Here is a 57,671-nt window from a genome sequence, read left to right on the forward strand (position 1 = left end):
CGTCCAGCGCGTCCACCTGGATGGTCGCGGGCTGGCCGGGGCGCATCAGGCCGATCTGCGTTTCCTTGAAGTTGGCGGTGACGTAAAGCTTCGAGAGCGGCACCACCGTCATCAGGCGCGTGCCGGCCTGCACGAACTGGCCGGCCCGCACGGTGCGATCGCCGACGCGGCCGTCCACGCTGGCCTTGAGAACGGTGGAGCCGACATTGACATGGGCAGAGGCCAGCTGCGCGCGCGCGGCTTCGCCCTGCGCCTCGGCCTGGCGGATCTGGGCCTTGAGAGAGCCGATGCGGCGCTCGGCCGAAAGCAGGGCGGCACGCTGCGCATCGGCGGCGGCGCGGGCTTTGGCGGCCTGATTGCGCAAGTTGGCGAGCTGCTGCTTCGTTTCCGCGCCGCTGGCTGCGAGGGGGGCATAACGCGCCGCTTCGCGCTCGGCATAGCGGGCGTCCGCCTCTGCCGAAGCCAGTTGGGCGCGGGCCTGGGCGATCCCGGCTTCCTGCTCGCTGATGCCGGCCCGCACGTTGTCGGCGTTGGCCTTGGCGACCTCGATCTGGGCCTGGTACTGTTGCGCCTGCGCGTCGTAGTCGCGCGCGTCGATCCGCACCAGCGGCTGGCCTGCCTTCACGTCCTGGTTGTCAGTGACCAGCACGTCCTCGACATAGCCCGAAATCCGGGGCGAGATGGTGACGGCATCGGCCTGGATGAAGGCGTCGTTGGTGTCCTCCAGATACTTGCCGCGGGTTTCGTAATGCAGAAGCCAGGCACCCCCGGCCACGACCGCCACCACGACGCCCGTCAACAGCACCAGGCGCATGCGGGAACGTTTCGCCGGCGACGTCGTTTGCTGATTCGCGGTGTCGGGGGCCTCTTGCGATTCGCTCACATCGTTTGCCATCGGTCTCTTGCTCATGACTTATTGCTGCATCGCAGCAGTGATATGTGGCGCACTTGCACCCAGACGAAGCATATGGCAATGCCATTTGATATGGTCCCACAATATTTCTCGTCATGAGCATCCAGCAAGAAGTCCTGGAACAGATGCGCGATCTGCACTTGCGCATGCATCGCCTGTTCAACGACCGCATGCGGGCGCAAGGCGCGTCTCTGGCGCAGCTTAAGCTATTGATGCTGATAGAGCGGTGCGGCGAAATGCGCTCGACGGACATCGCCGACGCCTTGGGGCAGGCACCCCGTACGGTGACGGAGGCCGTGGACGGGCTGGAGCGGGACGGGTTGGTGGTGCGCAATCCGGATCCCAGCGATCGCCGGGCCAAGCGCATCAACCTCACCGATGAAGGACGCGCCGTAATCCGCGAGGTAGAGCCCCATCGCGACGTGTTTGCCGCGCAGTTTCTGGAGTGTCTGTCCGATCAGGACGTGGAGAAGTTCCTGTCCATTCTCAGGACGCTGAACGCACGCGTCGTTGAAATGGGCGCACCCAGCACGCTGGATGCCGCAGGCCTGGAAAGAAGGTTAGATCAGATCAAGTAAGCAGCAGTATCGTGACCAGCGCCACACTGCCGGAGCAGCAGACCGCAGCGCACAATGCACGAAATTCGCAGACGCAAAACACGGATTCCAACCGCTCCATGGCGCTCTCCTGTATGATCCGCTCTTTGGCGGTTGCACGCAGGGTATCACCTTCCTTGCCGAGCTGGAAGAGAACATCGTTCTTGCGGCGACCATCGCTCCGGTGATCGATCCAGGGCGGCCCTCCGAAAAAGGCTGCCTCTATAATCCTTCATTCCAGCGTTTGCCGATGGCCGCGCGCTGCGGCTTGGGTTAAGGGGAGCCTTGGTCAAGGTGCGTGACCGGGGGACGACTGCCGTCGACCGCCCTCGCTGCGGACTCTCAGACCGAGATCGCCCTGTAATTTTCCCTATAATTGCCGAGGCCAGGTAAACGACCATGAAGCCGACTACGCTCACCCGCTTTCTGATAGAACAGCAACGGGAGCCCAACTCCGCCTGCCCCGCCGAACTGCGCCTTCTGATCGAGACGGTTGCCCGCGCCTGCAAGGTGATTGCCCAGGCAATCTCCAAGGGTGCGCTGGGTGACGTGCTCGGCAGCCTCGGCTCCGAGAACGTGCAGGGCGAAGTCCAGAAGAAGCTGGACGTTATCGCCAACGACCTGCTGGTGGACGCGAACGAATGGGGCGGCCATCTCGCCGCCATGGCGTCGGAAGAGATGGAGACGATCCACCGTATTCCCGGCCGCTATCCCAAGGGCGAATACCTGCTGCTTTACGATCCCATCGACGGGTCCAGCAATATCGACGTCGATCTCTCGGTCGGCACGATCTTCTCGGTGTTCAAGGCCCCCGAGGGCGCTTCGGGCCGTGAAGTGACCGAGGAGGACTTCCTCCAGAAGGGCCACGAGCAGGTCGCCGCCGGCTATGCGATCTATGGACCCCAGACGATGCTGGTCCTCACCATCGGCACCGGCGTCTACGAGTTCACTCTCGATCGCGAAGTCGGCGCCTGGCGCATGACCGACGGCCCGCTGAAGATCGCTTCCGGCAATACCGAAGTGGCGATCAACATGGCGCGCCGTAGCCAGTGGTCGCCCGGTATCGCGCGCTACATCGACGAGCGCGTGGGCTGCATCGACGGTCCGCTGGCCGGCCAGTACAACATGCGCTGGACCGGATCGATGGTGGCGGACGTGCACCGCATCCTGAAGCGCGGCGGCGTGTTCCTCTACCCCTCGGACTACGCCAAGCCGGGCAAGGCGCGCCTGCGCCTGCTCTACGAGGCCAACCCGATGGCCCTCTTGATCGAGCAGGCGGGCGGCGCTGCCACCGACGGCCGCGATCGCATCCTCGACGCCGAGGCCGTGGGCCTGCACCAGCGCATCGGCGTGGTACTGGGCGACCCCGAGGAAGTGGCGAAAGTCCGCGAACTCTCGCTGGCGATGGACCTCCAGGCGGCCACGGTTTCCTGATCGACAGAAAAGGCCCCGGTGGCTCAAGCGACCGGGGCCTTTTTTCGTTATCGTAGTGTTTTCGAGTGTAGTGTTTTCGTCGTCCCGGACTTGATCCGGGACCGCTGGCCATGACCAGTCCACCCCGCAGCAGGGCGCCGGTCTGACCGCTCGCGCCTAAAGAATGGCCAGCGGTCCCGGATCAAGTCCGGGACGACGCCTTTCTACGACGCCCCCTCTACCGCGCCTTTCCACGATGCCATTCCACAACGCCTGTCTACGGAACCATCCTACCCGCGCTGGCTCACTTGCCGCTCCATGCGGGGAGCTTCGGCGTAAGGCATGATCAGTTCGCCATTGGGAGCCGCCGTGAACGTCGTCTGCGTGGGATAGGGGATCGAAATACCCTCGGCGGCGAAGCGCTTCATGATCAGGACCAGCAGGCGGTCGCGCAGCGGGTGCGCCACCGACCAGTCGGCCCCCGGCACATCCACCAGCAGCGCGAAATCGAGCGAGCTGGCGCCGAACGTCTCGAACCCAGCCCGTGCGGCCTTGCCGCCGGCTTCCTCCACCAGTTCCTTGAGGATGTCGGGAACGCGCGCCAGCGTTTCGGGCGGCGTTTCGTAGGCGACGCCGATGGTGAAGGGCAGGCGGATATGGTCGCGCTTGGAGACGTTCAGGATCTCCATGTCCAGCAGCGACTTGTTCGAGATTATCCGCAGTTCGCCGGTATAGGCGCGGATGCGGGTGGACTTGAGGCCGATCGCCTCGATCACGCCGGTGCTGGCGCCGAAGCTGATCTGGTCGCCCTTGCTGAAGGGGCGGTCGAAGATGATGGCCAAGGCCGCGAAAAGGTCTGCGAAGATGCCCTGCGCGGCAAGGCCGATGGCGATGCCGCCGACACCAAGACCGGCGACGAGGCCCGTCACGTTGACGCCCAGGTTGTCCAGCAGGACCACGGCGGCCACGGCGAAGACCACCACGCTCACCAGCAGCCGGATCAGGCCCATGGCGTTGATGATCGTCTCGCCCTGGAAATGCTCGCTGGCGGTCTTGTGTTCGATGGCGCCCAGGATCAGCTCGCGGGCCCAGATCGCGCATTGCAGCACGGCGGCGATGGTGAAGAGGAACGTCACCAGGTTGTCGAGCAGAGGCGGTGTCTGCGCGTAGTTGTCTACCACCTTGATGGCGACCATGATGATGAAATAGTTGGTGGTCTTGGCGGCCACCCGGCCCACCACGGTGAGCCAGGCGCCCCGCGCCCGCACATGCTTGTGTCCCGGCCGGCAGAGGCGCGTGCCCAGCCTGCGCAGGGCATAGAGCGCGGTTACGATGGCGAAGGCGATGGCACCGGCGATCAGGATCTGCAGCCAGTAGGCCTGGAACCAGTTGACCGTAGAATTGGTGAGATCCTGGATCTGCGCCTGCACGTCTGGCGCTGGGGGCCTGGAAGCGGCGGCCTGGGTGGCGGCTGCGGGAGGGGGGGTGCTTGAAGCCATAGGGTACTCTTCGTTCCGGTAAGCGCGACCAGCACGATGCCGCACTTCTTGCCGCGCGGCTATCGATGCGAAGCCGAGACAATGGTTATGTCGATGAAATTGTTCCCGGCGGATTGACCGTCCGGCTACGGGAAGCCCTTGGGGTGCGTCAACCGGAGTATTTGTCCGGGCGCTCTTCAGGCACCCGATGGCGCCTCGCGCGTTGGGCGTTCGGAACAGTGCAGGCATTCCCAGGAGGCCGCCCCATGCCAGAAGCCGTTTCGCCGGAATCCTTTCCAGAAGATCGCCTGGTCTTTGTCCCAGACGATGTGGACTTGTCCCGCTCGCCCTTGGCCGGGCATCTGGATGCGGAAACGTACGTGCTGGGCGCCTTCAATCCGGGGCTCACGCGTCTGCCGGGGGGCAACCTGCTGATGATGGTCCGCGTGGCCGAGGCCCTGCGTGATCCGATCCGGGACGGCCACGTCCATGCGATCCGCTGGGAGGGCGAGGAAGGAAGCGCGGGCCGCTACGTCCTCGATGCTTGGCCGCTGGAACACGCCGACACCGCCGATCCGCGCAAGTTCATGCTGCGCGGGGGCGGCTGGAAGGTCATGGCGCTCACCTCGCTCTCCTGGCTGCTGCCGGTGGAGTTGAACGCCGACGGGCTGGAGGTGGTGGCTGTCCATTACGACCGTGCCGTGGCGCCGCGCAGCAGCCTGCAGTGCTACGGCGTGGAGGACGCCCGGATCAGCAAGGTGGGCGCGAGCTGGCTGATGACGACCTGCTCGGTAAGCCCTGAGCGCCATTCGACCACGCTCTACAGCTCGGAAAACGGGCTGGACTGGCACTTCGAGGATATCGTCCTCGACCATCAGAACAAGGACATGCTGATCTTCGAGGGCCTGATTGACGGGCATTACTGGGCGCTGACGCGGCCGCTGGGCGATCTCTACTTCGCCTATCCGCCCGGCAGCGAATGGCGCGCAGGCCCCTCGATCAACCTGGCCCACTCTCCCGACGGCCTGTTCTGGAAGCCCTGTCGCCGTCCCGGCATCCGGCCCCACGCCGCAACCGTCGCCACTGCGCGGATGGGCGGCGGGGCGCCCCCGATCCTGACGGACGAGGGCTGGCTGACGCTGTGGCACGGCGTGGAGCCCAAGGAAATCGTGGGCATCTATCGCACCTACTGGTCGATCCTCGACCGCGACGATCCCTCCCGCGTCCTGCGTACCGGCCATGTGCCCCTGATCGAGGCGAACCCTGCTCTCACCCAGCCGCTGGAAGAGCAGATGTACTTGCGCGACGTTGTTTTCACGACAGGAATTGCCGATGCGGGGGATCACTACGTGGTGGCATCCGGAGAGGCCGATCTCGCCTGTCGTATAACCCATGTTGCGAAGTCGCGTTTCGAAAGTACCTGAATGCGACGAACCGTGCGATCCCGCCCGGAACCGGCCCTCTTTTCGCGGTTTAGGCAGCGCAGCACGGTTCCGATGAAGAGGGGCGAATGGTAAGCGTGAGTAGCGAAGGTCATCCTGGCTCTGTCCTGTCGATCATCCTGGCGGGAGGGCGCGGCAGCCGTCTCCACGACCTGACCGACCATGAGGCGAAGCCTGCCCTGCCGATCGGCCCGCACGGCCGCCTGATCGACTTCACGCTGGCCAACGCCGTCAACTCGGGTCTGGGCGAGACGATGGTGCTGACGCAGTACCAGCCCGACACCCTGCAGCGCCATCTGCTGGATTGCTGGCAGGCGGACGATGCTCGCCCGGCGATCTCGATCCTCGACGGCGCCGAATACGGACCCTACGAAGGCACCGCCGCCGCCGTCGCCTGCATTGCCGACGAGATCGACCTGGTGGCGCCGCGCCATGTGGTGATCCTTGCCGGCGACCATCTCTACCAGATGGACTACCGCCCCTTCGTGGAACGCCATGTCGCCAGCGGCGCGGAAGTGACCGTGGGCGTGGTCCATGTGCCTCGGGAGCAGGCCTCCGGGTTCGGTGTGCTGGAGGCGGACGCCTCGCATCGTGTCACCGGTTTCGTGGAAAAGCCCTTCATTGCGCCGGAAGCGCCCGACTGCCCCGGTCATGCCCTGGCTTCGATGGGTATCTACGTCTTCGAATGGAAGCTGCTGCGCGAGTTGCTGAAGGAAGTCGAAGGCACAGTTGCCGACCTCGACTTCGGCAAGCACATCATTCCCGCGCTGGTTTCCTGCGGCACTGCCTATGCCTATGCACTGCCGGGGCGGCAGGGCCGCGAGCCGCTATGGCAGGATCTGGGGACGCTGGACGCCTACCACGCCGTACAGCGCCACCTCCTGGACGGATCGCTGCCGCTCGATCCTTCCTGGCCGGTGGATCATCCCGTCCACCACGGGTTGGGAGACCGCCGCGCGATCGGCTTCGGCTCCACCCTGCGCAATGTCGTGCTGCTGCCCGGCGCCCGGATCGGGCGGGCGGTGACGATATCGGACGCGATCGTGCTGGCGGACGCGGTGGTGCCCGACGGCTTCGATCTCGATGCGGAACTGGCCGAGTACGGCAAGTGGTGCACCGTATCGGAAGGCGGCATCCGCGTGATTTCGGCGCGGGCCCTGCAAAGGCTGGCCTCGCGCCGGCGGCGGCCCGTCGAACCGGCGCGTTACCCGGATCGCTATCAGGATACCGGCGCGCGCGCCCGCGTGGCGCAGGCGCCCGTCCCCGTCTCCTCCTTCTGAACGAGGCCGCCATGGAACTCGCCTTCGCCAAGCCGGAACGGCAGCAGCACGAGCTGGGCGCCGAATATACCGGCGAGGGAACGCACTTCGCGATCTTCTCCGAAAACGCCGAAGCCATGGAGCTTTGCCTGTTCTCCGAGGACGGCAAGCAGGAACTGGCGCGTCTGGAGATGCCAAGCCGCGAGGGATCGATCTTCTCCGGCTACATTCCGGGCGTGAAGCCGGGGCAGCTCTACGGCTACCGTGCCCACGGCCGCTATGAGCCGGAACAGGGCCATCGCTTCAACCCCAACAAGCTGCTGCTCGATCCCTATGCCCGCGAGATCGCCGGGAAGCTGCAATGGGACGACGCGCTCTGGGGCTACGACCTCTCGACGGGCGACGACCTGACGTTCGACGACCGCGATTCCGCCGCCTTCATGGTGAAGGGCGTGGTCCAGGATCCCGCGTTCGACTGGGAGGGGGACAAATCGATCCGCCGTCCCTGGGGCGAGACGCTGGTCTACGAAGCGCACGTGCGCGGGCTGACGATGAGCCATCCTGACGTTCCGGAGGAACTGCGCGGCACTTACGCGGGGATGGTCAGCGAGCCGATCCTCGACCATCTGCTCAAGCTGGGCGTCTCCGCCATCGAGTTGCTGCCCTGCCAGTTCTTCCTCGACGACCGGATGCTGGTGGACAAGGGGCTGTCCAACTACTGGGGCTATCAGACCCTCGGCTATTTCGCGCCTGAGCCGCGCTATCTAGAGCCGAAGGGAGGCGCGATCCGCCAGTTCAAGGACATGGTGAAGCGGTTCCACAAGGCCGGCATCGAAGTGATCATGGACGTGGTGTACAATCACACCGCCGAAGGCTCCGAACGTGGCCCCACGCTGAGCTTCCGGGGGCTGGACAACGCCAGCTATTACGCGCTCTCGCCCGAGAACCTGCGCTACAGCTTCGACCAGACCGGCACCGGCAATACGCTGAGCGTCGCGCATCCGATGGTCATCCGCATGGTGCTGGATTCGCTGCGCTACTGGGTGCAGGCCATGCATGTCGATGGCTTCCGCTTCGACCTCGCCTCAACGCTCGGCCGGGAGGCCATGGGGTTCGACCGCGAGGGCGGCTTCTTCGATGCGATCCGGCAGGATCCGATCCTGTCGGGCGTGAAGCTGATCGCGGAGCCCTGGGACGTGGGCAGCGGCGGCTATCAGGTCGGCGGCTTCCCCTATCCCTTCCGCGAATGGAACGACAAGTTCCGCGACACCGCGCGTGGTTTCTGGCGCGGCGATCCGGCGCTGGTGGGCGATCTTGCCAACCACCTGATCGGCTCGCCCGAACAGTTCAACCATTCCGATCGCGGGGCGACCTCCTCGGTCAATTTCCTGGCCGCGCATGACGGCTTCACCCTGATGGACACCGTGTCCTACAACGATCGCCACAACGAGGCGAACGGCGAGGGCGGGGCGGACGGGCACGACAACAACCTGTCCGACGACATGGGTGCCGAAGGGCCGACCGAGGACGAGGGCATCCAGTCCGCACGCGCCGCCCGCCGCCGCGCCATGTTGGCAACGCTGCTGCTGAGCCAGGGCGTGCCGATGATCCTGGCCGGGGACGAGATCGGCAACAGCCAGAACGGCAACAACAACGTCTATTGCCAGGACAACGAGACGGCCTGGATCGACTGGGCTGGCAAGGACGATGCGCCGCTGGAATTCTGCACGCGCATGATCGGCTTCCGCCGCGACCATCCGGTGCTCTCGCAGGACAACTTCCTGAGCGGCGAGCCCGCCGAGGACGGCCGGGTGGAGATCGCCTGGCACCAGCCTGACGGGCGGGAAATGGACGCCGAACTCTGGGGTCAGGCGGAACTGCGCGTCCTGGGCTTCTTCCTGAGCTATTCCGCGCAGGAAGCCTTCGTGGAAGGCGAAAGGCCGCTGTTCATCGTGCTCAACGCGGGCGACGAAGTGACGTTCACCCTGCCCGAGCACAACGGCGTCACGCAGTGGCACCGCGTGCTCGACACCGCGCGGGGCGACGATGCCTTCGCGGTGGAGGTGGTGGAAGACGGCACGGCCATCGTACCCGCCGCCAGCGTCTGCGTCTTCGCCCCGGAGTGACGGAGATGGCCACGGCCGACGACGCGCATTTCGCAAAATCCTGGGGCGCAGAGCCGCTGCCCGATGGCCGCTGGTGCTTCAGCCTCTGGGCACCCGAGGCGCGCGAGGTGGCCGTGGCGTTGCCTGCCGGGGAAATTCCGCTGGAAAGCGAGGCGGACGGCTGGTGGAGCATCGAGGCGGAAGCCGCGCCGGGCGATGCCTATCGCGTTCTGGTGGACGGCACGGCCTATCCCGATCCCGCCGCCCGCGCCCAGCAGGGCGACGTCCACGGCCCCTCGCTGCTGGTCGATCCCACTGCTTTCGACTGGCAGAGCGCATGGAGCGGCCTGCCGTGGCACGAGGCGGTCGTCTACGAACTGCACCTGGGCACCTTCACGGAAGCAGGCACTTTCGCCGCCGCCGCACGGGAACTGCCGCGCCTGCGCGATCTGGGGGTCACGCTGGTCGAACTACTGCCGGTGGCGCAGTTCGACGGGCAGAGGGGCTGGGGCTACGACGGGGTGCTCCCTTATGCGCCGCACAATTTCTATGGTTCGCCCGACGATTTCCGGCGCTTCGTGGACGCTGCCCATGCTCTGGGGATGGGCGTGCTGCTGGACGTGGTCTACAACCACCTCGGCCCCTCGGGGAACTACCTGCCCGCCTGGTGCCCCGCGTTCTTCCACCCCGAGCGCCGCTCGCCCTGGGGGCAGGGCATCGCTTACGAGGCGCGGCCGGTGCGCGACTACTTCATCGAGAACGCCCTCTACTGGCTGACGGAATACCGGCTCGACGGGCTGCGGCTCGACGCCGTCCATGCCATCGAGGACCATTCCCCGGTCCATTTCCTCGACGAATTGGGCCAGCGCGTGCGCGCGGAGGCATGGGGGCGGCCGATCCACCTGATCACCGAGGACGAACGCAACCTGGCGCGCTATTTCACCGCCGAGGCGCCGTTCGACGCGACCTGGAACGACGACTGGCATCACGCCGTCCATTGCCTGCTGACCGGCGAGGACGAGGCCTATTACGCGCCCTTCGCGGTCGATCCGCTGGCCGACATCGAGACGGCCCTGCGCGACGGCTATGTCGAACAGGGCCAGCATCGCAAGGGCGCCCGGCATGCACGCGGCGAACCCTCGGGCGAATTGCCATGCACCGCTTTCGTCAACTTCCTCGGCAACCACGACCAGGTGGGCAATCGCGCGCAGGGCGAGCGGCTGCACCAGCTTGTCGAAGACCGCACTGCCTTGCGGGTGGTGACGGCGCTGACAGTGCTCGCACCGTTCGTGCCGATGATCTTCATGGGCGACGAGTTCCTGACCGACGCGCCCTTCCTGTTCTTCGCGGACTTCACGGGCGACCTGGCGGCGGCGGTGCGCAAAGGCCGGGCCGAAGAGTTCGCGCAGTTCAAGGCTTTCGGGGGCGAAGTGCCCGATCCGATTTCGCCCCAGACCTTCAGGGTCTCGAAGATCGGCGCGCCGGGTCGCAAGGAGCAGCAGGATCATCAGGCATTCCTGCGCCACCTGCTGGCGCTGCGCCGCGATCATGTGGTGCCGTTGCTGGCCGACAATGCCCGGCCGTCCGTCGCGGTAAAGCGGGACGGCGCCGTGATCGAGGCTGCCTGGGACTTCGGCCCGGCGCGCTTGACCCTGCGCGCGCGGCTGGGCGCACATCGTGGTGAACAGGGCTTCGCGCCGCACGAGGATCCGCTGATCCTCGTCACCGGCGAGGACAGCCCCTTCGCCTTTTCCGCCGCACTTCATACGGATCGCCCGGAATGACCGCTCCTATCCCCTTCGTCGCCACTTATCGCCTGCAACTGCGGGGCGGCGTGGGGCTGGGCGAGGCCCGCGCCCTGCTGCCCCGCCTCGTCGACCTGGGGGTGAGCCACCTCTACCTCTCACCGCTGTTCCACGCCGCTGCGGGCTCTACCCATGGCTACGACGTCATCGATCCCAACCTGGTGGACCCCGTGCTCTGCGGCGAAGCGGCCTTCGTCGCGCTGAGCGAGGCGGCCCGCGCCGCCGGGATCGGCCTGATCCTCGATATCGTTCCCAACCACATGGCGTTCACGCCGGAAAATCCCTTCATCGCCGATATCATGCGGCATGGTCGCGGCAGCCAGTTCGCCCGCGTCTTCGACATCGACTGGGACAAGGGGCCCCTGCACTTCCCGGTGCTGGACGGCATGGTGGAAGACGTGCTGGAAGCGGGCTCGATCGACATGGCCGGCACGCCCGCGCGGCCGGCCCTTGCCATCTATGGCCAGCCCTATCCCCTGCGCGAGACGCCGCTTGCGCGCAGGCTGGCGGAGGAAGGCGGGCTGGACGCGCCCACGCTGGCGGCACTGCTTTCGGAGCAATGGTGGTCGGCGGGCGACTGGCGGGAGACGGCCGATGCGATCATTCACCGCCGCTTCTTCAACATCACCAGCCTGATCGGCGTGCGGCAGGAAGATCCCGGCGTCTTCAATCTCACCCACCGCTGGATCATAGAACAGGTCCGCGCCGGACGGATCGACGGGCTGCGGGTCGATCACATAGACGGCCTGGCCCAGCCCGGCGGCTATCTCCGGAGACTGCGGGAGGCAGTGGGCTCGGTGCCCGTCTGGGTGGAGAAGATCGTCAAGGCCGATGAGCGGATTCCCGATGAATGGCCGATCGAGGGGATGAGCGGCTACGAGTTCCTGGCGCCGGTGACTCGCCTGCTCACGCATGCACCCGGCCTTGCCGCGATGCGCGAGGCGGCGGAAGGCGCGGTGCCGGACGACATCCATGCCGAAGTGCGCGAGGTGCGCCGGGCCCTGCTGGCGGATTCGCTGGCCCCCGAACTGCGGCGCGTGACGGAAGCGGCCATGGCGGCGCTCGCGGTGCCGCGGACCCAGGGCCCGGCCGTGGCCGATGGCGTGGCATGGCTGGCGACGAGATGGCCGGTCTACCGCTCCTATACCGCCGATGGCGGGGCACTGACGGGCGCCCCCGAGGCTCGCGACGAGATGACGGCGGCCCTGCTGGCCTTGCTGCGCGGCGCTGCTACAAACGATGCCGCGCGCGCTTTCGCGGCGCGGTTCGAGCAGCTTACGGGCGCGCTTACCGCCAAGTCCGAGGAAGACACGGTGTTCTTCCGCAGCGTGTCCTACCTGCCCTTCTGCGAGGTGGGTGCCGAACCGGACCTCACCCCGCTCGACATGGACGGTTTCGCGCAGCTCATGCAGGCGCGTGCGGAGCGGACGCCGCTCGCCTTGAGCACGCTTTCGACGCACGATACCAAGCGCTCTGCCGATGCTCGTGCGGCGATCGTGGCGCTCGGTTATTTTCCCGAACTGGCGCGCCGCCTCTATGCCGAGGCGCGGAGCCGGGCCGCGCAATCCGGGCTGCCCGAGCGTTGGGGCATCTATGCCCTGCAAACGGCACTGGCCCTGCGAGGTGCCCCCGATGCGGAGGCCCGCGCGGCCGAGCACATGAGCAAGGCCATGCGGGAGGCCAAGGATCTCTCACGGCATGAAGCGCCCAACGAAGAGGCGGAGGCCCGCGCCGGAACGCTCGTCACGGCGCTGCTGGGCGATCTCGATGGCCCCGAATTCTGGCCCGAGGGCTCCGAAAAGCCTTTCGAAGCCGCGCGTGAGCGCGTGATCCTGGCGCAAGCGGCGCTTCAGCTCACCGCGCCGGGCGTGCCCGATATCTATCAGGGCACCGAATGGCTCGCGGCATCCCTGACCGATCCCGACAATCGCCGCCCGGTCGACTGGAATGGCGACAAGGACGACCTGTCGCTGCGCAAGGCAGCGCTCACCCGAGACTTGCTGGCGCAGCGCCGCGCCGATCCCGAGCTTTTCGCACTGGGCAGCTATCGGCTCTCGGAAACGGGCGATGGGCTGACGGTTACGCGCGCGTATGAAGGCCGGGAATTTTCCTGGAAAATCGAATTGCCGGGTGTCGACAACTGGCATCCCTCGTCGCTCCAGGCACAGGGGCAGGCATGAGGCGTTCGCAGGCGCCGTGTCCGGGCGGCGCCTGCGAAGCGGCTCTGCCTCAGCTTCCCACGATGATCCCGCCGTTCGGATGGAGAACCTGCCCGCTCATGTAGCTGGCGTCCTCGCAGGCGAGGAACAGGAACGAAGGCGCCACTTCGTTGGGCTGGCCGGGGCGGCCCATGGGTGTATCCTCGCCGAAGTTTTCGAGCTTTTCCGGGCTCGCGCCGCCGCAGGGGTTGAGCGGCGTCCAGATCGGCCCCGGCGCCACGGCATTGACGCGAATGCCCTCGCCCACGAGGTTCTCCGAAAGCGAGCGGGTGAAAGCCGTGATCGCGCCCTTGGTGGAGCTGTAGTCGAGGAGTTCCTTGCTGCCCTTGTACATGGTCACGCTGGTGCAGTTGATGATGCTGGCGCCTGCCTTGAGGTGAGGGCGCGCGGCTTGGGTCATAAAGAACATGCCGAAGATGTTGGTCTGGAACGTGCGGCGAAGCTGCTCTTCGCTGATGTCGGTGATGTCCTTGTCGGGATGCTGCTCCCCGGCATTGTTCACCAGCACGTCGATCCTGCCGAAGCTCTCCATGGTCTGGCGGATCGCCAGTTCGCAGGCATCCGGCGATCCGATGTCGGCGCGGATGGTGATCGCGCGGCGGCCCTCGGCCTCGACGATACGCTTCGTTTCGGCCGCATCGTCGTCTTCCAGCAGGTAGAGGATCGCCACGTCGGCGCCTTCGCGTGCAAACAGCGCCGCCACCGCGCGGCCGATGCCGCTGTCCGCGCCCGTGACGATCGCCACCTTGTCCTTCAGCCGGTCCGATCCCGGATAGCGCGGCGCCCATTCCGGCTTGGGGTCGAGCGTGCTCTCGTGCCCCGGCAGGGCATCTTCATGGATCATATCCTGGATCTCGGCCATCAGCGTCTTCCTCGTCTCTGTCAGCCCCATCCGCATATACCGACGAACGCGGCGCCGGCCGGGCGGTTTCCAAGGGACCGGAGCCGAAGGGACGAGGTTCGACAGGGTGTTCGGCGGATCGGCCCAGATGGTGCGATCGCAGCATGACGGCCTAGGTAGGCCGGCGTACGCCGCGCACCATTTCCTCGATCCAGGCGATCAGCAGGTCGTTGTATCCCTTGCGCTGGCTCTCGTCGCGCAAGGCATGGTCGGCGCCCTTGAGCACGCGGTAGCTCAGCGAACGGCTGTTGCGGAATGCCGCCATGTAGGAACTGATCGCGGGATGGGGCACGTAGTCGTCGAATTCCGATTCCACGATCAGCACGTCTCCGGCAAAGCGTTCGCAGGCGGCGAGCGCGCGATCCTGGTGGCCGGTGCGGAAATGGCTGCGGTAGCGGTCGATCTCGGCGCGATCGAGCAGGGCCTTGGGAACGTCCCAATGGGTATCGGGATAGAGCGCCGGCACCCGCAGCGCCAGCCACGAAACCGGCCGTTCCGCCGTGAGCAGGGCGGCCAGATAGCCCCCGTAGCTCGTGCCCACCACCGCCATGGCCGAGGCGTCGATCCCGTCCTGGCTCGCCAGGAAGTCGTAAGCGGCGATCACGTCGGCCAAGCCGTCCGACCGGGTGACGCTGTTGCGCTCTCCCTCGTGCCGGGCATGGCCGCGCAAGTCGAAAGTGAAGCAGATGCAGCCGAGCTGGGCGATCTCCTCGGCGCGCACCAGATCCTGTTCCTGGCAGCCTCCCCAACCATGGATGAAGAGCACGCCGGGCGTGAGCTTGGCAGGGGTGAGGATCGTGCCGTCGATCGTCTCGTCGGCCACGGGCAGGGTCACGGGGCGGGCTGATTTCATGCGTGTCACCATTTCATTCGAAGATAGCGGCGTACTTCGTCAGGGGACCGGCCACCGGGTCCACGCCGCTGAAATAGACGGCCGCGCCGGGCGGAGCGGCATAGGCATTGGCGTCGCCATCGGCATCGCCGTAGATTTCGACCGTGGCCGTGGTCACTTCGTGACGGTCGGGATGGGCTTCAAGGTATTCGAAGGCGGCTATCTCTGCGCCGGTGGCACCGCCGATGCGCCAGCTCTGCTCCAGCACGCCGATGCGCTTGCGGCCTTGCGCGTCGATCCCCTCGGCCACGTCGTAGTTGCGGCGCGAGGCGAACAGCGCGGGCCAGGCGGCGAAGACGGCGCTGTCGTAGAGCCTTGCCTTCATTACCGCTTCGGCCCGATCATGGGAGAGCAGCTGATTGCCGAGTTCCGCGAATCCTCCGCGCACGACGTGGAGCCGCGAGCCGCCATAGGCGACGTCGCCCTGGTTGTTGCGGGTGAGCTGCTGGGTGCCCCAGTAGGCAAGCGATCGAAAGCCACGGCCACCGGGTGCGGGCAGGGTGACCGTGCCGACGCTGTATGTCTCCACCTGCTCCAGGTTCTCCTCGATCACGACGCCGCCCGTTTCGATGCGGGCGGGATCGATCGCGGCCAGCACGTCCTCCAGCTCCCGCTCGCTGGTCACCACCGTCTGGCCCTGGCCGGAGGTCGCCTCCACTTCCTTGAGCCGGGCAGGCCCGTATTCCAGCATCAGCCGCCCGGCCTGCGCGGCGTCCGCCACCGTGAAGGCGGTGTAGCCGCGCAGCACGGCCTCCTCGATCAGGGCGGCGAGGGCCGGGTTCCAGCCTTCCGGCGCGCGGGCTTCGGGCGAGACGAGGGGATGGGAAATGGCCTTGGTCGCGATGAAATGGGACGGAACGGCGCCGCCGAAGAACTGCGAATCGGAAGTGATGCCCAGGCGATGGGCCTCTTCCACCAGCAAGGTGTCGCGCGGAATGAAATAGCGTTGCCCGCCTCGCCCGGAATCGCCTTCGCGCCAGGACATCCATCCCGGCTCCCCGGAGATATCGGCACCGGCCACGGCGGCGATGCGCCGCGTCGCCTCGATCCAGGTCGCCCGGTCATGTGCGTTTTCGAACGGCACTTCCGGCGGCGGTGCGGCCAGAGCGTCGTCTCCAGAGCGGATTTCGGTCATGTCGCAGCATCCTTGCATCAATCGACCTCGGATAAGCGGCCGAGAAGGGCTCAACGCCCGAACCGCCCGGCAAGATGCAATCGCCGATGCGGGCAAGTGCGCACACCGTCCGTCCGCGCTGTTTCCGGATCATGCGATGGTGCTTGACAACCCGCATCAATCTGCCAATTGGTAGCGCTATCAGTAAATGAAACATGGGAGGGGGAATCGTGACGAATCCCGAGACTGTATGTCGTTGATGCCTGCCGACTGGACTTCCGGCACGTTCCTGGGCCGCGCCGATTTCGGCGAAGGCCCCAGCCCCATTCTCGTTGTCCGCGGCGAACTGATCGACATGTCGGCTGTGGCGCCCACCGTCTCGGCCCTGGTAGAAGCGGGCGATTTCTCCGGCAACGGCGGCAAGCGCCTGGGCGCCTTCGATGCCGCTTCGGTGAACCTGCTCTCCCCGGTCGATCTCCAGTGCGTGAAGGCCTGCGGCGTCACTTTCGCCACTTCCGCCATCGAGCGCGTGATCGAAGAGCGCGCGCGTGGTGACTGGAGCGCTGCCGCCGCCATTCGCGAACGCCTGGAATCGCGCATCGGCGGCCAGATCCGCTCGGTCGTGCCCGGCTCCGAAAGCGCCGCGCAGCTCAAGGCCGCGCTGATCGAGGACGGCCTCTGGTCGCAATACCTCGAAGTCGCCATCGGCCCCGATGCCGAAGTCTTCACCAAGTCGCCGGTGCTCTCCACCGTCGGCGTCGGCGCCGAGATCGGCGTGCGTTCGGATTCCAGCTGGAACAACCCCGAACCCGAGATCGCCCTGCTGGTCGGCAGCGACGGCCAGGCCGTGGGCGCCACGCTGGGCAACGACGTGAACTTGCGCGATTTCGAGGGCCGCTCGGCCCTGCTGCTGGGCAAGGCCAAGGACAACAACGCCTCCTGCTCGCTCGGTCCGCTCGTCCGCGTGTTCGACGAGAGCTTCACCATCGACGACGTGCGCGTCGCCGAAGTGCGCCTGTCGATCACCGGCGAGGACCAGTTCGTCCTGCGCGGCACCAGCAACATGGCGGAAATCAGCCGTGATCCGCTGGATCTCGTGCGCCAGACGCTGAGCGAGCACCACTATCCCGATGGCTTCGTGCTGTTCCTCGGCACGCTTTTCGCGCCCGTGCAGGACCGCGACGAGGAAGGCCGCGGCTTCACCCACAAGGTGGGCGACGTCGTCACCATCGAGAGCGACAAGCTGGGCCAGCTCCAGAACCGCGTCGTCACCTCGCGCGATGCGGCGCCCTGGCGCACCGGCATCGCGGCACTCTACGCCAACCTGCTTTCGCGCGGGCTTCTCAAGGCTTGATGAAGGCCCATCCATGACCAGACATTCCGCAATCTACCCCAGCCTCAAGGGCAAACGCGTTCTCATCACGGGCGGCGGCACCGGCATCGGTGCGGGCCTTGTCGAGGCTTTCGTGGCCCAGGGCGCCCAGGTCGCCTTCGTGGACATCAATGCCGCCGCCGGCGAGGCGCTTTCCGCTTCGCTGCCGGGAACGCACTTCCGCAGTTGCGACCTTCGCGACCTGGATGCCACTGCCGCCACCGTGGCAGAGCTTTCGGGCCTGCTGGGCGGCGTCGACGTGCTGCTCAACAACGCCGCCAACGACGATCGCCACACGATCGACGATGTGACGCCCGCCTATTGGGACGAGCGCATGGCCACCAATCTGCGCCACCAGTTCTTCGCGGCGCAGGCAGTGGTTCCGGGCATGAAGGCGCAAGGCGGCGGCGTGATCCTGAACTTCGGTTCGATCAGCTGGCACCTCGGCCTGCCGGACCTCGTGCTCTACCAGACCGCCAAGGCGGCCGTGGAAGGCATGACCCGCGCGATGGCGCGCGACCTTGGCGCGGACAATATCCGCGTCAACACGATCGTGCCGGGCAATGTCGATACGCCGCGCCAGAAGCAGTGGTACACGCCCGAGGGTGAGGCCGAGATCATGGCCGCCCAGTGCCTGAAGGCGCGCATCCAGCCTGCCGACGTCGCTGCGCTCTGCCTGTTCCTGGCTTCGGACGACGGCGCCATGTGCACCGGGCACGACTACTTCGTCGATGCCGGGTGGCGCTGACGTGACGCCGGAATCCGTCCTTTCCATCGGCGCCACGCTGGGCGAGGGGCCGGTCTGGACCGGCGACCGCCTGTGGTTCGTCGATATCAAGGAACATCGGCTTTACCGGCACGATCCGGTCACCGGCATGCTCGACATGTGGCACGCGCCCGACCAGATCGGCTGGGCGCTGCCGACGGAGCGGGGTGACATGATCGCCGGGGTCAAGACCGGGCTGCATCGCTTCAGCCCGGAAACCGGCGCCTTCACGTTGCTCCACGATCCCGAGCCGAACCGCGCCGACAACCGGCTGAACGATGCCGCCACCGATCCTTCGGGGAGCATCTGGCTGGGTTCGATGCATGACGAGGAAACCGAGGCTTCCGGCGCGCTCTATCGGCTGGACCGGGGACATTGCGTCCACGCGGGCCTGCCGGAAGTGGTGATCACCAACGGACCCGCGATCAGCGCGGACGGACGGACGCTCTGGCACACCGATACGCTGGGCAAGACGATCTGGCGCGTTTCGGTCGATGAGGACGGCACGCTGGGCAAGCCCGAAGCCTTCGTCACCATCGAGGACGGCGCCGGCTACCCGGATGGCGCCGTGATCGATGCCGAGGGCTGCCTCTGGACCGGCCTGTTCGGGGGCTGGGGCGTGCGGCGTTACGATCCTGCGGGCAAGCTGATGGCAACCGTGAAGTTCCCGGTCGCCAATATCACCAAGATCGCCTTCGGCGGGCCGGATCTGGCTACCGCCTATGCCACGACGGCGCGCAAGGGTCTCTCGGCGGCGGAACTGGAACGGCAGCCGCTTGCTGGCAACGTTTTCGCTTTCGATCCGGGCGTTTCCGGCTTGCCGGTATGCCCGGCCAACAGCTAAGTCCGGCAGCGGATTCGCAGCGCCAATAATAACATCGCGCATCTCGATGAAGGGGAATGAGGAATGACTGCGGCGCAGAGCGGCCCGATTTCCGGGTCGGATACCCGGATCAACATGGCGTTCATCGTCGCCATCGTGGCCGTGGCCACGATCGGCGGCTTCATGTTCGGCTACGATTCCGGCGTGATCAACGGCACCCAGAAGGGGCTTGAGGCCGCCTTCGATCTCGGCAAGCTGGGCATCGGCTTCAACGTCGGCGCGATCCTCGTCGGATCGTCGATCGGCGCCTTCGCCGCAGGCCGCATGGCCGACGTGATCGGGCGCCGCGGCGTGATGATGCTCTCCGCCGTGCTGTTCTTCGTCAGCGCCCTGGTGGCCGGCGCGGCCGGATCGTCGGCGATCTTCATCATTGCGCGTATTGTCGGCGGCCTCGGCGTCGGCGCGGCCAGCGTGATCTCGCCGGTCTACATCTCCGAAGTGACCCCCGCCGCCATTCGCGGCCGCCTGTCGAGCGTACAGCAGGTGATGATCATCACCGGCCTTACCGGCGCCTTCATCGCCAACTTCGTGCTGGCGCGCTATGCGGGTGGCTCTACCGAAGCGCTCTGGCTGGACCTCCCGGCCTGGCGCTGGATGTTCTGGCTCCAGGCGATTCCGGCCGCGATCTACTTCTTCGCGCTGCTCGTCATCCCCGAAAGCCCCCGCTATCTGGTCGTCAAGGGCCAGGAGCCGCGCGCCCATGCCGTGCTCACCCGCCTGTTCGGCACGGCGGAAGCCGACCGCAAGGTGGCCGAGATCCGCGCCAGCCTGGCCGCAGACCACCACAAGCCCAAGCTCTCGGACCTGATCGAGAAGAGCACGGGCCGCGTGCGCCCGATCGTCTGGGCGGGCATCGGCCTTGCGGTGTTCCAGCAGCTCGTCGGCATCAACGTGGTGTTCTACTACGGCGCCACGCTTTGGGAGGCGGTCGGCTTCTCGGAAAACTATGCGCTCCAGACCAACATCCTTTCCGGCGTGCTCTCGATCGGGGCCTGCCTCGCGACGATCGCGCTGGTGGACCGGATCGGCCGCAAGCCGCTGCTGCTGATCGGCTCGGCAGGCATGGCGGTGACGCTGGCGACCGTGGCCTATGCTTTCTCCACCGCCGTCACCGGCGCGGACGGCGCCGTTTCGCTGCCCGGCAACAACGGCGTAATCGCGCTGGTCGCGGCCAACCTCTACGTGATCTTCTTCAACATGAGCTGGGGCCCGATCATGTGGGTCATGCTGGGCGAGATGTTCCCCAACCAGATCCGCGGCTCCGGTCTTGCGGTGGCAGGCTTCGCGCAGTGGATCGCGAATGCCGCCGTCTCGGTGAGCTTCCCGGCGCTGGCGGTCAGCCCCGGCCTGGCCGTGACCTACACCGGCTATGCGTTCTTCGCCGCCGTCTCGTTCTTCTTCGTCCGCGCCATGGTCAACGAGACCAAGGGCCGCGAGCTGGAAGAGATGGAAGGCTGAGTTCAAGCGGGCAGGAGACTTCGCTCTCCTGACCGCCCTGAAACGACAAGGCCCCCTTGCGACAGGTCGCAAGGGGGCCCCGTTTTTTCGTGGACGTCGTTCTTGCGGCGTTGGATCAGGCGGGCCCGGCGTCGGAATCCCGGCGGATCAGCTTGAACTCAGCGACGACGTGCGGCTGATCGCCTGCCGATCCGCCGCCGTTGCGGGCGCGGATCTCGCCGATCAGCAACCGTACCGCGCGGCGCGCCATGTCGGTTGTGGGCTGGCGGATCGTCGTCAGCTCGGGCCAGACGGAGACGGCGAGCGCGGTATCGTCGTAGCCGCAGACGGTAAGCTGGTTCGGCACGTCCAGCCCGCGCCGGTGGGCCACGGTGATGGCGGCGGCGGCCATGTCGTCGTTGGAGGCGAAGATCGCGGTGGGCGGGCTGTCGAGGTCAAGCAACTGCGCCGCTGCCTCCAGTCCGGAACGATAGGTGAAGTATCCCTGCGCCACCAGCGCGGGATCGAACGGCAGGTACAGCGCCGAAAGTGCCTCGCGGTAGCCGTCGAGACGCTCGGCGCTGGCGGTCTGGTTCGGGTGGCCGGTGATGAAGCCGATCCGCCGATGTCCCAGCGCGGCCAGATGATGCGTCATCGTGAAGGCCGCCTCGCGGTCGTCGATGCTCACGGACAGCGCCCATTCCGGCGCCCGGCCCGTGGCGACCGCCACCACCGGCACGTCCGCATTCTTGAGCGCTTCCAGCACGGCCGGCGAATCGCTGAGCGGCGGCGGCAGGATCGCGCCGTCTATGCGGGTGCGGAGCAACTGCGCCACCGCCCTTGCTTCTCCGCCTTCCTCGTTGCAGGGCTTCACCAGCAGCTGCGCATTGGCGGCGCTGGTTTCCTCCAGGGCACCGACCAGGAATTCGCTGAGATAGGCGAAGCTAGGGTTGGAGTGCAGCAGCCCGATCCGCAAGTCCTCGCCCCCGGCCAGTGCGCGCGCGGCGGTGCTGGGGGCGTAGTTCAGTTCGGCGATGGCCGCTTCCACCTTGCGGCGGGTTTCCTCGCGGACATTGGCACCCTTGTTGATGACGCGGCTCACCGTCATCGGCGATACGCCCGCGAGACGGGCCACGTCGTCGATCTTGGCGCTGGAGCGCTGCTTGCGCGGACCTCTGGTTTGGCTGCTCATCTGGTTCCCCGGCGGATCCCCGGCGTCCAAGAGGAGCGCCGGGGAATGTTCGCTAACACCACAAGTCGCCTTGGTAGCGCAACCAGCGAAGCATTGTCAGTTAGGGTTGTCAGTGAGGATGGCCGGGCGCGAGCGGAAAGTCCTGGGCCTTGTACCAGGCCAGATCGTGCTCCGGCGCGGCAACGCCATCGGGCAGCGGCAGGCCGTTGACCGACATCCAGTAAGCCAGGCTGGCATCGCGCCACCACTTGGCCTCGTTGTGCTGAATCTGGAGATAGCTGGCGGTCTTCTGCCAGCGCTCGGCATCGACGAGGCCCTTCACGCCCTGCCACTCGGACTGCATCTGCGCGACGGTGGCGACGCCGCGATCGTAATGAGTGACCATCTCCTGCCAGAGCGTGCGGCCGGACTTCATCTTCCAGTCCCACGGCAGGTGATGGAACCACAGCAGTTCGCCTTCGGGCGTCGTGCGGGGATCCGCCAGCAGCTTCGCCACCGCCGGCTCGTACTGCGCCACGGCGTTGCTGCCGGTCTTCGTGCGGTCGAAGCCGATGCCGTTCCTGTCGGCCTTATGGTAGTAGACCGGGTTCCATTCAGGCCGGGCGAGATCGCTGATCCACGGACCCGGACCGTAGTGGTGGCCGGTGCCCATGACATGCGCGAGCCCGAGCGGGCCGGTATAATCGACCACCGCCTCGCGCGAGGCCATCATCATCTTCACGGCGGTATCGACCACGCGCGGATCGTTGCCGAAAGTCTGCTGCGCCCATTCGCGGGCGATCCTGTCGGCCGAAAGCGTCGGATCCCAGGCGAGGCGGCCGAAGGCGTACCAGTTGGCCTGGTTGAAGGTGGAGCCCGACCAGTCCCGGTCACGCCCGACATTGGCGACACCGGCAATGCCGCTGAGCTTATGCCGATAGAGCGAACCGTCGACCACTTTGGCCACCGTCGACCCCTTACCCCTGGCGTGGGTATCGGCCTCCAGCACTTCCTCGAACATCGTGCCGAGGTAGGCCAGGTGGGTGGCGAAGCCCAGGTATTCCTTGGTGATCTGGAGTTCCAGCATCATCGGCGTCTTCGGCATGGCGCCGAACAGCGGGTGGAACGGCTCGCGCGGCTGGAAGTCGATGGCGCCGTTCTTCACCTGCACCAGCACGTTGTCCGCGAACTTGCCGTCGAGCGGCTTGAACTCGGTATAGGCCTGCTTGGCGCGGTCGTCCGGGTCGGTTTCGGCATAGACGAAGGCACGCCACATGACGATGCCGTTATGGGGGGAGACGGCGGCGGCCAGCATGTTGGCGCCTTCCGCATGGCTGCGATGATAGTCGCGCGGGCCGGGCTGGCCTTCGCTGTTAGCCTTTACCAGGAAGCCGCCGAAATCGGGGATTTCGCGGTAGATCTCGTCGCTCTTGGCCTTCCACCAGGCCTGGACTTCGGGGTCGAGCGGATCGGCGCTCTTGAGATGGCCGATTTCGATCGGCGCGGAGAAGCGGGCGGAGAGATAGACCTTGATGCCCCAGGGCCGGAACACTTCGGCCAGGGCCTTGGCCTTGGCGATATAGGGCGCGGTCAGGCTTTCGGGCTTGGCGTTGACGTTGTTGAGCACGATGCCGTTGATGCCCAGCGCCGCATTGGCGCGGGCATAGTCGGTATAGCGCGGATCCTTGAAGTCCGGCAGGGTCCACCAGTCCCACAGAGACTGGCCCGCATATCCGCGCTCCACTGAACCGTCGAGATTGTCCCAGTGGTTGAGCACGCGCAGGCCGATCTTCGGGGCGGACTGCAAGTCGATCGCGGCGAGATCGGCGCCGGTCTTCTGCGCGCGGATCAGCGCGAAGGCGCCGTAGAGCACGGCGCGGTCGGTCTTGCCGGTGACGATCAGGGTCTTGCGGCCATCGAGCGTGGCGGCGCGGATCAGATAGCCTTCCTCGCCCAGCGAGGTCACCGGCAGGCGCAGCGCGGCAAGCGCCGGATCGTCGATTTTCGCCAGGACCACCGGAAGCGCAGAGGCGGCAAGGTCTCGGCGCAGTTCTTCGGCGGCGCGGTCCAGCGTTTCGGACTGGCCGATTACGCGGATATCCGTGGCGGGCGAACTTGCGGGGGCCAGCCAGAGGTCGTAGCCATCGTTTGCAAAGGCCGGAGCAGTCGCAAGGCCAAGGGCCATCACGCATGCGCCCATCGTCAGAAGCCGCTTCTTCATCATCCTCCCCTGTGTCCCAGATCATGGCCCGAGGGCCGAATTAATTAGCGCCGCGATGCCATTGACAAGCTCGTTCATTGTCGCGCATGATAACGCTAACACACAAAGTTCAGGGCAGGCAACAGTGTTTGCCGCCCGATCGGGAAATGGGCCCAAGAGTGCCCGGGGATGCAGGGGAGAACGATGATTTTTCCGGTTTGTCTGACGGTTGCGGGATCGTGCGTCCCGGCTGCGGAGACGCGCGCATGATCGCCGCTCCCATGAAGCGCCGCGAACTGCTGCGTTGGGGCGCGGGTGCCTCGATGCTGGCCTTCCTGCCGCTTTCCGCGCGCGCCGCAACGCCGCTTTACAAGGATCCCAAGGTTCCCGTCGACCTGCGCGTCAAGGACCTGATGGCCATCATGACGCTGGACGAGAAGGTGGCCCAGCTCATCACGCTCTCCACCCGCAAGCGTGAGATCATGGACGAATCGCGCGCTTTCGATCCGGCGCGCGCCAGCCAGGCGCATCCGAACGGTATCGGCCAGATCGCCCGCCCGTCCGACCGGGGCGGTGCAGCCACGGCCAACAACACCGGCACCGACGTCACCGGCCGTTGGCGCAAGCCCGCCGATACCATCGCTTTCGTCAATGCCACCCAGAAGTGGGCGCGCGAGCGGACCCGGCTGGGCATCCCCGTGCTGTTCCATGAGGAATCGCTCCACGGCTACATGGCGCCCGAAGCCACCAGCTTCCCGCAGGCCATCGCCATGGCGGGCAGCTTCGACACCGACCTGGTGGAGCGCGTGCAGTCGGTGATTGGCCGCGAAGTGCGCGCGCACGGCTCCACCCTGGCGCTCTCGCCGGTGGTGGACATAGCCCGCGACCCGCGCTGGGGCCGTATCGAGGAGACCTTCGGCGAAGATCCCTATCTCTGCGGAGAAATGGGCGTCGCCGCCGTGCGCGGCCTTCAGGGCGAAGGCAAGGAACTGGCCGAGGGCAAAGTCTTCGCCACGCTCAAGCACATGACCGGCCACGGCCAGCCCGAGGCAGGCAACAACGTCGCCCCGGCCCCGCTCGGCAAGCGCGAGCTTTACGACAGCTTCTTCCCGCCGTTCCGCGAAGTGGTGCGCCGCACCGGTATTGCTGCGGTCATGCCCTCCTACAACGAGATCGACGGCATCCCCAGCCACGCCAACCGCTGGCTGCTGACCGACGTGCTGCGCGGCGAATGGGGCTTCGACGGCGCCATCCTCAGCGACTACGCCGCGATCGGGGAACTGGCGAGCTTCCACCACCTCGCCAGCGATATCGAGGGCGCGGCGCGGCTGGCGCTTCATGCGGGCGTTGATTCCGACCTTCCCGATGGTGAAGGCTTCCGCACCCTGGCCGACCAGGTACGCAAGGGGCTGGTGCCGCTTGCCGCCGTCGATGCCGCCTGCCGCCGCATGCTGACGCTGAAGTTCCGCGCCGGCATGTTCGAGGCCGGGCCGGTCGATCCCAAGGCGTCTGCCAGGCTCACTGCCAATGCCGAAGCCCGCGCGCTGGCGCTGGAAGCGGCGCGCAAGTCGATCTGCCTGCTCAAGAATAGCGGTGTGCTGCCGCTGACGGCGGGCGCGCAGAAGCGCATCGCCGTGATCGGGCCGAACGCCAATGTCACCCGCCTCGGCGGCTATTCGTCCGAGCCGCGTTCCAGCGTGAACCTGGTCGAAGGCATCAAGGCGCGCGTCGCGGGCAAGGCGGAAGTCGTCTTCGCGCAAGGCGTGTTCATCACCCAAAGCGAGGACCGCTCGGCCAACGAGGTGCTACTGGCCGACCCCGCGAAGAACCGCGCGCTGATCGCGGAGGCCGTGGAGACGGCCAAGGGCAGCGACGTGATCGTGCTGGCCATCGGCGATACCGAGCAGACCAGCCGCGAAGGCTATGCGAAGAACCACCTCGGCGACCGTACCGACCTCGACCTTGTGGGCGAGCAGAACGAGCTGTTCCGCGCCCTCAAGGCGACCGGCAAGCCGGTGATCGTCGTCGCGCTCAACGGCCGCCCGCCTTCGTGGCCGACCGTGGCCGAGCAGGCGGACGCGATCCTGGAGTGCTGGTATCTCGGCCAGGAAGGCGGCACCGCCATGGCCGAGGCGCTGTTCGGAGACGTCAATCCGGGCGCCAAGCTGCCGGTCACCGTGGTCAAGGACGTCGGGCAGGTGCCCTTCTTCTACAACCACAAGCCCTCGGCCAAGCGCGGCTACCTCTTCGCGGAGACGGCTCCGCTCTATCCGTTCGGTTTCGGCCTCAGCTACACCACCTTCACCGTGGGCGCGCCCAGCCTCTCGGCACCGCGCATCGGCCTCTCGGGCAATGTCACCGTCTCGGTGGACGTGACCAATACCGGCCAGCGCGCAGGCGATGAAGTGGTGCAGCTCTATGTCCACGATCAGGCCGCCAGCGTCACCCGCCCGGTCATGGAACTGCGCGGTTTCCGCCGTGTCACGCTGAAGCCCGGCGAGACGCGCAAAGTCGAGTTCACCCTCGGCCCGGACGATTTCAGCCTCTGGAACGAGGACATGCGCGAAGTCGTCGAACCCGGCCTGTTCGATATCCTGGTCGGCGCCAGCAGCGCCGATCTCAAGACCACCACTCTCGAAATCGCCTGAGGATCCATCCCATGCCCAAGATAGTCGATGCCAAGGTCATCATCACCTGCCCGGGTCGCAACTTCGTCACGCTCAAGATCACTTGCGACGACGGCACCACCGGCGTGGGAGACGCCACGCTCAACGGCCGTGAAATGTCGGTCGCCAGCTATCTGACCGACCACGTCATCCCCTGCCTGATCGGCCGCGACGCGCACCGCATCGAGGACGTCTGGCAGTACCTCTACAAGGGTGCCTACTGGCGCCGCGGCCCGGTGACGATGACTGCCATCGCCGCCGTCGACATGGCGCTGTGGGACATCAAGGGCAAGATCGCCGGCCTGCCGGTCTACCAGCTGCTAGGCGGCGCCAGCCGTGAAGGCGTGATGGTCTATGGCCACGCCAACGGCACGACGATCGAGGACACGATCAACGTCGCCCTCGATTACCAGGCGCAGGGCTACAAGGCGATCCGCCTCCAGTGCGGCGTGCCCGGCATGGCCTCGACGTATGGCGTCTCCAAGGACAAGTATTTCTACGAGCCCGCCGACGCCGACCTGCCGACCGAGAACGTCTGGAACACCGCGAAGTACCTGCGCGTCGTGCCCGAACTGTTCAAGGCCGCGCGCGAGGCGCTGGGCTGGGACGTCCACCTGCTGCATGACATCCATCACCGCCTCACCCCGATCGAGGCCGGCCGCCTGGGCAAGGACCTGGAGCCCTACCGCCCGTTCTGGCTGGAAGACGCGACGCCTGCCGAGAACCAGGAGGCGTTCAAGCTCATCCGCCAGCACACCACCGCGCCGCTGGCCGTGGGCGAGATCTTCAACTCGATCTGGGACTGCAAGGACCTGATCCAGAACCAGTTGATCGACTACATCCGCGCCACCGTGGTCCACGCGGGCGGCATCACGCACCTTCGCCGCATCGCCGCGCTGGCCGATCTCTACCAGATCCGCACCGGCTGCCACGGCGCCACCGACCTCTCGCCGGTCTGCATGGCCGCCGCGCTGCACTTCGACCTTTCGGTGCCGAACTTCGGCGTGCAGGAATATATGCGCCACACGCCGGAAACCGATGCGGTCTTCCCCCATGCCTATACCTTCGAGAACGGCATGATGCATCCGGGCGAAGCGCCGGGCCTGGGCGTGGACATCGATGAGGAACTGGCCGCCGGCTACGAATACAGCCGCGCCTTCCTGCCGGTGAACCGCCTCGAAGACGGCACGATGTACAACTGGTGATCGCGGTGAACGGCGTGACGCCCATCAAGGACCAGGGCGCCGGACCGAGCAAACCCTCGGGCCGGATCCGCTGGATCGTCTGCGCGCTCCTCTTTGCGGCGGTGGTGCTGAGCTATGTGGACAGGCTGGTCCTGCCCACGCTCAAGCCCGAGCTTCAGGCGCGCTACGGCTGGAGCGAGAGCGGCTATGCCGACCTCGCGATCTGGTTCCAGGCGGGCTATGGCATTGCCTACGTGTTCTTCGGCCGCCTGATCGACAAGATCGGCGCGCGGGCGGGCTATGCCCTGGCCGTGACGCTGTGGACGGTCGGCCACATGGCACACGCGCTGTTCACTTCCACCAGCGGCATGCTGTTCGCGCGCATCCCGCTGGCCATCGGCGAGGCGGGGACGTTCCCCGCCGCCATCGCCGCCACCAACGAATGGTTCCCCAAGCGCGAGCGCGCTTTCGCCATCGGCATCTTCAACGCCGGCTCCAACGTGGGCGCGATCCTGACGCCGCTGGTGGTGCCGGTGATCGCGCTGACGCTGGGCTGGCGCTGGGCCTTCATCCTCACCGGCCTGCTGACGGTCCTGTGGCTGGCGGCCTGGCTCGGCTTCTACCGCCGCCCGCGCGACAAGAAGAACCTCAGCGCCGAGGAACTGGCCTGGATCGAGGCAGATCCGGTGGAGAAGCCGCGCCCGGTCAAGTGGCGCGCGCTGTTCGGCTATCGCCAGACCTGGGCCTATATGCTGGGCCGTTTCCTGATCGATCCGGTCTGGTGGACGTTCCTGTTCTGGCTGCCGGACTTCTTCAACAAGCAGTTCGGCGTGAAGATGCTGGACTTCGGCCCGCCGCTGATCGCGGTCTACCTGCTGGCGGACGTCGGCTCGGTGCTGGGCGGCTGGGCTTCCTCGCGATTCATCGGCCGGGGCTGGACCATCAACCGCTCGCGCAAGACCGCGATGTTCCTGGCCGCGCTCTGCGCCGTGCCGATCGCGCTGGCGCCGAATGCGCCGGGGCTGTGGACCGCCGTGGCGCTGGTCGGCCTTGCCTGCGCCGGGCACCAGGCGTTCTCCGCCAACCTCTACGCGCTGCCGGGTGACACGATGCCGCGCTGGATGACCGGCTCGGTCGTCGGTCTCGGCGGACTGGCCGGTGCGCTGGGCGGCATGCTCATGGCCAAGTTCGCCGGCACAATCCTCGAAACCGTGGGCAGCTACGAGCCGATCTTCGTCGTGGCTTCCTGCGCCTATCTCGTGGCGCTTGGCGTCATCCACCTGATCCTTCCCCGCTACCAGGTCGCCGATCCCGACCGCGAGAAAGCCACAGCATGACTCGTCCCCTCGTTCTCCACCCCGACCGCCTGTTCCCCGCCGATCCGGGCACCCGCGCCATTGCGCGCGCGCTCTACGAGGGCGTGAAGGATCTGCCGATCGTCAGCCCGCACGGTCATACCGACCCGGCCTGGTTCGCCTATGATGAGCCGTTCACCGACCCCGCCTCGCTGCTGATCGTGCCGGACCACTACGTGTTCCGCATGCTCTATTCGCAGGGCGTCGCGCTGGAATCGCTGGGCGTGCCCAGCGTGGACGGCAGCCCGGTGGAGCAGGATCCGCGCAAGATCTGGGCGATCTTCGCGAAGCACTACCACCTGTTCCGCGGCACCCCTTCGCGCATGTGGCTGGACTGGGTCTTCGCGGAAGTGTTCGGCCTCGACGTGCTGCTGGATGAGAGCACGGCGGACCACTATTACGAGGTGATCGACGCCGCCCTGAAGACGGAGGCTTTCCGCCCCCGCGCCCTGTTCGATCGCTTCGGCATAGAGGCCATCGCCACCACCGAAGGCCCGCTCGATCCGCTCGCCCATCACCGCGCGATCCGGGAAAGCGGCTGGAACGGCCGGGTCGTCACCGCCTATCGCCCCGATCCGGTCGTCGATCCCGAAACGCCGGGTTTCGCCGCCAAGGTCGCGAAGTTCGGCGAGATGGCGGGCGAGGACGTGTCGACTTACGCAGGCTATCTGGCCGCGCACCGTTTCCACCGCGCCCGCTTCCGAGAGGCCGGAGCCACCTCGACCGACCACGGCCATCCCAGCGCCCGCACCGCCGATCTCTCGCCCGAGGATTGCGAGGCGCTCTACCAACGTGTCCTGTCGGCACCGGGCAAGGATGACGCCGAACTGTTCCGCGCCCAACTCCTGACCGAAATGGCCGGGATGAGCGTGGAGGACGGCATGGTCATGCAGCTCCATCCCGCCGTCCATCGCAGCCACAACCAGGCCGTGCTCGACCGCTTCGGCCGCGACAAGGGCGGCGACATTCCGCTGCCCGGCGAATTCGTGCAGGCGCTTAAGCCGTTGCTGGACCGCCACGGCAACGACCCGCGCCTGACGCTGATCCTCTTCACGCTGGACGAGGATGTCTATTCGCGCGAACTGGCGCCGCTGGCTGGGCACTACCCCTCGCTGCGCCTCGGCCCGCCATGGTGGTTCCACGATTCCCCCGAAGGCATGCGCCGCTTCCGCGAGCGCGCAACCGAGACGGCGGGCTTCTACAACACCGTCGGCTTCAACGACGACACCCGCGCCTTCCTCTCGATCCCGGCCCGGCACGACGTGGCCCGCCGCATGGACTGTGCCTGGCTGGCGCAGCTCGTGGCAGAACACCGCCTGCCCGAGGATGAGGCGCATGAAGTCGCCCGCGCGCTTGCCTACGATCTCGTCAAGGCGGCGTACAAGCTGTGAGGCTTTCGAACGAGACTCTCGGCCAGGTTCCGGCCGCCGTCGCTCGGCCCGCCTATGACCGCGCGGCGGTCAGGGCGGGCGTCGTCCATCTCGGCATCGGCGCGTTCCACCGTGCGCATCAGGCCGCCGTGTTCGAGGCGGCGCTCGCGTCTGGCGATCTGCGCTGGGGCGTGATCGGCGTCTCGCTGCGCTCCGCTTCGGTGCGGGACCAGATGAACCCGCAGGACGGCCTCTACACCCTGCTGGTGCGCGAAGGGGAGGTGCAGACCCCGCAGATCATCGGCGCCGTGCAGCATGTGCTGGTCGCGCCGGAAGAGCCGGAGGCGGTGGTAGCCGCGCTGGCCTCGCCGGACACGCACCTCGTCACGCTGACGGTGACCGAAAAGGGCTATTGCCTCGATCGCAAGACCGGAAAACTCATGGCCGAGGACGCGGACGTCGCCGCCGATCTCGCGGGGTTGGAGCGTCCGCGCACGGCGGCGGGCTTCCTCGTCGCGGCGCTGGCGCGTCGGCGGGCGGGGGGCCTCGGCCCGCTCTCGATCCTCTCCTGCGACAACCTGCCTCACAACGGCGCGCTGCTGAAAGGCGCGGTACTCGCCATGGCCGAGGCACACGATCCGGCGCTGGCCGCATGGATCGCGGAGAGCTGCACGTTCCCGGCCACCATGGTCGACCGCATCGTTCCCGCCACCACGGACGAGGATATCGCCGGCCTTGCCGCGCTGACCGGCGTGGAAGACCGGGCGATGGTGAAGGCCGAACCCTTCCTGCAATGGGTCATCGAGGATAGCTTCGCAGGCGAGCGGCCCGACTTCGCCGCGCTCGGCGTCCAGCTGACCGACGCCGTCGCCCCGTGGGAGGAAGCCAAGCTGCGGCTGCTGAACGGCGCGCATTCGGCCATCGCCTATCTCGGCGGGCTGGCAGGCGACGCGTTCGTCCATGAATTCGTCGGCACCGCACCGGGGCTGCTCTTCGTCGAGCGGCTCTGGGACGAAGTCGTGCCTACGTTGGACCCACCCGCCGGGCTCGACATTCCCGCTTATCGCCGCGAACTGATGGCGCGCTTCGCCAATAGCGCGCTCCAGCACCGCACCCGCCAGATCGCCATGGACGGCTCGCAGAAGCTGCCGCAGCGCCTCCTCGCGCCGCTGGGCGCGGTGGTGGAGCAGGGCGGTTCCTTCGCAGCCATCGCGCTGGCCGTGGCGGCGTGGGTACGCTGGCAGGCCGGGACGACCGACGCGGGCGAGAGCTTCACGATCGACGATCCCGCCGCCCAGGCCCTGGCTGCAGCACTTCGCGGCACGGCCACGCCGCGCGCCCGGGTGACGGCGGCGCTCGGCGTGCTCGGCCATGTGCCCGACGCCGCCGCACTCGACGCTATCGCCGCGCACCTCGGCCATCTCGAAACCTCCGGCGCCCGCGCCGTGATCTCTGCATTCCTGGGAGAGAACGCATGACTTTCCGCCCTGCCTTCCTGGCAGTATCCGCGCTTGCCGTCAGCCTGAGCCTGACCACCCCCGCGCTGGCCGACGCCCCTCGCCTTGAACGGAAGGGCGATACGCAGCAGCTCATCGTCAACGGCAAGCCCATGCTGATGATCGGCGGGGAACTCAGCAATTCGGCATCCTCCAGCGCCGCCTACATGGAGCCGCACTGGAAGCGGCTGAAGGAGATGAACGTCGATACCGTGCTCACGCCGGTATCGTGGGAACTGATCGAGCCGACCGAAGGCACGTTCGACTGGTCTTCGGTGGATTCGCAGATCAAGGCGGCGCGGGCCAACGACCTCAAGCTGGTGATCCTGTGGTTCGGCGCGTGGAAGAACTCCATGTCCACCTACGTCCCCGCCTGGGTGAAGCGCGACCAGCAACGCTTCCCGCGCGCGCAGCTGCCCAATGGGCAGGGCGTGGAGATCCTCTCGACCTTCGGGGGCGAGACGCTCAAGGCCGACCAGCGCGCCTATGCCGCGCTCATGGCGCATCTCAAGGCGGTGGATTCCAAGGACAACACCGTCGTCATGGTGCAGGTGGAGAACGAGATCGGGATGCTTCCCGTCGCGCGCGACTACAGCGCGGCGGCCAATGCCGCCTATGCCGAGCCGGTTCCGGCCGAGCTGGTGAACTATCTGGTGGCGCACAAGGATTCGCTGGTTCCGGGCATGCGCAGGATGTGGCTGGAACAGGGCGCGCGCACCAGCGGATCGTGGGACGAGCTGTTCGGCGGCGGCGATGCGGCGGCGGAAGTCTTCGCCGCCTGGCATTATGCCCGGTTCGCGGACCAGCTCGCGGAGGCCGGCAAGGCCGCCTATCCGATCCCGATGTACGTCAACGTTGCGCTCAACCGTCCCGGTCGCATCCCCGGCGAGTACCCCAGCGGCGGCCCGCTGCCGCACTTGCTGGACGTGTGGAAGGCGGGCGGCCCGCACCTCGATTTCCTGGCGCCGGACATCTACTTCTCCAGCTTCGTGGACATCGTGAATGGCTACAAGCGGCCCGACAACGTGCTGTTCATTCCCGAAGCGCACAATTCCAACAATCCCAGCGGCCCGGCGAACGCCTTCTATGCCATCGGCCAGCTCGACGCGCTGGGATTCAGCCCGTTCTCCATCGACTCCGTGGACAAGGAGCCGGGACCGCTGAAGGATGCCTATGGCGTGCTCCAGCAGCTCAAGCCCTATATCCTGGACGCGCAGGGTACGGACCGCATGGTCGGGTTCAAACCGCGCCAGCTCTACGACGAGACGCTCGTCTACGAGCCCGACACCCGCGAAGTGGGGCCCTATCGCTTCACCATCGCCTATGCGGACATTCAAAGGCCGGTGGCGAATCCCGGCGCCGACGCTTCGCAGCCCGGCACCACCGCCGCCATCGCGGCGGCAGGCGGCATGATCATCCAGATCGGGCCGGAGGAATACCTCATCGCCGGGCAGGGGATTACCGTGACGTTCAAGCCGAAGTCGGGCGGGGCCGCACTGGCCGGCATCGATTCGGCATTCGAGGGCGAATTCGACTCGACCGGCAAATGGGTGCCCGGCAGACTTCTCAACGGCGACCAGACACACCAGGGCCGCCACATTCGCCTTGAGGCCGGAAAGTGGCAGATTCAGCGGGTAAAGCTTTATGGCTACCGATGAAAGATACCGCTAACATAAGTGTTGACGACCGCCGGCACTGAGCATATTAAGTTTGATAATGATAGCGCTACCAGTGCTGGCGCACCCCACGATCCGACATGACGCGGACGTGGTTTACATGGGAGGGGATATCCAATGCGATCCAACCGTATTTCCGTTCGTGCCGTTCTCCTGAGCGCAGCCGCGCTCTCGGGAGTTGCCGCGCCTGCCGCCTTTGCGCAGGGTACTGCCCAGGATACTGCCGCCGACACGACCGTCGCCGATCCGGCACCCCAGAGCGATGAACCTTCGGCCGGCGACATCATCGTCACCGGCATCCGCGCCTCGCTCCAGAGCGCCACCAATGCCAAGCGCGACGCAGTGACCTTCGGGGATTCGATCTTCGCCGAAGACATCGGCAAGCTGCCCGCCACCAACCTTGCCGAAACGCTGAACCGCATGCCGGGCGTGCGCCTCAACCGCGACATCAACGGCGAAGGCACCCAGGTGGCCATTCGCGGTCTCGGCCCCAGCTTCACCCGTGTGCTGCTGAACGGCTCGCAGCTCCAGGTCGCGTCCGACGGCGGCACCAACGGCGGCAGCGCCAACCGTGAAGTCGATCTGGACTTCTTCCCGTCCGAACTCTTCACCCGCCTCGACCTTGCCAAGAGCCCGACGCCCTCGACCCTCGAAGGCGGCATCGCCGGCACCGTCAACTTGCGCAACGCCCGTCCCTTCGACAAGGAAGGCACCCACATCACCGCCGTGGCGCAGGGCCAGTACACCGACAGCAACGGCAAGATCAGCCCGCGCGGCGCGCTCGTCGCCAGCCATACGACGGATACCTTCGGCATCCTCGTCGGCGTGGCCGGCGTGAAGACCAAGACCCGCGTCGACGGCTTCGAGACCGTGGGCTGGGGCGACGGCAGCCTGGGGGCTGGCGATGCCGGCAACAACAACTGGAACTGGGCCTCTGTCGTCCCGGCCAATGCCGGTCACGGCCTCGTTCCCGGCCAGCCGGTGGACGTCGTCGCCACCTCTGGCCTGACGCGCAGCCAGCTCAGCACCGCGCTGCTTCCCCGCCTCGGCCGCAACAGCCTGACCACCGGCGACCGTTCGCGTATCTCGGCGCTGGCAGCGCTCGAATGGCGTCCCAGCGACGAGCTGCACTTCGCACTCGACGGCATCTGGGCGAAGTCCAAGCGCAACTACAACAAGATCAACATGAACTGGCAGGTCCGCAATTCGGGCCCCGGCACCGGCGCGCAGGCGACCGGCGGCATGATCCCGATCGACCTCACCGTGGATGACAACGGCGTGGTCACCAGCGGCACCTTCGCCAACTCGTCGTTCTTCCTCGAAGCCAGCCAGTTCAAGCAGACCACCAAGTTCTGGAACATCAATCCCAGCCTGACCTGGCAGCCTTCCGACACCGTGAAGGTGGAAGCCAGTGCCAACTGGTCGAAGAGCGAGTTCTTCCGCGAACAGCCGACCTTCGCGTTCCAGACTGCGCCGAATTCGGGCGTGGACGTCTACTATGACAACACCGGCGCGGCGAACCGTCCGCTGATCACCACCAACGTCGATCTCAACAATCCAAACCTCGGCTGGCAGTGGTATCGCCAGAACATCCAGCTCGTGCGTCGCAGCACCGAGACCAAGGGTGCCCACCTCGATACCACGATCGGCGACGATCAGTTCAGCATCAAGATCGGCGGCGCCTACGACCGGGCCCAGCGCTCGATCCGCGCTTATGACAACAGCACCGCCTACCAGCTTTCTGTCTGCGGCACGGGCTGCACCGGCGCCACCGGCACAGTACCGACCACCGCCATCGCGCAGTACCTGAAGCAGTTCCCGGTGAACAATTTCGGCCATCTCGCCAGCGGCAGCGTTGGTTACAACGCCTTCGTCGTGCCGGACTTTGACGCACTGAAGGCCGCCACCGACTACGCCAGCTATCGCGACAGCGCGCCGGAAGCACGCGGCGCGGTGACCGGCGGCGCCACGGGCGACATGGACGAGACGGTCTGGGGCGCCTACTTCGAACTGAACGGCGTAACCCAGCTGTTCGGCCGTGATCTGCATGCCAATGCGGGCATGCGTTATGCCCATACCCGCCAGGTCGTCGTCGGACCGAGCCAGGTCGGCACCACGATCGTCGATATCACCTCGAAGTCGAACTACGACAACTTCCTGCCGTCGATCAACCTGACCTACGACCTGCTGGACAACGTCAAGATTCGTGCCTCGGCGTCGCGCACCATGACCCGTCCGGACGCAGGCCAGATCCTGCCGGGCATCACCTTCTCCGATCCTTCGGCGCTGGTGGCGACCGCGGGCAATCCTGACCTGACACCCTACACCTCGGACAACTTCGATATCGGCGGTGAATTCTACACCGGCGGCATCGGTTACGTCGGCGTGTCGGCCTTCATGAAGAACATCCAGGGCTTCACCGAGACGCAGGTCACCAGCGCCAGCTTCGGCTCGCTGAACATTCCGTTCGACAGCCTGATCTCCACCCAGCAGGACGCCCTGCGCAACCGCGCAGCCGCCACCGGCGTGGCGATCGCCGACCTGCCGATCACGGTGAACCGCCCGATCAACCTCTCGGACCTCAAGATCAAGGGCATCGAAGTCACCTGGGTGCAGCCGCTGGACTTCCTGTTCCAGGGCCTAGGCTTCTCGGCCAACGGCACGTACCTGAAGCAGTCGTCGTCTTCGGGCCTGGTTGCCACCGGCGTTTCGCCCTATTCGTACAACCTTCAGGGCTTCTACGAAAACGGCGGCCTGTCGGTCAGCCTGAACTACGTCTGGAACGACAAGTCGATTGCCGTGAACGGTCCGCAGAACAACATCCCCGGTGCCGCGCTGCGCTCGGATGCCCGCGGCCAGCTGGACATGTCGGCCGGCTATCAGTTGCCCTTCCTCGACAAGGCCGTGCGCCTGACGCTCGACGTGCTGAACATCACGAACGAGCCGATCCGCACGACCTTCCAGTATTCGAACGCCGCCTACTCGGTCTATTATCCGGGCCGTCAGGTGCTGCTGGGCCTGCGCGCGAACTTCTGATCGCGTTCGATATTTCGTTCTTGTCAGGGATCTCCTCCTCCCTGAAACCTTCGAGCCGGCGGCCTTCGGTCGCCGGCTCTTTTCTTTTGAGGGTTGATATCATGCAGCCGAGAAACCGCCGACTTGCCGCGACCGCCGCAGCGCTGCTGATGACCCTGCCGGGAATTCCGGCGGCAGCGGCAGCCTGTCCCTGGGTGGCCGCCTGGGGCTCGTCGCAGATGGAGCCCGGCGCCGACAATGCGCTGCCGGCGGAGGCACGGCGCGATGTGACGCTGCGGCAGATCGTGCGGCCGTCGATCGGCGGCAGCGGGTTGCGGGTGCGGTTTTCCAACGCCTTCGGAGACGCCCCCCTGGTGATCGAGAGCGCGACTCTGGCGCGGGCGGTGCAGCCGGGCAGCGCCGCCGTGAATGCGGGTTCGGTCACGCGCCTGAGCTTCTCCGGCAAGCCCCGCGTCACGATCCCGCCCGGCGCCGACTGGCTCTCCGATCCGATCGACCTGCCGCTGAGGGCCTTCGACGATCTCGCGATCTCGATCCACCTCGCAGACGTGCCCGGCCGCCAGACCTCCCACCCCGGTTCGCGGGCAACCTCCTACTGGCTGGCGGGCGATCATGTGGCCGATGTAGACCTGCCTGCCGCCGCCAAGGTAGACCACTGGTACATGCTCTCCGGCATCGAGGCGCGTGCCTGCGGCGGCGGCGCCGTCGTGGCGCTCGGCGATTCCATCACGGACGGGCGCGGCACCACCACCAACGGCAACGATCGCTGGACGGACGTGCTTGCGCGTCGCCTGGGTGGCAAGCGGGCGGTGATCAACCAGGGCATCGGCGGGAACCGCGTGCTGCTCGACGGTCTCGGTCCAAACGCCATGACCCGGCTCGATCGCGACGTTCTGGCGCTTCCGGGCGTCACCCACCTGATCCTGCTGGAGGGGATCAACGACCTCGGCAATCTCACGCGTCTCCAGCCGGTCAGCGCCGGGGAACATGCGGCGATGGTCGAACAGATCACCGGCGCCTATGCGCAGATCGTGGCGCGCGCCCATGCCCGCGGGATCAAGGTCCACGGCGCGACGCTGCTGCCCTACATGGGAACGGAGTATTATCATCCCGACGCGGCCAATGAAGCGGACCGGCAGGCCATCAACGCCTGGATTCGCGAGCCCGGCAATTTCGACGGCGTGATCGATTTCGACAAGGTCATGCGCGACCCGGCCCGGCCGGACAGGCTCAATCCGGCCTATGACGTGGGCGATGCCCTGCATCCGAACCCAGCCGGGTACAAGGCCATGGGCGAGGCCATTCCGCTGGAGCTGCTGCGGTAGAGATGGAGGGTACGTCGTCCCGGACTTGATCCGGGACCGCTGGCCGTGAACGGCCCACGTTGCGCCGGGGCGCTGTCACGCAAGCTATCGCCTAAAGAATTGCCAGCGGTCCCGGATCAGGTCCGGGACGACGATCAGGTCGGGCAGATCTCATCCCCCGGTTTCGCGAGCGGAGTCGTCCGCAGCAAGGCCGGTGAAGGGCCGGGCCTTGCCGGGTCGGTCGAGGCGTAGAACGTGTCCTGCTGGGCCTCTTCCAGGGAAATGAACCGGAAGCCCATCTCGCGATAGAGCGCCAGCAGCCGTGGCAGCATCCGCGCCCCGAAGGCGCCGACGTGAAGCAGCAGGACATAGGGCACGTCCCGCGCGAACCTTTGCTGCGAAGCAGTGCGGGCTGCCTCGGCATCGCGGCGCGCGGCGTCCAGATAGCGGGCTTCCAGATCGGCGATTGCCGCTGCGTTCCCCTGGGCCGAGCAGCGCGCATAGGGCGCGTTCCAGGCCCAGTCATCGAACGAGAGGGTGACCCCGGCGATGCGATAGCCTCGCTCGGCCAGGGCCTTGCGAACGCTGTCGCGCGTCTCGGGATCCTTGCCCTCGACCAGGAAGGGATAGCGCAGTAGCCGTTTCATCCCGTCCGGGCCGAGCACGGCCTGGTTGTGGTCGATCTCCGCGACGAACTGCGCCGTGCCTACTTTGTCGAGATTGAGGTGGTTGTAGCCGTGATTGCCGAAAGGCAGCCCGGCCGCCCGCCAGTGCGTGAGCACGGTGCCGAGTTCGCCGGGCTTACCCTTGCCGGCGTTGACGAAGCCGAACGCCGGCGCTCGCTCGTGCTTCAGCGCCGCCACGATGGCGTCGATTACCGATACCGGCGTTTCGCCCGCCGGATATGGCGGGTGTGCGGGCAGGTCGTCGAAAGTCAGCGCCATCTGCGGAGCAGGCGCCGCGAAAGCAGGAAGCGGGATGGCGGCAAGCAGCGCCGCGATCAGCAGACCAGCGTGCCTTTTCGCCATCCCCGTCCGTCCTCAGCGTACGAAGGGATCGATGGTCTTGATCGTGCCGTCTTCGTTGTAGTGCAGCTCCGTCACCTTCACGTTGCGCAGGCGCGTCTGGCCGGAGAGCTGGCTGTCGGCATAGAACAGCCACCACTTGCCGTCCTTCTCGACGATCGAATGGTGCGTGGTCCAGCCTTCCACCGGCTCCAGGATGCGGCCCTTGTAGGTGAAGGGGCCATAGGGCGAATCGCCGATGCCGTAGGCGAGGTAGTGCGTGTCGCCGGTCGAGTAGCTGAAGTAGTACTTGCCGTTGTACCTGTGCATCCACGAGCCCTCGAAGAAGCGGCGATCATGGTCGCCGCCGAGCAGGAGCTTGCCCTTCTCGTCCACGATCTTCACCTCGCGCGGGGCCTCGGCGAATTCCAGCATGTCGCCGTTCATGCGGGCCACGCGGGGGAGCAGGGCGGGCTTGTCGTCGGCCTGGAGGTCGGTCTTGGAACCGTTGGGATCGTACTTGCTGTTCACGTTGCGCTGGAGCTGGCCGCCCCAGATGCCGCCGAAGTACATGTAGCTCTGGCCGTCGTCGTCGGTGAAGACGGCGGGGTCCATAGAGTAGCTGCCCTTGATCGGCTGCGGCTGCGGCTTGAACGGACCCATGGGATCCTTGGACGTGGCCACGCCGATGCGGAAGGCGCCCTGCTTGTCCTTGGCCGGGAAGTAGAAATAGTAAGTACCGTTCTTGAAGGCCGCGTCGGGCGCCCACATCTGCTTGGAGGCCCAGGGCACCTGGCTCACGTCCAGCGCCACCGGCCCGATGGTGACCTTGCCGCCAACCTTGTCCATCGACAGGACATGATAGTCGCGCATCTCGAAGTGGCTGCCCATGTCGTCTTCCACGGCGGGGCCGTCGATGTCGTGGCTGTTGTAAATGTAGAACTTGTCGTTCCACACATGGGCGGAGGGGTCGGCGGTGTAGATTTCGCTGACCAGCGGCTGCGACAGGTACTTCTTGCCGGACGCATCCGCCTGCGTGGCCCCCGCCTGTGTGACATCGGCCGAAGCGGTGGGTTCAGGCGCGCCGCCCGTGCCGTTGCAGGCGGTGATCAGGCCGCAGAAAGCGGTTGCCGCAAGGGCTGCGTGGATTCGCCTAGACACATCGATCTCCCGGTGGGTTTACTCTTGTGGTTCGAAGATAGCGCTAACATTTGAAGAGGGCAACCGCGAATGGTGTTGCTTCCCGGCGGACCGCGGCGAGCCTGCCCATCGCCGGGCTGGTGAGTTTACCGTAGCGAAACTCGAACTATCGTAATTGCCATTGCCGGGACCGCGCCAAGCTGGCACGGGCAGGTCGAGGGCAATGAACATGACGATCCTGCAAGACATCGAGAAACTCGTCGCGCGACTGGCGCCGGAGCCGGTCTGCGACGACTGCATCACGCAGCGGCTGGGCCTCAGCGTGCTCCATCATGCGGATGTCCAGACCCGCGAACTGGTGGGAACGAACGGCTTCGTCCGCAGCAAGGAGGCATGCAGCCTCTGCGGCGAGACCAAGCTGGTGATTCGTCGCCACTGAGGGGTGGGGGCGGGGCAGGATAGGCCCCACCTGACTTATGCGTCTTTTCCCACCGCCATCGTGCAAGCGTATCGGTAGCACCTGAATCAACAGCAGCGCCCGCCGTTCTTGCCGCCGTATCGGGCCTCCTGTCGATCCCTGAAGAACGCCGTGCGATCCATCACCGGGCGCTCCGGGTGATTCGCGGCCATGTGCCGGACGTAATCGTCATAGTCGGGTACGCCGACCATCAGACGGGCCATGCGGCGCAGGGTCCGCAGCAGGCTCACGCCACCACCGCAGCGGCTGGAATCTCATGGACGGTCGGCACGGCGCTGCGGCGCGAGGCCATGCAGGTGCGCCAGGTGAAGACCATCAGCGAGAGTACGACGGCCAGGAACACCGCCACCAGCGCGGCGTCCACGCGGTCGTTGAAGACGATGCGCTCCATCTGCTCGATCGACTTGGCCGGAGCCAGCAGCTCGCCCCGTTCCAGCGCGGCGGAAAACTTCGCGCCATGCGCCAGGAAGCCCACGGTGGGATCGGCGGAGAACAGCTTCAGCCAGCCCGCCGAGATCGTGCAGACCAGCAACCATGCGGTCGGCACCAGCGTGACCCAGGCGTAGCGGTCGCGCTTCATGCGGAACAGCACGGCGGTCGCCAGCATCAAGGCGATCGCGGCGAGCATCTGGTTCGATATCCCGAACACCGGCCAGAGCGTGTTCACCCCGCCCAGCGGATCGGTGACGCCCTGATGAAGGAAGAAGCCCCAAGCCGCCACGCAGAGCGCCGTTGCGATCAAGCCGGGCACCTGGCTCCGGCTGTCGTTGAGGCTGGGCACGGCCAGGGCCATCAGGTCCTGCAACATGAAGCGGCCCGCGCGGGTGCCGGCGTCCACGGCAGTGAGGATGAACAGGGCCTCGAACAGGATCGCGAAATGGTACCAGAACGCCTTCATCGCCGGTCCGCCGACGACGTGCGAGAAAATCTCGGCCATTGCGACGGCGAGCGTGGGTGCTCCGCCCGCGCGTGAGATGATGGTGTGTTCGCCCACGTCGCGTGCGGTCTGGGCGATAGCCTCGGGCGAGATGGGAAAGCCCATCGCGGTCACCGCTTGCGACGCGCTCGCGGCATCGGTGCCGATCAGCGCGGCGGGGCTGTTCATCGTGAAATAGATGCCCGGATCGAGGATCGAGGCGCCCACCAGTGCCATGATCGCCACGAAGGCTTCCATCAGCATGGCGCCGTAGCCGATCAGCGGGGCGTCGCTCTCGCTGGCGATCAGCTTGGGCGTGGTGCCGCTGGCGATCAAGGCGTGAAAGCCGGACACCGCCCCGCAGGCGATGGTGATGAACAGGAACGGGAACAGCCCGCCCGAAAACACCGGCCCGCCGCCGCTTACGAAGTCGGTCAGCGCCGGCATCCGCAGCGGCGGGGCCATGATGACGATGCCGATCGCCAGCGCGGCGATGGCGCCGATCTTGAGGAAGGTCGAAAGATAGTCGCGCGGCGCCAGCAGCAGCCAGACCGGCAGGACCGAGGCGACCGCGCCGTAGCCGATCAGGATCCAGCAGAGCTGCACCGGCGTGAAGGTGAACAGCGGCCCCCAGACCGGCGACTGCGCGATCGCCTGGCCATAGACGATGGCGGCAAGCAGGCCGACAAGGCCGAGGATGGAAACTTCGCCGATCCGGCCCGGCCGGATCCAGCGGGTATAAGCGCCCATCACCATGGCCAGCGGCACCGTGGCGGCCACGGTGAACATGCCCCAGGGGCTTTCCGCCAATGCCTTGACGACGATCAGCGCCAGCACGGCCAGGATGATCACCATGATCATGAAGGCGCCGAACAGTGCGATTGTCCCCGCCGTCTGGCCCATTTCCATGCGGATCAACTCGCCCAACGAGCGCCCGTCGCGCCGCATCGAGATGAACAGCACCATGAAATCCTGCACCGCGCCTGCCAGCACCACGCCGCCGATGATCCAGAGCGTGCCGGGCAGATAGCCCATCTGCGCCGCCAGCACCGGCCCGACGAGCGGCCCCGCGCCCGCGATGGCGGCGAAGTGATGGCCGAACAGCACGGTGCGGTCGGTCGCCACATAGTCCAGCCCGTCTGCGCGGCGGATGGCGGGGGTGGGCCGCGAGGGGTCCAGCTTCATCACATGGCGGGCGATGAACAGCGCGTAATAGCGATAGGCGACCAGGAAGCAGCAGACGGCGGCCACCACGATCCACAGCGCGTTCACGGCCTCCCCTCGGGAAACCGCGACGACCGTCAGCGAGACGGCGCCGACCAGGCCGGTGAGAAGCCAGGGCAAGTGGCGGATCATGGTGCACTCTCTCCTTCGGTGCGCGGCGTTTCCTCCGTGCATAAGGCGTTGGGCCGATGAAGGAACCCGAAAACTTCCGTCGGGTTATTGGCGAGGCTTTCTGCGCGGCATGTGACAGGCAACCAAAGAACGTTGGCGGGCGTTCTTTTGCGTGGCACCAAGGCACTCCGCACGATACGACAACCGAATATGCTGCATTTCTAATGCGTTGAATTACCGCCGTCTATCCTGGGGGAATGAAGCCTTGCGTGGCTGGATACTGTTTCATCGGGAACTCGATCCCGCGAATTCCGAAGTCCCCGAGGTGCTTCGTTTCCAGGAAGCGGCCACCGCGATGGGGATTGAGCTGCTGGTGCTCCACCCCCACAAGTTCGATCTGGTGGTGGGTGCAGAGGAGGACTGGAGCACGACCTATCAGGGCCGCCTCGTCGAGCGTCCCGATTTCGTGATCTGTCGCACCGGCGCGGAGACGGACTACTTCACGCTCGCCGTGCTGCGCCACCTCGAACGGCGCGGCGTGCGGCTGGTCAACGGCCCGGCCACCATCGAACAGGTGGCCGACAAGCTCCACACCCTGCAAACCCTGAACCGCGCCGGCCTGCCGATCCCGCGCACGATTCTCGGCAGCTTCCCCATGGACGTGGACCTGGTGGAGCGCGAACTCGGCTTCCCGGTCATCGTCAAGACGCTGAAGGGCACGCGCGGCGCAGGCGTGCTCAAGTGCGAGGACCGCAACCAGTTCGAGGATCTCGCCGGCCTGCTGGAAAGCGCCGATGCCCAGGCGGACTTCATCCTCCAGCACTACGTCCGCGCCAGCCACGGGCGCGATGTGCGCGTGCTGGTGGTGGGCGGGCGGGTGATCGCGGCGATGGAGCGGCGCTCGCTGACCGGCGGCTTCAAGTCCAACGTCTCGCTGGGGGGCGTGGGCATCGCCTACAACCCGCCACCGGAAATGGCGGAACTGGCCGTGCAGGCGGCCGACGTGCTGGAACTGGACGTCACCGGCATCGACATTCTCTTCGACGAGGAAGGCTATCGCATCTGCGAGGCGAACTCGGCCCCCGGCTTCCAGGGGCTGGAGCGCGCGACCGGGTACGACGTGCCTTCGGCCATTCTCGAATGGGTGGTGGCGACCCAGCAGGAAGCCGCGCCGGTAGTGGCCCCCGCTACCGAGAGCAACGCGCTGGCAGACCTCGCATTCGGCGGGCGCGCGGGCCTCCGGGTGCTCAGCGACCGCAACCCCGAATATCGCCGCTTCGCCAGTGCCGTGGGCCTGCGGATGGTCGGGGCCGGGCTGGGCTGCCTGGCTCATGCCAGCCTGCCGCCCATGCTGGTGGACCGCAAGAGCCGGGTCGGCCGGGGGCTCAGGACACTGTTCGACGGCCGGGTGAATGCCGATCTTTCGGCTCTCAACGACCAGGAGCAGGAACGGACGTTGATGATCGTGCTGGTGGCGGCGATCTGGGCGGCGGTGCTGCCCTGGCTGGCGGGAGCGGCGGTGGTGCCCAGCGCGGTGCTCTCCGTGTTGGCCCTGTGCTTCCCGCTGCTGTTCATGATGACCGCTCCGGCCGGGCGGATCGGGCGATCGGCGTCTTCCCTGGTCCGAAAGGCAGGCGGATGATCGACAGCATCGGCTTATCGTGGGAGGCCATTCCCTGGATCGACCTCGCCCCTTTCATCATTGCCGGCTTTCTTGCGCAACTGGTGGACAGCGGGTTGGGCATGGGCTTCGGCGTGCTGGCCAACTCGCTGCTGGTGCTGCTGGGCCTGCCGCCCGGCGTCGCCTCGGCGGTGACGCATCGGGTGGAGGGCTTTACCAGCGGCGCCTCCGGGATCTGCCATGCCTTGCAGCGCAATGTCGATTGGCCGCTGTTCGCCCGGCTGGTCCTTCCGGGCATCGCCGGGGGTCTGCTGGGCGTGTGGGTGCTGACCAGCGTCAGCATGGCGGTACTGCGTCCGGCGGTGCTGGTCTACCTTGCCGCCGTGGGGCTCTACCTGATCTGGCGCGGACCAAGGCGGCCCCAGGCCTATCGCCGCATGAAGCTGGTGGGGCCGCTCGGCCTCGTTGCCGGGTTCCTCGACGCCTCGGGCGGCGGCTGGGGGCCGATGGTCACCGGCAACCTGATGGCGCAGGGGATGACCCCGCGCATGGCGATCGGAACGGCCAATGCAGCGGAATTCTTCGTTTCCGTCACCGTCCTTACCGCGTTCATCGCGCGGCTGGGGCTGCATTCCTTCACGGTTGCCGCATCGGGCCTGCTGGTGGGCGGCATCGTCGCCGCCCCGTTCGGCGCGCTGTTCACGCGCCGCATATCGCCGCGCCGCCTGATGGAACTGACGGGCGCCATTCTCGTGGCGCTGAGCCTGGGCGGACTGGTCTCGCTGATGTTCTCCCCGATCCCCCTGTTCGCCCGCCTTTAGGCGCCTCGGACCAAGCTCTGTTTCGAGGGATTACAGGCGCTTGTCGTCGAAGCGAGCGAGGGATGGGCTGGCCGAATAGCGCCGAACTGGCCAAGCGGGCGATGGTCGGCTATGAGCGCCCGATCGTCGGCTCAATTCTGCGCGTCGACGACTGAGAGACCGACGGGCTCCCGCAAACAGGAGCCTGCCAATGGAACTCTGTACGCCTTTTTCGATTCTCCTCTCGCGGGCCGGGCACGCGGGAGGCGGTCGGCCGTGGCCTGACCCGGTCGGCATGCCTGCGAAGATCAGACCTACCGGCCCCCGAATTTCGAGATGACCTGCATGAACGCCCAAATCCCAGCCAAGACCCAGCCCCAAGCCCATCCCGCACCGCCCACGCGCATCCAGGAAAACGTCCTGGCGCGGCGCGAACGCCAGCTTTTGACCTGGCTCTGCGCCCGCATGCCGCGCTGGGTAACGCCGGACCTGCTGACCGCCACCGGCCTGGTCGGCGCCTTCATGACCTTCGGCGGCTACGCGGCCAGCAACCTTTCGGCGGGTTGGCTGTGGCTGGCCATGGCGGGCTATGTGGTGCAATGGTTTGGCGATTCGATGGACGGCAGCCTGGCCCGCTTCCGCAAGATCGAACGGCCATCCTACGGCTATTTCATAGACCATAGCTGTGACGGTTTGACGACGGCGCTGATCGTCTGGGGTATCGGCACCAGCCCCTACGTCACCATGGACGTCGCCATGGTCGCGCTGGTCGGCTATCTGCTGCTGTCGATCCACGCCTACCTTGCCGCGCGGGTGTTGGGTGAGTTCAAGCTGTCCTACCTTCAGGCCGGGCCTACCGAGCTGCGCTTCATGCTGATCGCCCTCACCGCGATGATGATGGTGCTGGGCTCGGGACGCGGCCTGTTCGGGGCTATTTCCGGTTTCGACGTCTTCGTGGGCTCCGTCGGCACCATTCTGATGGTGCTGTTCGTCGTCCAGACGCTGGTCACCGGCAAGCGCCTCGCAGGAGCCGCGCGCTGAAGTAAAACAAGGATGGCGTAATTATGTTGCGCGACTTGGGGCTGTAAATTTCCGCCGATTGCCCTAAGGCCTGCCGCTTGAATGGAAGTGGTTCGCGGGTGCCCAGTGCCGGTTGATAATGTGTCGGTTGAAATTTTCCGGTGGGATGAGACTTTGCAATGCGGGCGCGGAGCGCCGGCCATGAACGTCTACCGCAAGAACGCGCGGGTGCTGACCGCCAGCCTGGTCGGCACCGCCGTGGAGTTCTACGACTTCTACATCTACGCCACGGCTGCGGCGCTGGTGTTCGGGCCGCTGTTCTTCCCGGCGGAATCGGCTTCGGTTCAGCGGCTTGCCGCCTACGCCAGCTTTGCGATCGCGTTTATCGCGCGGCCGGTGGGCGCAACCCTGTTCGGCCATTTCGGGGACCGGGTGGGTCGCAAGTCGACGCTGGTCGCTTCGCTCCTGCTGATGGGCGGCGCCACCGTGATCATCGGCCTGCTGCCGACTTACGAGAGCATCGGCTGGCTGGCCCCGCTGCTGCTGTGCCTCATGCGCTTTTCACAGGGCCTGGGCCTTGGCGGCGAGTGGGGCGGGGCGGCGCTGCTGGCGGTGGAGAACGCGCCGCCGGGCTGGCGCGCGCGATTCGGCATGTTCCCGCAGCTCGGTGCCCCGGTCGGTTTCCTTGCGGCCAACGGGCTTTTCCTGATCTTCAGCATGACCCTGACGGATGCCCAGTTCCTGGCCTGGGGCTGGCGCATTCCCTTCCTGCTGAGTTCGGTACTCGTCGGGCTGGGCCTGTGGATCCGCCTCAAGCTCACGGAAACGCCGGCGTTCGAGGCCGTGCTGGAAGAAGCGCCGCCGAAGTCCATCCCGATCGTCGAGCTGTTCGCGACCCACTTGCGCCAAACGCTGGCGGGCACTTTCGCGGTGATAGCCTGCTTCGCGATCTATTACCTCACCACCACTTTCGCGCTCGGCTATGGCACCCAGACACTGGGTTACGACCGCCAGAGCTTCCTGGGCGTGCAGCTTTTCGCGATCCTGTTCATGGCGCTGGGCATCGTGCTGGCAGGCTATGCGGCGGACCGCTGGACTTCGCGCGGAGTGCTCATCGCCGGGTGCATAGGCGCGGTGGTCGTCGGCTTGCTGATGGGCCCGATGTTCGCGGCCGGTTCGCTCTCGGTCATCGCCGCCTTCCTGTGCCTCGGCCTGTTCACGATGGGCTTCGTCTACGGCCCGATCGCCTCGCTCCTGCCGCAACTGTTCGATGCGCGGGTGCGTTACACCGGCTCGTCGATCGCCTTCAACGTGGGCGGCATCTTCGGCGGCGGCTTCGCTCCGGCGATCGCGCAGACGCTGGCGGACGAGGGCGGCGTGCTTTACGTCGGCGCCTATATCTCGGTGGCGGCGGTGCTGAGCCTGATCGGACTGCTGTCTATCCGGCGCGATACCGAAGCTGCCTTCGCCTGATCCGCGCTTCCCTTTCCCCCCATTGACCGCCACGCTCCAAGGTATAGAGCATGGTGGAACAATTGGAGTCTCGTCCCGCAAAGTGGACCCGACTTGGGAAAGACAGGAACGATGACGGCACTTCGCGACGACAAGCCCGAAGTCGAGGTCAAGGGCACGCAGACGCTGATGCGCGCGCTCGACATCATGGACGAAGTGATCGGCGGCCCCATCCGCGCCGCCGATCTCGCCCGCAAGCTGGGCATGAGCAAGACCACCGCGCACCGGCTGGTCCAGGCACTGAAATCGCGCGGCTATCTCTCGGTGACGAGCGAGGGCTTCGGCCTTGGCCCCAAGCTGCTCGAACTGGGCGTCATGGCCACCGAACAGATCGACTATGTGCGCGTGGCCCGGCCGTTCATGGAGAAGCTGTCGGACCAGACCGGCTTCTGCGTGTTCGTGGGCAAGCGCGAGGGCGACTGGTCCCGCCACCTCGACCGCGTGACCGGCCGCCAGCGGCTGCGCGTGGCCACCGCGCCTGGCGACCGGCGCCCGATCGCGGAAACCGGCCTGGGCAAGGCGCTGCTGCTCGACGAGGACGAGGCCGTCTGGGAAGAGCTCTACCGCGACGCCGTGGGCGGCAAGGTTTCGGCCAAGGCGGTGAAGGAATACGTGGCGCTGATGCGCACGCACAAGGCGCGAGGCTATGTGCTGCACGACAGCGAGCTTGGCGATGGTGTCCGTTCGCTGGCCGTGCCGATCCGCGACGCGCGGCGGCAGATCTGCATTGCCATCTCGATCGCCAGCGCCGCGCATTACCTCACCGATGACATCGTCGACGGTCTGGTTGCGGCAATCGTGGCGACGGCCGGGGAAATCAGCGAAGCCGTGGGCTATCGCGCGCCACGAGGGTAGGAAGCCCTCGTAGGGTAATGAGCCGTCGTCCCGGACCTGATCCGGGACCGCTGGCCTCGCTTCACCCACCGCCCGGCTGGGCGCCTTTACCGCACGCCATCGCCTAAAGATTTGCCAGCGGTCCCGGATCGAGTCCGGGCCGACGCGGGTTCGTCCTCCACCAGTGGATTGCGGCCCCAGAGTTGGTCGTAGCGCCAGCCCGAAAGGTCTTCCACCACGGCCTGCGCTTCCGGGCTGGACGGCGTGCGGGCGCCGGAACGCAAGTGCTCGATCTCGTGCATCAGCACTTCGTGCGTGCGGGGCGAGAGCCGGAAGCGGAGCGAGACGACGATGCCGAAAACCAGCATCGATACTGTCCCGATCCCCAGCAGCAGGGCTATCGTGCGGATCGCGCCATCGGATTGCTGCGCGGCGCCCGAGACGAAGCCGCCCGCCTGCATCACGAAGCCCACGCCCGCCACGGCAGCGGCCTGGGTGGCCTTGCGCACGAAGGTCATGACGCCGGCGAAGGCGCCCTCGCGGCGGCGGCCGGTGACGATCTCGTCCACGTCCGCCATGTAGTTGTAGGTCGCCCAGGGAATGTAGTTGAGGGCGCCGCGTCCGAGACCCGCCAGTACGATCGGCAGCCAGATCATGTGGCTGGCGGAGCCGATCCCGGCCAGCCACAGGCCGATCAGGCTCAGCGCGCCGGCACCGAAGCTGGCGGCGGCGATCTGGTAGGCGCGGCTGGGCGAGGCGCGCAGCGCCAGGTTGATGGCGACGATCACCGCCACGAACTGGACGATATACATCGTGCCGAGCAGGCCCGAGGCGACCGCGGTCGTGCCCGCCAGCGCGAAGATCACGAAGAAGGTGAAGGCCGCGTTGAAAACGTCCTGGCTGATATAGCCGCCCAGGTACATGCCCAAATGCAGGCGGAAGGCGCGGATGCGCATGGTCGAGAAGAGATTGCGGTAGAGGGCCTTGAGCGCCTCCAGCGGGCCTGCCGAGTGGCGCCGTTCCTGGGGCAGGGGCGTGCCGCCCGAATGTCCCTGGGGCCCATGGCGTTCCCAGCTGAACAGGTAGAGCATGGCGGCCGTCACCATGAACAGCGCGGCGAAGATCAGGCCCATGTAGAAGAAGGTATCGGCACTGTCGCGGCCCAGCGCCTCGATCAGCCACAACGGCAGGAAGCCCGCGAGGATCGCCGAGGCCTGCCCGAACAGGATGCGCGATCCGGCGAACTTGGCCTTGGTGCGATAGTCGCTCGACATCTCGGCGGCGAGCGTCTCGAACGGAATGATCTCCATCGCGTAGACAAGCTCGAACAGCACGTAGCTGGCGAGGTAGTACCAGAAGGTCTGGCCCGGCAGCCACATCAGCGCGAAGCTGGGCAGCAGCGGAATGGCGGCGAGGATGAAGAAGCGCCGTCGCCCGAACCGGCGGCCAAGCGCGGTGCTGCCGAAATGGTCGGAGATATAGCCGATCATCGGTGAGGCGAAGGCGTCCAGCACGCGCGCGACGGCGAAGATGGTTGCCGCCTGGGCAGCCGAAAGCCCGCAGAACTGGGTGTAGAAGATCAGCACCCAGCCCGAGATGACCGCCATCGATCCGGCGCCGAGCACATCGTTCGAGCCATAGGCGAGGTAGTTTCGGAGGCGCACGGGACGCGCGGCCGTCTTCGGGCTTTCGGGCACTACAGGATCCTTCACCGTCTTGTTCTTATTCGCGGCCCGCCTTCGTGGGCGCGCCGGTTGATCTGGTTTTATGTCGGAGTAATCGGCTTGTCAGCAGGCAGGAAACGAATGGCCTCGATCATCACGGCAGCATCGCCGGATTCGAGCGAAATCTCGTGGCTGCCGGCATCGAGCAGGGCGGGAAGCGCGTGCGCGATGCGGTTGTCGAGCACGGCCATGGTCCAGGCGCGGTCGCCGGTGTGGCGCGGCACGTCCACAGCGTGGCGTTCTCCGTCGATCATCACCGTCAGCCGCAGGCTCTCGCCGTTATCGGCGGGATAGCTCGGCAGGAGGTCAATGATCGCGCGCCACTGTCCGGCGGGCAGGACGATCGAAGCGCGCGCTCTGGCGGCGGTTGCGCCGGCACCGAGGAGCGCGCCGTGGCGGCCCAGCCCGTCGATCAGGCGCCAGCCCTTGCCGCGCGCGAAGCGGTCGGGGCGCAGCTGGGGGAGCGCGGTGGCGGGGGCGTTGGAGGCGGCGCGGCCCGTAGTGGGCAGGTCGGGAATGGAGACCAGGGCGGGCACCACCGGAAGAGCTTGCCTGAAACTGCGCCACTGGCCGTCCGCCGGTTCCACCGCCATGATCCCGCGCCACTTTCCGGCGGCGATGTCGCGGTTGAAGCGGGTGGTCAGTGCGGAGAGCGTCTGGTTGGCTTCGGCCGCGATGTGGGCGCGGCGCCAGCTTTCCGCAGGTTCGGCATCGCGCAGGGCATCGTGCGCCTCAGCCGCGAAAAAGCGCCGGTTTGCGGCCGCCGAGGCGGAAACCGGATAGTCCAGCAGTTCGAAGAAGGCGTCGGCCCGGTCGGCGGGAATCGCGCGGCGCAGTGTGGCAAGGCGGCGTTCCATGGCGGCGAAACTGGCCAGGCGTTCGTCGGCTTCCGAGATGGAAAGCGGGCTGGCATGGGGCTTTTCTCCCGGCAGATACCACTGGAGATGTTCCGGGCGGCGGGCGAAGTTCAGCCGGTAATAGTCGTCGAGAATGGTCGCGGCAGCCTTGCCGGTGCCTTTCCCCAAGGCGCTTTCGGCCCATTGTCCCACCCATGTCCCGACCGGCTGGCTCCGTGTCCCCTCGATGTCCCAGGCCAGGCTGAGGAAGTAGTCGATCTGGAGTTCGGCGGGTTTGATGTCGCCGACATTGGCGATCCACATCCGGCGCGCGCCATGATCCCAGGCGCGTCCCATTTCCTCGCGAATGAGCGCGGGCGGGGTGGTCGAGAGCCAGAGGTAGGAGAGCGGCGCGCCGAGGTAGGAGAGATGGAAATAGACGCCATTGCCGCCGGTTCGGACGCGTTCGGAGGCGTCGGGCAGGTGGCGGATGTAGCCGAAATTGTCGTCGGTCCACATCAGCGTCACGTCGTCGGGTACTTTCAGCCCCGCCCGGTAGATGTCGAGCACTTCCTTGTAGGGCGTGAAGACTTGCGGCGCGGCGGCGATCCCTGACTGTCCGAGCATCGCGCGCTGGTCGGCGAAGACCTGTTCCAGCGTCCGGCGGCGTTCATCGTCGGTCTTGGGGCCGACCATGCCGCTATCGTGGATGCCGCGCAGGCCGAGCGTCCAGATCGTCTCGTGGGCAGCGTTGCTCTTCACCCTTTCCCGCCAGTAGTCGCCTATGCCGTCGCGATTGGTCAGGTAGTTGAAGTCTTCCGCCTTGCCGGCCCATTCGCCCACGTTGTTGCGCAGCATGGGTTCGGCGTGGCTGGTGCCCATGACGATGCCGTAGCGCTCGGCCAGGGCGGCATTGCCGGGATCGGCGTTAAAGGCGCGACTGGCCTTGTGCATCGCCGGCCAGAGCGTGTTCGCCTTCAGCCGCAGGAGGAGATCGAAGACTTTCCTGTAGGTTTTCGGACCGGGGGCGGGTTCGTCGGGGAACTTGCCTTGCGCCCAGGGAATCAGGCCCCAGTCCTCGTCGTTGATGAAGATGCCGCGATACTTGACCGAAGGTGGGCCGAACCGCTGCGCCTTGGGGGAGACGTAAAGCGCCTGATGTCGTTCCGGGGGGACGTCCGCCCACCAGTGCCAGGGCGAGACGCCGATAGCGCGGGACAGTTCGTAAGCGCCGTAGGCCGTGCCGCGCCGGTCGCTGCCGATCACCATGAGCGCCTGCTTCACGCCGGGGGCCGGGTTGGAGACGGGCAGGATCAGGAAGCTTTCCCAGGCGCCGCGCAGTTTCGCCGCGTCGATCCGGCCCGCCGCGACGAGCCGGTCTATCGCGGGATTGCGGCCGAGGGTGCCGATCCAGATCTGCGCGTCCGATCCGGATTTCGCGCCGGTGACCGCCCCAGTGACCGCGGCAAGGTCGCTGCGCAAGTCCTGGGCGGCGATGTGGACGAGTTCGTGATCCCCGGCGGCGGTCACGACTTGCGCGGCGCGGCCATCCTTCGCAAGAACGAAGTCGCCGCGCGCGGGTTCGAAATGGACGAACGGAGGAGCGGCCGCCTGCGCCGGATGGGCGAGCGCCAGGCTCGCCGTCACCGCAAGGCCGCCCACTATTGCAAGGCCCCCCACTGTTGCAAGGAACGCCGCTCCGCGCATCGTCAGATATAGGTCCGCAGGAACTCGGCCAGCGCGCAGATGGCAAGGCTCTGGCCATAGGGCATCGAGGTGAGCGCGATGTCCTTGTAGAACTGCAGGCTGTCGCCCATCGCCGTGCCGAAGCTGACTTGCTGAAGCTCGCCCGTCTCGTCGATATTGGCCAGGACGCCGCGCACCGCCTTGATGCCCACCGCCTCGTATTCGCGCGGCAGGTAGCCCTTCCGCACGGCCTTGAGGATGCCATAGGCGAAGCCCGCCGTGGCGGAGGCTTCAAGGTAGCTGGTCGGATCGTTGATCAGCGTGTGCCACAGGCCGGATTCGGCATCCTGCGTGGCGGCGAGCGTGCGGACTTGCGCGGCCAGCGTATCGATCAGGAACGAGCGGAAGGCATCGCCCGGCTGGAGATCGAGCAGTTCGATGATCTCCGGGATCGCGATCGTCACCCAGCAGTTGCCCCGCGCCCAGAGCGCTTCCGCGAAGTTGTGGCGGTCGGTGAAGTCCCAGCCATGGAACCAGAGGCCGGTCTTGCGGTCGGCCAGGTACTTGATGTGAACCAGGAACTGGCGCTTGGCTTCCTCGACATAGTGCGGGCGGTCCAGCAGCAGGCCGATCTTGGCCAGCGGAAGCACGCTCATCATCAGCGTGTCGTCCCAGAGTTCGCCCGGGTTCTCGTCGTTGTAGACGATGTGCTGGAAGCCGCCTTCCTCGGTCTTGGGCAGGCCATCGGGCGCCATCAGCCATTCGGCCCAGGTGTCGAGATAGGGGATATAGCTGGGATCGCCGTCCAGTTCGTAGAGATAGGCCAGCGTGATGAAGGGGGCCACCGTGTTGATGTTCTTGGTGGGCGTGCCTTCGGCGAAGCGATCCTCGAACCACTGGCGGATGATCTCCAGCGCCTTCTCGTCGCCGGTCTGCTCGAAATAGCGCCACATGCCGAACAGGCCGATGCCGTGGGTCCATTCCCAGCCGGCCCAGCCCTTGGTGTCGATCACCCGGCCGTCTTCCAGGCGCAGCAGGAATTCGCCGGTCTCGTCCTTGATGTTGACGAGGTTGTGCATGAGCAGGTCGATCGCCGCGGTGACCTGCTGGCGGGGGATGTCATGGGTAAGAGCGGCCACTCAAGTTCTCCTGTGGGCGGTGCAGCGGCAGGGCGCGTGGTGGGTCATTTCAGGACTCCGTAGTCGCGCGCCATCTGGCGATAGAGTTGCAGGAAGGCGGGATCGGCATCGTACCGGCCGCCGTGGTGTTCGGGTTTCGGAGTGCCGGGAGCGGGCTCCGAAGAGGGGGTCGCGCCGGGTGCTTCGGCGGAATTGAGGCCCTGCGAGAGCAGGTCCGGGCGTGGGCCTTCGCCGGCGCTTGCGCCGTCCATCAGGAAGATCGCTTCCTGATGGCGCGTCGGTTCCCAGATGTAGCTTCCCCAGCCGTTCGGGTGGGCATGGACAAGATCGTTGAGGTAGCGCTTGCGCGAGGAATACTCGATCGCGAAGAAGCCCTTGTCCGGGTAGCGACGGCTGAATTCCGCGAACGTCCGCTCCCAGTCGCCCTGGGCGGCCTGCTGGTAGCAGGAGAAGCCGAGCGCATCGAAATTCACGTCGCGCGCGATCAGGCTGTCGGTCCAGTGCTGGACGATCGGCCAGTGGCGGCCGAGGTGGTTGTGCAGCGCGATCGGCGTTCCGGGAAGCTGCGCGCGGGTGGCGGCGATGCCCGCCTTCAGCAACGCGGCGAACTTGTCGTAGCCGCCTGCGCCTGAGACGTTCATGTGCTCCCTGTCGGTCACCGGATTGCCGGTGGCGATGGTCAGCGGCACGCGGCCGTCGGGCCAGAGCATGCCGAAGGTCGTCTCGTTCCCCAGGATCGCCAGATCGGGCGCGACGCCCGCCGCCTTCATCGCCTTGAACGTCTCTTCAGTGTGGCGGTGGACGGCTTCGACCAGCTTGGCGAAAGACAGGTCGGCCCAGGCGGCCGGTTTGTCCTGATGCTGGGGGTCGGCCCAGGTGTCGGAATAGTGGAGGGTAAGCGAGAGGTGGAAACCGGCCGCCTTGATCCGCCGCGCGAAATCGATCGTGCGCGGCAGGTCGCACCAGGGGCCGCCGGGCTTGCCCTTCGAATAGCCGTTTGCGGGATCGACGAAGAGGCGCAGCTTGATCGCGTTGAACCCGGCGTCGCGGAAGATCGCGAGCACATCCTTGCGCTCGCCGTCTTCGTAATAGGTGGCGTCTGCGGCTTCGTCCTCGGGAATCCAGGAGACATCCGCGCCGATCAGATAGGGCCACGGACGCGCGCCCTTCCTGGGTGCGGCGCTCACCGCGCCCGGCAGCGCGGCAAGGCAGAGCGCCCCGGCGCCTGCCGCGCCCAACTGGCGCCGGGTGAGCGTGCCGTCCGTCACTTCAACTGGTCCGGGCGGACGGGTGCGCTTACCATCTGCACGGGGATGCCGCCCCGCACATTGCGCAAGGTGACGAGCTTGACCGCCTCCAGAGCATCGCCCGGTGCTCCATCGCTGGTAACGGCGAGGGCGACGTGGTTGGTGCCGTGGTGGTTGAGGATGCCCTCGGGGATGGGGAATACGCGCTGCGGGCCGACATGGGCGACGAACTGGCCCATGTTCCAGCCGTTCACGAAGATCAGCACGCGATACTTCGCCGCCGAGCGGGGGCTTTCGGTATCCCCGAAGGCGAGGGCGATGGTCGCGTCCTGTCCTTTGGGTGCCGCAAGGTCGAAGGCGGTGCGATACCAGGTGGTGCCGGGCTCGGCGCTGGTGGCGGGGAGGGTTGCGGCGGTCCACTTGCGGTCGTCGAAGCCGGGCAGGTGCCAGCCCATGCGCTCGCCATGGAGCCCGCCGTTGTTGGCGATGCCGCGCACCGGGTCGGCCAGATCCTCGCCGCCGCGCTTGCCCTGGATCTTCCACGCGATCGGCACCGCGAAGCTGCGCCCGCCCGGCTGCGAGATCGAGGCCGAGATCAGCCCGCGCGCTTCCTTGTGGAAGTCATCCGCATCGAGATCCCAGTTGTGGCCGTTGTTGCGCACCATGACCGAGAGCACATGGCTGCCGCTTGCCTGCGCTTCGGGCGGCAGGTCGAGCGTGACGGTGCCGGTGGTGATCGGGCGCGGGATGCCGCTGGGCGTCTCGGCCTGGCCGATGAACTTGCCGTCCAGCCAGGCCTGCACGAGGCCCGAACCGCCGGCGCCATAGAACAGGGAAACGGTCTTTGCGCCCGCCGCGCCCTCGAAGCGGCCGCGATACCAGACGTCGCCCTCGTGGAAGCCATAGGCGTCCATGCCGAGGTTCGGCTGGCCATCGGGGCGCTGGGTGATGCTGGCGTTGGGACGGCTGCCGCCCACCGCAGCCCAGGCGCTGTCGTCGAACTGCGGATCGGCCTCGGGTGAGCCCTTGGCCATGCGCCAGCCGGTAAGGGCCGGAAGCGTGATCGGCGCGGGGCCGGGCAGGGACGCGGTGGACATCATGCCGCCCGCGACGGAGGTTTTGACGGCAACGCGCGCGCCGTTCCAGGTCAGCGCGCGGACGGTGGCGGGTGCCCAGACCTCGATCGCGCCCGGCTGCGCGGTATCGCCGGTGAGGGCCAGCCCGCCGCCCTTCAGCGCCGCGCTGCGCACCAGTTCGGGACCGCGCACCAGCACGGTTCCGGTGGCGGTCTGTGCGCGGGTGTAATACGCGCCTTCGGCCTCGTCGGCCAGGATCAGCAGGAGGTCGCCGCGTTCTCCGCCGCTCACGCGCAGAACCGAGCGGCCCTTGTGCGTGTAGGTGAGCTTCAGGTCGCCTTTCGCCGCATCGAAGGCGCTGGTCGCGGCGCCTTCCAGCACTTCGACTTTCGGCGCGGAGGTATAGCGCAGCACCGTCTCGCCGGTTTCCCCGGCGCGGCCGTAAAGCAGCAGCAGGTCGGCATCCGCGGTCTTGGAGGCCGATTGCAGTTCGGAGCTCGAGTAGACCAGCCGCTGCCCGCCCAGATTCACGCCCGCGACCAGCCACTTGGCGTCGAAGCCGTTGAGCCGCATCGGCAGCGTGTAGCGACCGTCCGGCAATGCGGCGGTGACGGTGAAGCTGTCGTCGGTCTGCCCGTTCGACGGCTTGTGCGTCACCATCAGGAAGCGCGCGTCGGTTTCGGGGCTCTTGTTGTGGTAGACCTGGATATTGGGCGAGGAAATCTTGGGCGTGCCTGCCGGGATCATGCCCGCAAGGTCCGGCACGGAGGCGATCAGCCCGCCGAGCTGCTTCATCTCCATCGCCTTTTCGCGAAGCCCTCGCGCCTCGGAGATGGCCGCGCCATAGTCATAGCTGGTGAACACCACCGGGGCGGGCAGCCAGCCCCAGCTGGTGCCGCCATAGACCATGTAGAAGCTCTGGATGCCGATGCCGTTGGCCAGGTTGGTGCCGTAGAACACCCGCTGGAACCGCTTGCCGCGCTGGATCGCGTTGCACTCGTAGCTGCCGTTGGAGCCCCAATAGTCGAACCAGCCGCCGCCGAATTCCGCCAGGAAGCCGGGCGTCTTCGGCGAGGCGGATGCGCCGCCCTTGGCGCCGCCGGGGCCGTAGAAGCCCCAGTCCGGCGCGGCCACGCTGCGGGTCGGCTTGCCTTCCACGGTGCAGGTGCCACCGGGATAACCGTCGAAGGCGTACATGTCGTTGGGGCCGTGGACGACTTTGTCCACGGAGGAACCTTTTGGCACCCAGT

41 protein-coding genes (1 of these 41 running past the window's edge) are annotated in these 57,671 nt (G+C 66.6%); 25 read left to right on the plus strand and 16 right to left on the minus strand.

All coding sequences use genetic code 11. From position 1 onward, the window contains the following. A partial coding sequence (locus tag ACI3K3_RS12565) for an HlyD family secretion protein (RefSeq protein WP_404914119.1) occupies positions 1–814 on the minus strand: 814 nt, incomplete at its 3' end. Positions 815–1,008: 194 nt separating this feature from the next. Here ACI3K3_RS12565 and ACI3K3_RS12570 point away from each other — a divergent pair. Together ACI3K3_RS12570 and ACI3K3_RS12575 are read left to right on the plus strand one after the other, a co-directional pair. After that, positions 1,009–1,491 carry a MarR family winged helix-turn-helix transcriptional regulator gene (locus tag ACI3K3_RS12570; protein ID WP_404914121.1) on the plus strand — a complete coding sequence of 161 codons (483 nt, stop codon included), beginning with the start codon at positions 1,009–1,011 and terminating at the stop codon, positions 1,489–1,491. 417 nt (positions 1,492–1,908) lie between these two features. Continuing rightward, positions 1,909–2,943, plus strand: coding sequence for a class 1 fructose-bisphosphatase (locus ACI3K3_RS12575; RefSeq protein ID WP_404914123.1), 1,035 nt, complete (start codon positions 1,909–1,911; stop codon positions 2,941–2,943). A 269-nt stretch (positions 2,944–3,212) separates the two neighbouring features. On the opposite strand, the gene ACI3K3_RS12580 is transcribed toward ACI3K3_RS12575, so the two are convergent. Next, entirely contained in the window at positions 3,213–4,421 is a 1,209-nt protein-coding gene (locus ACI3K3_RS12580) for a mechanosensitive ion channel family protein (protein WP_404914125.1), read from the minus strand. A 245-nt stretch (positions 4,422–4,666) separates the two neighbouring features. Between ACI3K3_RS12580 and ACI3K3_RS12585 the strand changes: the two genes are divergently transcribed. The 5 genes from ACI3K3_RS12585 (at position 4,667) to treY (ending at position 13,191) form a co-directional block, all read left to right on the plus strand. Further along, positions 4,667–5,824 carry a glycosidase gene (locus ACI3K3_RS12585; RefSeq protein WP_404914127.1) on the plus strand — a complete coding sequence of 386 codons (1,158 nt, stop codon included), beginning with the start codon at positions 4,667–4,669 and terminating at the stop codon, positions 5,822–5,824. A gap of 95 nt (positions 5,825–5,919) precedes the next feature. Next, positions 5,920–7,122: a sugar phosphate nucleotidyltransferase gene (locus ACI3K3_RS12590; RefSeq protein ID WP_404914129.1), complete on the plus strand. Its 1,203-nt coding sequence runs from the start codon at positions 5,920–5,922 to the stop codon at positions 7,120–7,122. Positions 7,123–7,133: 11 nt separating this feature from the next. Further along, a complete protein-coding gene (glgX, locus tag ACI3K3_RS12595; protein WP_404914131.1) occupies positions 7,134–9,227 on the plus strand; it encodes a glycogen debranching protein GlgX in 2,094 nt (697 codons plus the stop codon). Between the two features lie 5 nt (positions 9,228–9,232). After that, positions 9,233–10,990 (plus strand): malto-oligosyltrehalose trehalohydrolase, encoded by a 1,758-nt coding sequence (treZ, locus tag ACI3K3_RS12600; protein ID WP_404914133.1) that lies wholly within the window; start codon positions 9,233–9,235, stop codon positions 10,988–10,990. Continuing rightward, positions 10,987–13,191 (plus strand): malto-oligosyltrehalose synthase, encoded by a 2,205-nt coding sequence (gene treY / locus ACI3K3_RS12605; RefSeq protein WP_404914136.1) that lies wholly within the window; start codon positions 10,987–10,989, stop codon positions 13,189–13,191. The genes treZ and treY overlap by 4 nt, the downstream gene beginning before the upstream one ends. A 49-nt stretch (positions 13,192–13,240) precedes the next feature. Here treY and ACI3K3_RS12610 read toward each other — a convergent pair whose 3' ends face one another. The 3 genes from ACI3K3_RS12610 to ACI3K3_RS12620 form a co-directional block, all read right to left on the minus strand. Further along, on the minus strand, positions 13,241–14,092 hold the full coding sequence (locus ACI3K3_RS12610; protein ID WP_404914139.1) for an SDR family oxidoreductase: 852 nt from the start codon (positions 14,090–14,092) through the stop codon (positions 13,241–13,243). A gap of 151 nt (positions 14,093–14,243) precedes the next feature. Then, on the minus strand, positions 14,244–14,984 hold the full coding sequence (locus ACI3K3_RS12615; RefSeq protein WP_404914141.1) for an alpha/beta hydrolase family protein: 741 nt from the start codon (positions 14,982–14,984) through the stop codon (positions 14,244–14,246). 13 nt (positions 14,985–14,997) lie between these two features. After that, positions 14,998–16,158 carry a DUF3182 family protein gene (locus ACI3K3_RS12620; protein WP_404914143.1) on the minus strand — a complete coding sequence of 387 codons (1,161 nt, stop codon included), beginning with the start codon at positions 16,156–16,158 and terminating at the stop codon, positions 14,998–15,000. Positions 16,159–16,387: 229 nt separating this feature from the next. On the opposite strand from ACI3K3_RS12620, the gene ACI3K3_RS12625 reads away from it, so the two are divergent. The 4 genes from ACI3K3_RS12625 (at position 16,388) to ACI3K3_RS12640 (ending at position 20,616) form a co-directional block, all read left to right on the plus strand. Then, positions 16,388–17,491, plus strand: a complete 1,104-nt coding sequence (locus ACI3K3_RS12625) for a fumarylacetoacetate hydrolase family protein (RefSeq protein ID WP_404914146.1) — start codon at positions 16,388–16,390, stop codon at positions 17,489–17,491. Positions 17,492–17,504: 13 nt separating this feature from the next. Continuing rightward, the gene (locus ACI3K3_RS12630; protein ID WP_404914148.1) at positions 17,505–18,257 is read left to right on the plus strand and encodes an SDR family NAD(P)-dependent oxidoreductase; all 753 of its coding nucleotides are present in this window, start codon (positions 17,505–17,507) and stop codon (positions 18,255–18,257) included. Beyond that, positions 18,241–19,119: an SMP-30/gluconolactonase/LRE family protein gene (locus tag ACI3K3_RS12635; RefSeq protein WP_404914150.1), complete on the plus strand. Its 879-nt coding sequence runs from the start codon at positions 18,241–18,243 to the stop codon at positions 19,117–19,119. The genes ACI3K3_RS12630 and ACI3K3_RS12635 overlap by 17 nt, the downstream gene beginning before the upstream one ends. Positions 19,120–19,182: 63 nt before the next feature. Continuing rightward, entirely contained in the window at positions 19,183–20,616 is a 1,434-nt protein-coding gene (locus tag ACI3K3_RS12640; protein WP_404914152.1) for a sugar porter family MFS transporter, read from the plus strand. 115 nt (positions 20,617–20,731) lie between these two features. On the opposite strand, the gene ACI3K3_RS12645 is transcribed toward ACI3K3_RS12640, so the two are convergent. Further along, entirely contained in the window at positions 20,732–21,787 is a 1,056-nt protein-coding gene (locus tag ACI3K3_RS12645; RefSeq protein WP_404914154.1) for a LacI family DNA-binding transcriptional regulator, read from the minus strand. 109 nt (positions 21,788–21,896) lie between these two features. Next, entirely contained in the window at positions 21,897–23,990 is a 2,094-nt protein-coding gene (locus tag ACI3K3_RS12650) for an alpha-glucuronidase family glycosyl hydrolase (RefSeq protein WP_404914156.1), read from the minus strand. 242 nt (positions 23,991–24,232) lie between these two features. On the opposite strand from ACI3K3_RS12650, the gene ACI3K3_RS12655 reads away from it, so the two are divergent. The 8 genes from ACI3K3_RS12655 (at position 24,233) to ACI3K3_RS12690 (ending at position 38,074) form a co-directional block, all read left to right on the plus strand. Beyond that, complete coding sequence (locus ACI3K3_RS12655; RefSeq protein WP_404914158.1) at positions 24,233–26,614, plus strand: glycoside hydrolase family 3 N-terminal domain-containing protein; 2,382 nt, start codon at positions 24,233–24,235, stop codon at positions 26,612–26,614. Positions 26,615–26,625: 11 nt separating this feature from the next. After that, positions 26,626–27,837: a D-mannonate dehydratase ManD gene (gene manD, locus ACI3K3_RS12660; RefSeq protein WP_404914160.1), complete on the plus strand. Its 1,212-nt coding sequence runs from the start codon at positions 26,626–26,628 to the stop codon at positions 27,835–27,837. Between the two features lie 23 nt (positions 27,838–27,860). Next, positions 27,861–29,153: an MFS transporter gene (locus tag ACI3K3_RS12665; protein ID WP_404914217.1), complete on the plus strand. Its 1,293-nt coding sequence runs from the start codon at positions 27,861–27,863 to the stop codon at positions 29,151–29,153. Further along, a complete protein-coding gene (gene uxaC / locus ACI3K3_RS12670; protein ID WP_404914162.1) occupies positions 29,150–30,562 on the plus strand; it encodes a glucuronate isomerase in 1,413 nt (470 codons plus the stop codon). Before ACI3K3_RS12665 ends, uxaC begins: the two co-directional genes overlap by 4 nt. Then, a complete protein-coding gene (locus ACI3K3_RS12675) occupies positions 30,559–32,019 on the plus strand; it encodes a mannitol dehydrogenase family protein (protein ID WP_404914164.1) in 1,461 nt (486 codons plus the stop codon). The genes uxaC and ACI3K3_RS12675 overlap by 4 nt, the downstream gene beginning before the upstream one ends. After that, entirely contained in the window at positions 32,016–33,695 is a 1,680-nt protein-coding gene (locus ACI3K3_RS12680) for a DUF5597 domain-containing protein (protein ID WP_404914166.1), read from the plus strand. The genes ACI3K3_RS12675 and ACI3K3_RS12680 overlap by 4 nt, the downstream gene beginning before the upstream one ends. A gap of 135 nt (positions 33,696–33,830) precedes the next feature. Next, positions 33,831–36,749: a TonB-dependent receptor gene (locus ACI3K3_RS12685; protein ID WP_404914168.1), complete on the plus strand. Its 2,919-nt coding sequence runs from the start codon at positions 33,831–33,833 to the stop codon at positions 36,747–36,749. A 101-nt stretch (positions 36,750–36,850) separates the two neighbouring features. Further along, positions 36,851–38,074: an SGNH/GDSL hydrolase family protein gene (locus ACI3K3_RS12690; RefSeq protein WP_404914170.1), complete on the plus strand. Its 1,224-nt coding sequence runs from the start codon at positions 36,851–36,853 to the stop codon at positions 38,072–38,074. 134 nt (positions 38,075–38,208) lie between these two features. Here ACI3K3_RS12690 and ACI3K3_RS12695 read toward each other — a convergent pair whose 3' ends face one another. After that, positions 38,209–39,081 carry a polysaccharide deacetylase family protein gene (locus ACI3K3_RS12695; protein ID WP_404914172.1) on the minus strand — a complete coding sequence of 291 codons (873 nt, stop codon included), beginning with the start codon at positions 39,079–39,081 and terminating at the stop codon, positions 38,209–38,211. Positions 39,082–39,093: 12 nt separating this feature from the next. Beyond that, positions 39,094–40,224, minus strand: coding sequence for a glycoside hydrolase family 43 protein (locus ACI3K3_RS12700; RefSeq protein WP_404914219.1), 1,131 nt, complete (start codon positions 40,222–40,224; stop codon positions 39,094–39,096). Between the two features lie 202 nt (positions 40,225–40,426). Here ACI3K3_RS12700 and ACI3K3_RS12705 point away from each other — a divergent pair, with 202 nt between their 5' ends. Beyond that, on the plus strand, positions 40,427–40,636 hold the full coding sequence (locus ACI3K3_RS12705) for a hypothetical protein (protein ID WP_313434621.1): 210 nt from the start codon (positions 40,427–40,429) through the stop codon (positions 40,634–40,636). 86 nt (positions 40,637–40,722) lie between these two features. On the opposite strand, the gene ACI3K3_RS12710 is transcribed toward ACI3K3_RS12705, so the two are convergent. Together ACI3K3_RS12710 and ACI3K3_RS12715 are read right to left on the minus strand one after the other, a co-directional pair. Further along, the gene (locus tag ACI3K3_RS12710) at positions 40,723–40,905 is read right to left on the minus strand and encodes a YbdD/YjiX family protein (protein ID WP_404914174.1); all 183 of its coding nucleotides are present in this window, start codon (positions 40,903–40,905) and stop codon (positions 40,723–40,725) included. Then, positions 40,902–42,947, minus strand: a complete 2,046-nt coding sequence (locus ACI3K3_RS12715; RefSeq protein WP_404914176.1) for a carbon starvation CstA family protein — start codon at positions 42,945–42,947, stop codon at positions 40,902–40,904. Before ACI3K3_RS12715 ends, ACI3K3_RS12710 begins: the two co-directional genes overlap by 4 nt. Positions 42,948–43,191: 244 nt before the next feature. On the opposite strand from ACI3K3_RS12715, the gene ACI3K3_RS12720 reads away from it, so the two are divergent. From ACI3K3_RS12720 to ACI3K3_RS12740, 5 genes are all read left to right on the plus strand, one after another. Then, positions 43,192–44,568 (plus strand): RimK family alpha-L-glutamate ligase, encoded by a 1,377-nt coding sequence (locus tag ACI3K3_RS12720; protein ID WP_404914178.1) that lies wholly within the window; start codon positions 43,192–43,194, stop codon positions 44,566–44,568. Continuing rightward, complete coding sequence (locus ACI3K3_RS12725; RefSeq protein WP_404914180.1) at positions 44,565–45,368, plus strand: sulfite exporter TauE/SafE family protein; 804 nt, start codon at positions 44,565–44,567, stop codon at positions 45,366–45,368. Before ACI3K3_RS12720 ends, ACI3K3_RS12725 begins: the two co-directional genes overlap by 4 nt. A gap of 324 nt (positions 45,369–45,692) precedes the next feature. Further along, positions 45,693–46,388, plus strand: coding sequence for a CDP-alcohol phosphatidyltransferase family protein (locus ACI3K3_RS12730; protein ID WP_404914182.1), 696 nt, complete (start codon positions 45,693–45,695; stop codon positions 46,386–46,388). 180 nt (positions 46,389–46,568) lie between these two features. Further along, a complete protein-coding gene (locus ACI3K3_RS12735) occupies positions 46,569–47,840 on the plus strand; it encodes an MFS transporter (protein ID WP_404914184.1) in 1,272 nt (423 codons plus the stop codon). A 111-nt stretch (positions 47,841–47,951) separates the two neighbouring features. Beyond that, complete coding sequence (locus ACI3K3_RS12740) at positions 47,952–48,734, plus strand: IclR family transcriptional regulator (protein ID WP_404914186.1); 783 nt, start codon at positions 47,952–47,954, stop codon at positions 48,732–48,734. A gap of 86 nt (positions 48,735–48,820) precedes the next feature. Here ACI3K3_RS12740 and ACI3K3_RS12745 read toward each other — a convergent pair whose 3' ends face one another. From ACI3K3_RS12745 to ACI3K3_RS12765, 5 genes are all read right to left on the minus strand, one after another. After that, entirely contained in the window at positions 48,821–50,425 is a 1,605-nt protein-coding gene (locus ACI3K3_RS12745; RefSeq protein WP_404914188.1) for an MFS transporter, read from the minus strand. 53 nt (positions 50,426–50,478) lie between these two features. After that, a complete protein-coding gene (locus ACI3K3_RS12750) occupies positions 50,479–52,920 on the minus strand; it encodes a glycosyl hydrolase 115 family protein (RefSeq protein WP_404914190.1) in 2,442 nt (813 codons plus the stop codon). 62 nt (positions 52,921–52,982) lie between these two features. Continuing rightward, a complete protein-coding gene (locus ACI3K3_RS12755; protein WP_404914192.1) occupies positions 52,983–54,098 on the minus strand; it encodes a glycoside hydrolase family 105 protein in 1,116 nt (371 codons plus the stop codon). 44 nt (positions 54,099–54,142) lie between these two features. Beyond that, the gene (locus ACI3K3_RS12760) at positions 54,143–55,366 is read right to left on the minus strand and encodes a glycosyl hydrolase 53 family protein (protein WP_404914194.1); all 1,224 of its coding nucleotides are present in this window, start codon (positions 55,364–55,366) and stop codon (positions 54,143–54,145) included. Next, a protein-coding gene (locus tag ACI3K3_RS12765; protein WP_404914196.1) for a glycoside hydrolase family 35 protein crosses the window boundary here: on the minus strand, positions 55,363–57,671 show its 3' portion. It continues 706 nt past the right edge of the window; only the last 2,309 of its 3,015 coding nucleotides appear in the window; its start codon lies beyond the right edge, outside the window — the gene reads right to left on this strand; the stop codon is at positions 55,363–55,365. Before ACI3K3_RS12765 ends, ACI3K3_RS12760 begins: the two co-directional genes overlap by 4 nt.

Source organism: Novosphingobium sp. ZW T3_23 (assembly GCF_044987305.1).
GTDB lineage: Bacteria > Pseudomonadota > Alphaproteobacteria > Sphingomonadales > Sphingomonadaceae > Novosphingobium.

Excerpts from the sequence above, each read along its gene's own strand:
- ACI3K3_RS12570 (WP_404914121.1), top strand. The coding sequence starts at position 1,009 with ATGAGCATCCAGCAAGAAGTCCTGGAACAGATGCGCGATCTGCACTTG.
- ACI3K3_RS12575 (WP_404914123.1), top strand. The coding sequence starts at position 1,909 with ATGAAGCCGACTACGCTCACCCGCTTTCTGATAGAACAGCAACGGGAG.
- ACI3K3_RS12580 (WP_404914125.1), bottom strand. The coding sequence starts at position 4,421 with ATGGCTTCAAGCACCCCCCCTCCCGCAGCCGCCACCCAGGCCGCCGCT.
- ACI3K3_RS12585 (WP_404914127.1), top strand. The coding sequence starts at position 4,667 with ATGCCAGAAGCCGTTTCGCCGGAATCCTTTCCAGAAGATCGCCTGGTC.
- glgX (WP_404914131.1), top strand. The coding sequence starts at position 7,134 with ATGGAACTCGCCTTCGCCAAGCCGGAACGGCAGCAGCACGAGCTGGGC.
- treZ (WP_404914133.1), top strand. The coding sequence starts at position 9,233 with ATGGCCACGGCCGACGACGCGCATTTCGCAAAATCCTGGGGCGCAGAG.
- treY (WP_404914136.1), top strand. The coding sequence starts at position 10,987 with ATGACCGCTCCTATCCCCTTCGTCGCCACTTATCGCCTGCAACTGCGG.
- ACI3K3_RS12610 (WP_404914139.1), bottom strand. The coding sequence starts at position 14,092 with ATGGCCGAGATCCAGGATATGATCCATGAAGATGCCCTGCCGGGGCAC.
- ACI3K3_RS12615 (WP_404914141.1), bottom strand. The coding sequence starts at position 14,984 with ATGAAATCAGCCCGCCCCGTGACCCTGCCCGTGGCCGACGAGACGATC.
- ACI3K3_RS12620 (WP_404914143.1), bottom strand. The coding sequence starts at position 16,158 with ATGACCGAAATCCGCTCTGGAGACGACGCTCTGGCCGCACCGCCGCCG.
- ACI3K3_RS12625 (WP_404914146.1), top strand. The coding sequence starts at position 16,388 with ATGTCGTTGATGCCTGCCGACTGGACTTCCGGCACGTTCCTGGGCCGC.
- ACI3K3_RS12630 (WP_404914148.1), top strand. The coding sequence starts at position 17,505 with ATGACCAGACATTCCGCAATCTACCCCAGCCTCAAGGGCAAACGCGTT.
- ACI3K3_RS12635 (WP_404914150.1), top strand. The coding sequence starts at position 18,241 with ATGCCGGGTGGCGCTGACGTGACGCCGGAATCCGTCCTTTCCATCGGC.
- ACI3K3_RS12640 (WP_404914152.1), top strand. The coding sequence starts at position 19,183 with ATGACTGCGGCGCAGAGCGGCCCGATTTCCGGGTCGGATACCCGGATC.
- ACI3K3_RS12645 (WP_404914154.1), bottom strand. The coding sequence starts at position 21,787 with ATGAGCAGCCAAACCAGAGGTCCGCGCAAGCAGCGCTCCAGCGCCAAG.
- ACI3K3_RS12650 (WP_404914156.1), bottom strand. The coding sequence starts at position 23,990 with ATGATGAAGAAGCGGCTTCTGACGATGGGCGCATGCGTGATGGCCCTT.
- ACI3K3_RS12655 (WP_404914158.1), top strand. The coding sequence starts at position 24,233 with ATGATCGCCGCTCCCATGAAGCGCCGCGAACTGCTGCGTTGGGGCGCG.
- manD (WP_404914160.1), top strand. The coding sequence starts at position 26,626 with ATGCCCAAGATAGTCGATGCCAAGGTCATCATCACCTGCCCGGGTCGC.
- uxaC (WP_404914162.1), top strand. The coding sequence starts at position 29,150 with ATGACTCGTCCCCTCGTTCTCCACCCCGACCGCCTGTTCCCCGCCGAT.
- ACI3K3_RS12680 (WP_404914166.1), top strand. The coding sequence starts at position 32,016 with ATGACTTTCCGCCCTGCCTTCCTGGCAGTATCCGCGCTTGCCGTCAGC.
- ACI3K3_RS12685 (WP_404914168.1), top strand. The coding sequence starts at position 33,831 with ATGCGATCCAACCGTATTTCCGTTCGTGCCGTTCTCCTGAGCGCAGCC.
- ACI3K3_RS12690 (WP_404914170.1), top strand. The coding sequence starts at position 36,851 with ATGCAGCCGAGAAACCGCCGACTTGCCGCGACCGCCGCAGCGCTGCTG.
- ACI3K3_RS12695 (WP_404914172.1), bottom strand. The coding sequence starts at position 39,081 with ATGGCGAAAAGGCACGCTGGTCTGCTGATCGCGGCGCTGCTTGCCGCC.
- ACI3K3_RS12705 (WP_313434621.1), top strand. The coding sequence starts at position 40,427 with ATGACGATCCTGCAAGACATCGAGAAACTCGTCGCGCGACTGGCGCCG.
- ACI3K3_RS12715 (WP_404914176.1), bottom strand. The coding sequence starts at position 42,947 with ATGATCCGCCACTTGCCCTGGCTTCTCACCGGCCTGGTCGGCGCCGTC.
- ACI3K3_RS12725 (WP_404914180.1), top strand. The coding sequence starts at position 44,565 with ATGATCGACAGCATCGGCTTATCGTGGGAGGCCATTCCCTGGATCGAC.
- ACI3K3_RS12730 (WP_404914182.1), top strand. The coding sequence starts at position 45,693 with ATGAACGCCCAAATCCCAGCCAAGACCCAGCCCCAAGCCCATCCCGCA.
- ACI3K3_RS12735 (WP_404914184.1), top strand. The coding sequence starts at position 46,569 with ATGAACGTCTACCGCAAGAACGCGCGGGTGCTGACCGCCAGCCTGGTC.
- ACI3K3_RS12740 (WP_404914186.1), top strand. The coding sequence starts at position 47,952 with ATGACGGCACTTCGCGACGACAAGCCCGAAGTCGAGGTCAAGGGCACG.